Here is a 57,671-nt window from a genome sequence, read left to right on the forward strand (position 1 = left end):
TTGCTTTGAGACTTGATGAAGTTCAGGTAACTTTTATTGATATCTACCAGGTAATCTGGCTGAATGTTCTGCTCATAATCACGGCCGCGTTTTTTGATGTTCTCAAGTAAACGCTCGGTATTCTGGTATAGATAAATATAAAGTTCAGGTTTTACCAGCTCCTTATACATCAAGTGAAAAAGCTTATGATAAAGGGAATATTCATCCTCGTGCAGCGTGATCTTGGCAAAAATGAGGGATTTAAACACGTCGTAATCTGAGATCACAAAATCCTTAAATAGATCATACTGCGCCAGGTCATCTGAAAGCTGCTGATAGCGATCTGCCAGGAATGACATTTCTAACGGAAAGGCATAACGCTCCTTATTCTCATAGAACTTAGGAAGGAAAGGATTATCCTTAAATCGCTCCAAAATGAGTTTCGCATTGAAATCTTCAGAAACCATAGTAGAAAAACTCGTTTTTCCCGCACCGATATTTCCTTCTACCGCGATATAGTTACAGCCGGGAAAATTATAATTTAAGGCTGGCTTCTTTAATTCTGCTGAAGAAACTAAAACCTCAGACTCATCTGAAGTTTCCTTTAGTAACTGGCTTATCTTTTTACCGGAAACAGGATGTTTCTCAGAAGCTGCAATATCTGCTAATGGATTCAAAACGAACTTACGGTTAGGAATTCCCGGATGCGGGATCTTTAAAGATTCGGTTTCTATGATCTCATCCTCGAATAAAAGAATATCCAGGTCTATGGTCCTGTCTTGATAATTGCCAGAATCATTGCGCTCCCTACCCAGCTCGTTTTCTATTAATAATAGCTCTGTAAGAACCTCCTGAGCTTCCAGTCTTGTAGACACCGAAATACAGGCATTCAAAAATGAATTCCCGGTAAAACCCCAGGCCGGAGTTTCATAAATTTTAGAAACATCGATGACCCAACCAATGTTTTCATGGATCATTTGCAGGGCTTTTTGCATAAAACCAGGACGGTCACCAAGGTTACTTCCCAGTGCTAATTTTACTGTTTTAGGGGATTTCAAAGCGAATTAATAAAATTTTAATAGGTAGCGCCAAATAATTTCACAGCAAATTAAGCAAAACAAAAGCACATACTCTTAACTTTGGAGAAAGACTTAATAAAAAAATTTGGCCAAACTCTACCTGAAAAATATGCTCAAGGCTCAGCAAATTTATATGATCCTGAGTGCCTTGTTTATCGCCTCCCTGGTTGTATCGAATCTCATTTTTCAAAAGTTCTTTTACTGGGATTTTTTCGGACTCTATACTTTTGAAATTTCTGTTGGGATATTGCCTTACCCGGTGACATTTTTAATAACCGACATCATCAGTGAAGTTTATGGTAAAAAGAAGGCGAATCTCGTAGTGACCACCGGTATCTTCGCCTCCTTCTTTTCGCTATTGATCGTTTACGCTTCAGATGCCGTGCCGGCGACTAGCTGGTCTCCCATAAACAACCAATTATTCGGGAAGGTCTTCGGAGCTACAGCTATTGCGGTCTTTGCCTCGATGGTAGCTTATCTACTGGCACAATATATAGATATACAGATATTTCATTTCTGGAAAAGACTAACCAAGGGAAAGCACTTATGGCTGAGAAACAACTTCTCTACTTTTTTATCCCAATTCGTAGATACGTTTTCGGTCCTGTTTTTGCTTTGTAGCTTCGGGAAGATAGACTGGGAACTATTTGGAGGGTTGCTGCTTAGTGGATTCCTATTCAAGGTTTTGATCGCTGCTTTAGATACCCCATTCCTTTATGCCGCGGTCTATGGCCTAAGAAGTATGTTTAATTTGAAACCTGCTGAGGAACTAAGGTTCGAAGAAATTAGAAGTGAAGCTTAAAAATCCTATATTAACAGGATAAGCCTAGCAAAAACTAATCAACAAATAAAAAATTTCATTATCACATGAAAAAAGCTTTAAAAATACTGGGTATTGTTATACTGACTGTCATTATTTTATTGATAGTCGCACCATTTGTGTTTGAAACCCAGCTTAAAGAAGTGGTAAAGAAAACCATGAATAAGAACCTGAATGCGCAGGTAGATTTTGAGGATATAGACCTTAGTATGTTCAGGAGTTTTCCACAGGCGACCCTGGTTATAGAAAACCTCAGCATTATAAACAATGAACCATTTAAGGGGGATACGCTGGCTTTGACAGAAGAAGTTACTCTGGAAATGTCCATTAAAGAACTTTTCAAGAGCAGCGACGAACAAAAGGTCATCGACCGTCTTAGCCTGAACAATGCCTACATAAACATCAAGGTAGATTCTCTTGGAAAGGCAAATTATGATATAGCCTTAGAAGACACTACCACCTCTGGCTCAGATGGCCAGCCTTTTAAACTTGATCTTAAACATTACGAGATCAATAATTCAAGGGTGAAATATGATGATAAGAGCACTAAGGTATTCCTGGATGTAGAAGATCTGAACCATGAAGGGAATGGGGATTTCTCCCTGGATCAATCTGAACTGAAAACATATTCTGAAGCTTTGGTTTCTCTCAATTATGATGGGGTAAATTATCTGAATCAAAATTTGATCAGCCTGGACGCGGTTTTCCAGATTGACCTTGAAAAAATGAGATATACCTTCCTGGAAAATGAAGCCAGGGTAAACCAGTTACCGCTAACCTTTGACGGATACGTGCAGGTGAATGAAGAAAATACCGAGATGGACCTCAGCTTTAAAACTCCGTCTTCAGACTTTAAAAATTTCCTCGCGGTTATTCCGGAAATCTATGCTAAAAACATTGAAAATGTAGACACCAAAGGAGATTTCGTAGTGAACGGTAGGATCTTTGGAAAAGCAGATGATCTTTATATTCCGAAGATGGATATAAAAATCACCTCTAACAATGCTTCATTCAAATATCCAGACCTTCCAAAAAGTGTCCAGGATATTAATCTGGATATGGTGGTTCTAAACGATACCGGTCTTGCTGAAGAAACTTATATCAACATTAATAATGCAACCTTTAGAATAGACCAGGATAGTTTTACTGCAAATGGGAATATTAGCAATATCACCGAAAATATGCTGGTAGATCTTGCGCTTAAAGGCACTATAAATCTTGCTAATTTAAGCGAGGCTTATCCACTGGAAATGGAACAGGATCTTAACGGAATACTTACTGCCGATGTTAAGACGAGTTTCGATATGAATTCCATTGAAAAAGAACAATATCAAAATGTAAAAAGCAGCGGAACGGCTTCTATTAAGAATTTCAGCTATTTATCTCCTGAAATTCCTAACGAAGTAAAGATCGCTACTGCCAATATGAGCTTTAACCAGGGGAATGTAAGTATCCCTAATCTGAAGCTTACTACGGGACAGACAGACCTTACGGCCGCAGGTTCTCTGCAAAATCTTATCGGGTTCCTTTTTACAGATCAAGCCCTGAAAGGTAATTTCCAGGTTCAGTCCAACAAATTTTCTGTCAACGATTTTATGGTTGCTGAAACTGAAGAGATTACAACTACAGATGATAATGGTAAAGAAAAGACCGTAGCGAAAACTACGGGTAAGGAAGCCATAAAGATCCCATCATTCCTGGATATGGAATTGAAATTTAATGCGAATACCGTTATCTACGATAACCTGGAACTGAAGAATGCTACAGGAGTTCTGGTAATTAGAGATGAAACTGCCAGGCTGCAGGATATTTCCACTAATATTTTTAATGGAAGTATAGGAGCAAACGGGATGGTATCTACCAAAAACCCTACTCCGGTGTTCGAAATGGACCTTAACCTGAATTCGCTGGATATAGCTTCTTCTTTTAACGGACTGGAATTAATGCAAAACTTGGCTCCATTAGCAAGTGCGCTGGAAGGAAAGATACAGTCTACCGTAAACCTTAAAGGAAATTTGAATGAAGATTTCACTCCGCAACTAGCAACGATTGCAGGTAATGCATTGGCAGAGATCCTAACAGCTGAAATAAATCCTGAAAAAGCAGCGCTTTTAGCTAAACTGGATTCTGAACTGAATTTTATAAATTTTGAAGATATCGATCTTAGCAAATTAAAAACCAAGCTTACTTTTAGTGATGGGATGGTGCAAATTGCTCCTTTCGATTTCAATATCAAGGATATAAAATTCCAGGTTTCCGGAAGTCATGGTTTCGATATGACCATGGATTACGATCTTAAACTCGATGTTCCAGCGAAATACCTGGGTTCTGAAGTTGGCGGAGCACTAGGTAAATTAAGCGGAGAAAGCATTGCCAATATGAGCGTGCAACTCCCAATATGGATTACCGGGAACTTCAACAGCCCTCATGTTAAACTGAATATGCAGCAGGCGGTAAATAATCTTACCCAGAAGGTCGTTGCCAAGCAAAGCAAAGATCTTGAAGATAAAGCTGTAGATGCTATCAATGATATTCTGCAGGGAAAAAGAGATCCAAAGAAACCTTTCAGTAAGAATGATTCTACAGCCGTAAACACGCAAAAGAAAGATTCTACTTCCGCCCAGACCCCAACGAAAAGAGATTCTATTAATAAGTCTCAGCAAAAGCAAGTGGAAGATGCGGCAAAGAATATTCTTGGAGGTATTTTAAAAAGCACAAAAAAGAAAACCGATACAACGAAGCAGAATTAAAGCTGCTGCACAGACCTTATTTCGGAACATATCGATATGTAAAACTTCAAGTTTTTCACTATTGAATGCACTTCGACAGGCTCAGTGCGACAACGAAACCTGAATTAAGGCCAGTTCCATGATATCAAAAAATGACAACATTCGTCACTCAGTCCCGATGCTTCGGGCATTCCAATTTGTCAACAGATGCTGAAAGAAGTTTAGCATGAAGGGAAAGTGTGTCATCTCGAACATAGGGAAAGATCTCCTTAGGGGGCAAATGGTTCTATAGATTTCTCCTTCGCTTTGCTACGTCGAAATGAAATAAAGACTTAAATTATTTCGAACTAATAAAAATTGATTCTATACCGTCACCCAGTCCCAATGCTTTGGGAGTTTCAGGGTCTAAACAAATGCTGAAGTGAATTCAGCATGACGTAAATATCTTTGGATGTCAAATCAGGATCTCATCGAGAGCTTCCGTAAATAATTGCATTTCCTCCATTGTGCCCATGCTCACCCTGCACCAGTCCTTACCCCAGAACTGGAAAGCACGTACAGCCATATTCCTGTCATAAACCTGCTGAAGGAATTCGTCCCCGGCTATTTCTAAAGGAAAAATGATAAAATTAGTTTGGGATGGCATATAACTAATCCCTCTTTTACTAAGGTAATTCTTAAAATAGGTTCTTGTCTCAAAAAACTTCTCTCTGCAATCTGAAAGGAATTCCTCATTATCCAGGTTCGCCGTAGCGGCAGCTATACTTGGCCCTGTGATTCCCATTCCGGAACCTATAATATCATTTACCTGGTTCAGGGTTTCTTTCTGACCTAACAAGTATCCTATTCTAAGTCCCGCCATACCATGGATCTTCGAAAAAGTTCTGGAGACCAGGATATTTTTTCCTTCGGCAACAAGTGGCGCCATTGAATCTGCCATTCCATTTTCACTTAGTTCCATATATGCTTCATCGATAAAAACCGGCGTCTTTTTAGAAACACGATTACAGAAAATCCGCAATTTATCGGCATTGGTAATGGTCGCAGTTGGATTGTTAGGATTGGTGATATATATAAGTCTGGTTGACTCATCAATAGCTTTTTCCATCGCATCCAGGTCATGTTCGTAAGTGGAGGTTAGTTTTATACTTTTCCAGTTCCCCCCGGCTGCTTTCGCAACAGAAATAAGCGCCATGTAACTTGGGTCTGCGCTCACCACATTACCGCCATTCTGAAAAAGAACCACAGCAGTTTTTTCCAATAGGTCTGAAGATCCCGGCCCCAGCAAAACCTGGTCTTTTGAAACTCCTTCTTTCCTGGCGATCTTTTCTGTTAACTGGTCCAGGCTGTTCGAAGGATAGTGGTTTCCCTTCCAGACACTTTCGGTAAACGCCTGAGCAGCTTCTTTTGAAGGTCCGTATGGATTCTCATTCCACATCAGCCTCGCTTTCAGGTTGTCCAGGTCTGGAAACTTGGGAGGTGTGAATTCATTAAACCCAGACGTATTGAATAGAAATCTACTTTTCGAACTAATGGCCTCGTTCACGCGGTTAGCCCAGAGAATTTGAGGGGTAACGGCAAGAGCGCCTACAGAAAGCAGGCCTTTTTTGATCCATTCGCGGCGGGGAAGAGCATTTGATTTCATCTGTCTATTTTTAAAGCGAGCTATAAAAATAAGCAGAACAAAGACTGAAACCTAAATTAAAAAACTGAAAATGAGATAATTGAACATAAACTACCAGTTTAACTGCGCAACCTTGTTCAGAAACTTAGGTAATTTCAGGGTCTAAAACAGATGCTGAAACGAGTTCAGCATGACGGAAAAGTGTATGTCATCTCGACCAAAGGGAGAGATCTCTTTGAAGTTCGAATCGTTTTATAGATTTCTCCTTCGCTTTTTTGACAAGTTTAAAAGGCACTTCGACAGGCTCAGTGCAACAACTTTTCTAAAAGAAGAATCCCTTAAAATTTAAACCAGAACTTTCAGTTCCACGACCAAACCTTCATTCCCGCGGACGTTAAAAACCGTTCCATCTTCAAAGATCAGGTACTGTCCCTTAATGCCTTTCAGAACTCCTTCGTAAAAAGGATTCTTGACAAGATTCAAAGACTTTACCTTTTCAGGAAACTGGTGTACCGGAAATTTGATCTCGGTTTCCTTGTTATTTGCGATATAGTATTCTTTCGCTTCTTCAGGAATAAATTCTTTTAGTTTTTCTCTTTCTTCAGCAAGATCAAGGTCCACAATATCGTTGGTGAGCATCTTTCTCCAGTTGGTCTTATCTGAAACATGATCCTTTAAGGCAACCTCGGTGATCCCGGCCAGGTATCGATTAGGCACCTCTACGATCTCGATCGCTTCATGTGCTCCCTGGTCTATCCATCTTGTGGGAATCTGACTTTTCCTGGTCACTCCAACTTTCACATCGCTAGAGTTTGCCAGGTATACTACGTGAGGTTGCAGTTGAGCACGTTTTTCATAATCAAGATCACGATCTTCTTCATCTAAATGAGCCTTACTAAGTTCCGGATTGATGACCCAATCACCGGCTTGCGGAATGGAAGTAAAACAGTCAAAACAAAAACCCTGTCTATATATCTTCTTTTCCAGACCACAATTAAGACATTGATATCTTAGGAAATTCAGGCTGATCTTTTTATCAAGCAACTGGTTAAAGTTGATAAAATCATTTTCCCAAACCAGGTAATATTGAACCACATCGGTAATTTCGGTCCTCATTTTTGTTAGAACTCCCTCGTATCTCATTTAAATTTTTATTTTAAGACTGAATGATTTTTTGCAGGCTTCAAAGTTTCGTTTATTTTTAACCAAATAACCGAACGCCCTTTAATAATAAGCGTTAAAGATAAGAAGAATAATGCCAATTCCATTAGTCAACTCCATTGCTTCATGGTTCCTCAAAAAGAGGATCCACCAGATGGAATTGTTCATAAAATACCCTAACGAGGTTCAGAATGAATTGCTTAGAAATCTTATTTCCAAGGCGAGGAATACGGAATTTGGCAAAAAGTATCATTTCAATGAGATAGATACTTATGAAAAGTTCAGAGAACGTGTTCCTATCCAGAATTATGAAGGTTATGAAGCGGTCATAGAACGAAGCCGACTTGGCGAATCTAATATCCTCTGGCCAACACCTATAAAATGGTTCGCCAAATCCAGCGGAACCACCAATGCGAAAAGTAAATTTATTCCGGTAAGTCAGGAATCCCTGGAAGATTGCCATTATGCGGCGGGGAAAGACCTGCTATGCATTTACCTGAATAACAATCCGCAATCACAATTATTTACCGGCAAGAGCCTGAGGCTTGGCGGAAGCAAGGAATTATACCAGGAAAATGGAACTTCTTATGGAGATCTTTCTGCTATCCTGATAGATAATATGCCTTTCTGGGCTGAATTCAGCAGTACACCTAGCAACGAAGTTTCCCTGATGCACGACTGGGAGTATAAAATGCAGGCTATTGTAAACGAAACCATCAAGGAAAAAGTTTCCAGCCTGGCCGGAGTGCCCAGCTGGATGCTGGTCTTACTGAACAATGTCCTAGAAACAACGGGTAATCAAAATCTCTTTGAAGTGTGGCCACAACTGGAGGTCTATTTCCATGGAGGAGTTAGCTTTGAACCCTATGCCTCGCAATACCAGAAGATCCTTCCTAAGGAAGATTTCAGGTTTTACGAGATCTATAACGCTTCTGAAGGGTTCTTTGCCTGCCAGGACCATAACGACACCAAAGATTTACTTTTAATGCTGGACTACGGGATATTCTACGAATTCATCCCGATGGAAGATTACGGAACTACAGAAGAAAAGGCTATTCCTCTTTCTGAAGTGGAGATCGGTAAGAATTACGCAGTGGTTATTACCACTAACGCCGGACTCTGGAGATATAAAATTGGGGATACGGTAAGATTTACAGATATAGACCCATACAGGATTAAAGTTTCCGGAAGAACCAAACATCATATCAATGTATTTGGTGAAGAACTCATCATTGAAAATGCCGAAACAGCCCTTAAAAAAGTTTGCCTGGTGACCAATTGTGAGATCATCGATTATACCGTGGCTCCTATTTTTATGGAAGGCAAGGAAAAAGGCGCGCACGAATGGATCATTGAATTCAAGACACCTCCGAGGGATTTCGATAATTTTCAGAAGCAACTGGATCTCGCCCTGCAAGAAGTGAACAGCGATTATGAGGCTAAGCGTTATAACAATATGACCCTTAATATGCCGAAGATCCACCAGGCCAGGAAAGATCTTTTTTATGACTGGCTGAAGAAGAACAATAAAGTTGGAGGGCAACATAAGGTCCCAAGACTTTCTAATTCCCGAACCTATATCGAGGAATTACTGGAATTGTCATAACCACAATTTTTCACCTATGGCGACCGAAAAAGAAAAAATGCTTTCCCAAAAGCCATATATCGCCTCAGGAAAGGAACTTTCAAAAGAACGCATTCTTGCCCAGAAAGCATGTTTCCAGATCAATTCTTTATCTCCTGAACTAGTTAAGGAACGGAATGCTATCCTCAAAGATCTTTTAGGATCCTTCAAAGAAAACTTCTATTTCGAACCACCTTTTCATTGTGATTATGGTTACAATATTTCCATTGGCGATAATTTTTATTCCAATTACAATTGCGTCATCCTGGATTGCGGTGAAGTTAAGATCGGGGACAATGTGATGCTGGCTCCTAATGTGAGCATTTTCACCGCGGGGCATCCTATAGATGCTGAAAAAAGAAATCAGGGTTGGGAATATGCCATTCCCGTAACTATTGGAAATAATGTCTGGATAGGTGGAAATGTGGTTATAAACCCGGGTATCACAATCGGGGACAATTGCGTTATTGGATCTGGTAGCGTTCTCACCAAAGATATCCCCTCAAATATTTTAGCTGCTGGCAATCCCTGCAAGGTGATTAGGGAAATCACCGAAGAAGACAAACAGTATTACTTCAAAAAGAGAAAGTTCTAAAAAAGAAAAATCCGGAAAACTGAAGTCTTCCGGATCTGTCATTTTAAGCGGTTATAATTAGAAATCTTTGGTAACCTTATCTACCGCTGCGATCGTTTTATCAAGATCTTCATAAGATAGTGCATCACTCAGGAACCAGGTTTCAAAGGCACTCGGTGCAATGTAAATTCCGTTCTCCAGCATTCCGTGGAAGAATTTATTGAACAGGCCAAGATTAGCTGACTTCGCCGCCGAATCGAAATCGGTCACCGGTTCTTTTCCAAAATGTACCGAGATCATCGAACCTTCCCTGTTAATAGTGAAATCTACATTATTTTGGGTTAGCACTTTGTCCATTCCTTTATGAAGGTATTCTGTCTTCTTTTCGATACTTTCAAAGATCTCTCTTTTGTTATCCAACTCGGTAAGCATAGCCAATCCTGCAGCCATAGCCAGAGGATTCCCACTAAGAGTTCCTGCCTGATAAACAGGACCAACCGGAGCAAGATAGTCCATGATCTCATTACGCGCGGCAAAGGCACCTACCGGCAAGCCACCACCGATCACTTTTCCGAAACAGATGATATCTGCCTTCACTCCCGCTCTTTCCTGAACTCCTCCCGGAGCCAATCTGAACCCGGTCATGACCTCATCGAAAACCAGAAGTATTCCAGTTTCATCACAGATCTCGCGAAGTCCTTCTAAAAATCCTTCAGCCGGAGGAATACACCCCATATTTCCGGCAACAGGTTCTATAATGATACAGGCTATCTCATCGTTATTTGCCTCTACCAGTTCCTTTACATTTTCAAGGTCGTTATACTTGGCAAGCAAGGTATCTTTGGCTGTTCCCTGGGTAACCCCCGGGCTATTCGGCGTTCCGAAGGTTACCGCTCCACTACCCGCCTGGATAAGGAAAGAGTCACTATGACCGTGATAACAACCGGCAAATTTGATGATCTTTTCCTTTCCGGTAAATCCGCGGGCTAAACGAACCGCACTCATACAGGCTTCAGTCCCGGAATTAACCATTCTTATCTTATCGATATTCGGAACCATCTTTACCGCCAGTTCAGCGATCCTGGTTTCGATCTCTGTAGGAGTTCCAAATGAAGTTCCTTTTTTGGCCTTTTCTATAACCGCATCCAGAACTGGTTTATGGGCGTGACCTAGAATAAGTGGCCCCCACGAATTGATGTAGTCTATCAATTTATTTCCATCTTCATCGTACAGATAGGCACCTTCAGCTCTTTCAATAAAGACTGGTTCACCACCAACCGCTTTAAAAGCCCTCACGGGAGAATTCACTCCGCCTGGGATTACCTTCTGCGCCTCTGCAAATAACTCGCTACTTCTTTTATAAATCATAAATCACTTTTTCTCTTTTTCTAACCATTCCCTGAACTCGGGAAGTTTCAGGATCTTTATTATTGTTAGATTCTGAAATATATTCAGAATGACAAAACATTTTTATTTCACACTTAAGATCTGGCCAATAGAAATCGTATTTCCGTTAAGGCCATTCATTCTTTTTATTTCCTCAACCGAGGTATCATACTTTTTTGAAATTGAATACAGGGTATCTCCTTTTTTCACCACATGAGTTTCTGAACCTTCCTGAGGCTTAACCGTATAAGCAGGCGAAGGACGTTTGGTGATATCTGAATCGAATTTGTACAATTCATATCTTTCAATAAGATCTATCAGTTTATCGGGGTATCTGCGATCTGTGGCATAGCCGGCCTTTCTAAGTCCTTTGGCCCAACCTTTATAATCATCGGCATCCAGTTCAAAAAGCTCGGCATATCTTCCGCGACCGGAAAGGAACAAGGAATGATCCCTATACGAATATTTTGCGTGTTTGTATTTTCTGAAACATTCTCCACGGCGATCATCATCATGATATACTTTTTCGCCCTCCCAGTCATGGCATTTTATCCCGAAATGATTATTCGCTCTCCTGGTAAGTTCTCCATTTCCAGCACCAGATTCCAGAATACCTTGCGCGAGGGTAATACTCGCCGGGATCTTGTACAATCTCATTTCTTCCTGAGCTATAGGAGCATAATCCCTGATATAATCTTCTACCCGGTAATGGTATGAATTCCGCGGCATCTCTTCTTTCACGTCATCTACTACTTCCGCAGGAGTTTCACGATTCTCTTCTCCCCTATTATTTATTTCTACATCATCTTTCCTGGTTACTACCTTTTTTTTACTTCCGCAGGAAGCAGCAAAAACGATGAGCATTAAAAATGATACAAAACGAATGATCTTCATATTATCTCGCTATTTGGGGCAGCCCTTTTTTCTTTAACAACCGGTTCATTCCTTCTATTCCCTGCAAGCCTCCGGTATGGATTGCCAGGATCTTTGAATTATCAGGAAAATATCCCTGTTTTACGAGGTCAAAAATACCAAAAACTAATTTTCCTGTATAGACAGGATCCAGAATGATTTTATATTTTTCACTGAAATCATTCATAAAATCAATGAGCTCCCGGTTTACCTTAGCATAACCACCAAAATGATAGTTTAGTATCATCTCCCAGTTTTTCCTGTTTACCAGCAACGAAACTTCCGCTATTAAATAATCTGACTTTAAAGCTGAAAAGCCCAAAACCTTTTGATCTGGCCTGGAAGAATTTATGAGGCCGGCCAGGGTGCCTCCTGTTCCCACTGAAGAACATATAAAATTGAAATCGCTGTCCTTGTCTGTGAGTATCTCTTCACAGCCTTTGATGGCAAATTCATTCGTGCCGCCTTCGGGAACCAAATAAAAATCACCGAATTGCCCTTTTAATTCTTGAATAAATTCAGGATCTTCTTTTTCTCTATAGGCCTCCCTGCTTACAAAATGAAACTTCATTCCGCAGGCATTGGCATATCTTAAAGTTGGGCTTAATTTATCTTTTGAAAGATCTGCAAGTTCATCTCCCCGAATCACCCCAACTGTTTCAAAACCAAAAAGTTTACCGGCAGCTGCAGTGGCGGAAATATGATTGGAAAAGGCGCCTCCAAAAGTTAATAGCTTTTTATGTTTAAGTTCTCTCGCCTTTGCGATATTGTATTTTAATTTCCTGAATTTGTTTCCGCAGACCTCTTCATGCAAAAGATCTTCTCTTTTGATCCAAAGCTGAATCCCGCCCGGGAATTCGGTAATAAATTCATTTGGAATTGTTCGAGCTAGCTCGCTTTCAAAAAAGTCCTGCATACTGCAAAAATACCTCTTGGGATTCAGAATACAATCACTAACCAAAATAATATGGGAGTCAGGCTGTCCCGAAGCATCGGGAGTTTCAGTTTTTCAAAAGATCATTAGATAAAAGAGAGATCCTGAAATAAATTCAGGATGACTGAAAATATTAAAAAGATCATCCTATAGAAAATTCCGGAAAGCCCAGAATGAGCGGTTCTTTAAATAATTGAGATCGTTCTCCCGGCGGTAAGCTTCCCGTTCAAAACTTATATTTCTGTAGGCAAGCATTCCGTCTTTACAATCCAGGTATCTCACAAAGAATTCAATCGCGTACCAAACATAAAAAAAGAGAATGAGCATTTCCAGTTGCTGCCTTAGATGGATCTTTTCATGATTTATAAAGAACACATCCTGCTTCAAATGCCTGTTCTGTAGTATCACAAAAGGCCAGAGACTTATTCCCTTAAACCTCCCGCTGAGCAGCCATTTGTTGACGATCAAAATCATGCTTTCAAGATAAGAAATTGTATTTTAGCCCCATGAATTTTCAGAAAAAAAGAATCCCGTTAGAGGATGGAGACTATTATCTGACTCCTGAAGGCTACCGTTGTTTTACTGAACAATATCACCTAAAAAGAGGTTATTGCTGTGAAAGCGGCTGCAGGCATTGCCCCTACGGATACAATAAGAAAACCAACTCTCAAGAATAAAGACTAATGAATTTTAAGGATCAGATACTTGAAGGAATCCCAGATGAGCTACCGGCTAAAAAACCTTATGATGAATCTCTAAACCACGCTCCTAAGCGCAAGGATATTCTGGACAGAGATGAAAAGAAGCTTGCCCTGGAGAATGCTTTGAGATATTTCGATAAAAAGCACCATAAAACCCTGCTTCCGGAATTTAAGGAAGAACTGGAAAAATATGGGAGGATCTATATGTACCGCTTAAAACCGGATTATGATTTTTATGCCAGGCCTATTGATGAATATCCGGGAAAAAGCGTTCAGGCGAAAGGAATCATGTTGATGATCCAGAATAACCTTGATCCTGAAGTAGCCCAGCATCCTGAAGAATTGATCACTTACGGTGGTAACGGAGCCGTTTTTCAAAACTGGGCGCAGTATAGATTATGTATGCAATACCTGGCAGAGATGGATGATAACCAGACCCTGGTGATGTATTCTGGACATCCCATGGGACTTTTTCCATCGCATCCAAATGCGCCAAGGGTTGTGGTAACTAACGGTATGATGATCCCTAATTATTCAAAGCCAGATGACTGGGAGAAATTCAATGCCCTTGGAGTAACCCAGTATGGACAGATGACCGCCGGCAGCTATATGTATATTGGTCCGCAAGGAATTGTTCATGGGACCACGATCACGGTTTTGAATGCCGGTAGAAAGATCGCCAAAGATGGTGAAGACCTGGCAGGCAAACTATTCGTGACCTCCGGGCTTGGAGGCATGAGTGGTGCCCAGCCTAAAGCAGGAAATATTGCCGGGTGTATCACGATCTGTGCAGAAGTGAATACTAAAGCCACCCAAACCAGGCATAAACAAGGCTGGGTAGATGAGGTTATCGATAATGTGGAAGCCCTTGCCAAGAGAGTTAAGAAAGCGAAAGCAGATAAGGAAGTTGTTTCTATTGGCTTCCAGGGTAATGTGGTTGAAGTATGGGAATACTTCGCTGAAAATGATATCTACATAGACCTGGGAAGCGACCAGACTTCGCTTCACAACCCATGGGCCGGAGGTTATTATCCGGTTGAACTGAGTTTTGAAGAAGCAAATGAAATGATGGCTTCCAATCCTGAAAAGTTCAGGGAGAAAGTTCAGGAGAGTTTAAGAAGACAGGCGAGTGCAATAAACAAGCATACGGCTAAGGGCACTTATTTCTTTGATTACGGAAATGCCTTTTTACTGGAAGCATCCCGGGCGGGTGCCGATATTATGAGCGAAGGTGGCAAGGGCTTCAGGTATCCTAGCTATGTTCAGGATATCATGGGACCAATGTGTTTTGATTATGGATTCGGTCCTTTTAGATGGGTTTGTGCTTCAGGAAAAGACGAAGATCTTCAGAAAACCGATGAGATCGCGACAGAGGTTCTCTATGAACTAAAGAAAAATTCACCAGCTGAAATTCAGCAGCAAATGCAGGATAATATTCAATGGATCAAAGGTGCCCGGGAGAATAAACTCGTTGTTGGCTCCAAAGCCAGGATCTTATATGCTGATGCTGAAGGAAGGATCGCTATTGCCAAAGCATTTAACGACGCCATTGGCCGCGGGGAGATTGGTCCGGTTGTGCTGGGGCGCGACCATCATGATGTTTCGGGAACAGATTCACCTTACCGTGAAACCTCTAATATTTATGACGGATCCCGCTTTACAGCAGATATGGCTATACAGAACGTTATTGGTGATAGCTTCCGCGGAGCTACCTGGGTAAGCATTCATAATGGCGGTGGCGTTGGCTGGGGAGAGGTTATTAATGGAGGATTCGGCATGATTCTTGAAGGAAATAAAGCATCAGAAGACCGTTTAAAATCTATGTTGTTCTGGGATGTAAATAACGGAATAGCTCGTAGATCCTGGGCAAGGAACAAGGAAGCTATATTTGCCGCGAAGCGCGCGATGGATATGAACCCACAGTTAAAAGTGACGATTCCTAATCTTGTAGACCCGGGTCTTTTGGATTAAAAATTTATATAAATTTAAAATCTAACCTATGAAATTTCTAAGATTTACTCCTGTCCTACTGCTCTTTGCAGTGGTATTAACTTCTTGCAGTAGTGTTCGAGTTGCTTCAGATTACGACCGCGAAGCGAATTTCTCGAATTACGGCACTTACGCTTTTTTTAAGCCGGGAATTGATAAAGCTGAAATCTCTGATCTTGATAAGAAAAGAATTTTAAGAGCTATAGAAACCGAAATGTCCAAAAAAGGATTTACGAAATCTGAAGATCCGGACCTTCTGGTAAGTATTTTTACAAAGACCAATGAGAACATCAACATATACAATAATGTATACCCCTACTGGGGCTATGGTTGGGGATGGAACCCGTGGTACTGGGGTAGCGGTTTCAACACCGTTAGCAGTACCAGCGAAGGGACTCTTTATATAGACCTTATAGATTCTGAAGGCAAGGAACTTGTATGGCAGGGAATGGGAACGGCCGCTCTTGCCCGCGAAGTAAACAAGAAACAGGAACGCATCAACGAGATCGTTTCCAAGATCATGGAAAAATATCCTCCAGGGATGGAGAAATAAATAATTGAAATTAAGCCCCTTAAGCAGGGGCTTTTTTATACCCGGTCGTTAACCAATATCCTTCTGTTTCTCTGCCAAATTTTGTACTTTTAACGCAAACGTTTTAGTTAAACCAAACCATGTTAGATAATATTCAATCCAACGAAATACTGGACAGGTTACCTGCCCATTTGCAGCAATATATAAAGCCTCAAAACTATGATGATTATACTCCTATTAATCAGGCAGTTTGGCGATATGTAATGCGTAAGAACGTGGATTACCTGAGTAAGGTAGCGCATGAATCTTATCTTGATGGATTAAAGAAAACAGGAATATCTATAGATAGCATTCCTAACATGTATGGAATGAACCGTATCCTGGAAGAAATTGGCTGGGCGGCAGTTGCAGTAGATGGTTTTATCCCACCGGCAGCCTTTATGGAATTCCAGGCTTATAACGTTTTGGTGATTGCGAGCGACATCAGGCAATTAGAACATATAGAATATACTCCCGCTCCAGATATTATTCACGAAGGAGCCGGTCACGCTCCTATCATCGCAAATCCTGAATATGCTGAATATTTGAGACGTTTCGGAGAAATAGGATGTAAAGCGATTTCCAGCTCCCATGATTACGAAGTTTATGAAGCGATAAGGGAACTTTCAATTTTAAAAGAGGCTGAAGATACCCCTAAGGAAAAGATCGAAGAAGTCGAAAAAAGAGTAGATGAGCTTCAGAATGCGGACGTCAAGCCAAGCGAGATGTCCCAGATACGAAATTTGCACTGGTGGACCGTGGAATATGGTCTTATTGGCACTGTTGAAGATCCAAAGATCTATGGCGCCGGATTGCTATCATCTATTGGAGAAAGCAAATCCTGCATGACCGATGCTGTAAAGAAATACCCATATACCATAGAAGCAGCCAAAAAGGAATTTGATATCACCAAACCTCAACCTCAGCTTTATGTAACCCCAGACTTTGCTCATTTGAGTCTAGTCCTGGAAGAGTTTGCTAATAAAATGGCTTTACGAAAAGGCGGACTTGAGGGAATTAGGAAACTAATAGATTCAAAGAACCTGGGAACTATAGAATTTAGTACGGGAATTCAGGTTTCTGGTAATTTTTCAAAGGTGATCGAACATGATGGAAAAGCAGTTTACATCCAAACAGAAGGTGAAACAGCGCTATCCTACCGGGAAAAAGAACTGGTAGGACATGGCGTGTCTACACATCCGGAAGGATTTGGCTCTCCCATAGGAAGCTTAAAAGGAATAAACCTGGCTATTGAAGATATGAGCCCTAGAGATCTTAGAGCATATGATATCTATGAAGGCGAAAATGTAAGCCTGGAATTTGAAGGCGGTGTAAAAGTTGAAGGAGAGATCATCACGGGAACACGAAACCTTCAGGGGAAAATTATCATTATCAGCTTTAAGAATTGTACGGTTACCTATAACGATGAGATTCTGTTTAAACCCGAATGGGGCCGCTACGACATGGCAGTTGGTAAAGAGATCATTTCGGCATTCGCCGGGCCGGCAGATCACCAGTCCTTTGACCTTATAACACATACCCCTTCGTCAACTACCATTAAAAGTAAAAAGACACCTGAAAGAGAAGAATTAGAATCGCTTTATAGATCTGTTAGAAATATCAGGAATGGTGAAAACACCAAATTCTCACTGAATGCAGCTTTCGATATTGTAAAAAAACATCATCCTAAAGACTGGTTGCTTTCCGTAGAGATCTATGAGTTAGCGGTTGAAAATGATCCAAAACTGGCCAAAGAAGTTAAATCGAGATTACAGGAGATCAAAAAAGAAAGACCGGAAGTGGCTCATCTAATCGATGACGGTATAGAAATGACCGAATCGAATATGGTCACACCCTAGATCTTAATTTTTTCCAGGCTTTCTGAATTTTCTATTGGCTGATCCTGATATTCCAGTGTCCAGCCCATAGAACTTGTGAGTATATATATTTTTTGAAGTTCACTCACCAGCCTGTTCTTGGCATTAGATTTCAGCGAGGATTTCTCAATTTTTTCTTTTAAGCCCTTTTCTATCCGGGATTTGATCTTATTATAGTCTTCGGCTTCAAATTGATTTAGATAATCCTGGGTCACATCGTAATATTTGATATTTGGATTAATACTGATCTCCTCCTTCGGAATCTCTTTTATGATCACCCTTTTGCCTTCCTCATCGATCTCTATTTCAAGTTTACTAAGGTCATAGGCTATACTTACTTCGGCATTAACCACGATCAAAGCCTTTTTCCTGGCCGAAAAGATATCCAGATAAAAGCTTTTGGAGTTCTTATAGGTGAATACCTGGGAAAATGTTCCTTCGGTTACCACGAGCTTCCCAACGTTCCTGATCTGCTCCTGAATAAGGGCCGTATTTTCTTCCAGACTTTCCTTCTCATCGTTCTTCTGGTCCCAGTACATAAATCCAAGAATTACGACTGCCACCATCAGGATGGATAATAGAATATTCTTCATGTGTGGAAATTAGAAAAAAAAGAGGAGAGGGAAATAAATATAGGAGGTGAAAGAAAGTTAAATATATCTTATAAAAAAAACTAAGGGGCGGCCCCACCCGTCCCTTAGTATATTCTAAAATCTACCCCAACAAATTTTAGAAAACAAATCATCCATAAATAATTGATTATTCGAGATGTACATCATGATAATCGACAAGTATTTATTTCAAATCTGCTTTGTAAAAATACAAATAATTTGATATAAAGTATAAAATTTATGTTTCGAGATTATTAAAAATTTAACAACCTCAATAACGACAAGGGTTAAGAAAAGTTAATTTCAGGGTGTTTTTTGTGAATTTCCTCGATTTTCCTTTGTAATTCTGTAAGAAATTTCCTATGAGACTCTGAGTTTTCTGCGCGCGGAGAGTGTGAAAGTGCCTTTTGAATTTTATCGATTTCCTTGTTCAGTGAAATGGATTTATCTGACAGCCAGTTCTCTGAAAATAATTTCCAGATATAATTAACTGCTACAGGATTTGGATGCAGCATATCTTCAGCATAAAATCTATAATCCCGAAGTTCATCCATCATGATCTCATAAGAAGGAAAATAAACCGATCTATCACTTCCACCCAGAAATTGATGTAAAGCGGTTATTAAATGTGCCTTACTTTGCTGGTTTTCACTAAAACCATCTTTAAGATGCCTTACCGGAGATACGGTGTAGATGACCTTGGCATCTTTATTCATCTGTGAAACCGAATGATCTATAACCTCCAGATCGTTCACGATCTCGGTAACCGATGATAATTCCTTGGTAAATCTTTTTTGCGGGATCTTATGGCAATTTGCCGCAATGGATTCCTCTCCTTCGAAAACATACCCCCAGGCGGTTCCCAGGCTTATAATAATATGAGAAGTATTTTTAACGAATTCCTGACTTTTCTTAAGAGCTGTATTAAGATCCTGCAGACATTTTTCTTTGGTATCCCGTCGCATATCTGAATGCGCTTCCAGGGATTGCCAGCCTCCATTGAATTCCATCACGTCTTTTTCCTGATACTCTTCATTGTTAGAGAGCCGCTGAAAGAACTTACGAATTGGAGAGGGATGAAAAATGATCCCGATAGGATTCTGAAGATTTTTAAACCTGAACCATTCCAGCTTACCGCCAATATTCTCTACAAAGCAGGAGCCAATGAGAAACACTCCAGATGAATGATCAATCTTGGGAGCACCTTCTTTAACGGGAACTTTGGTTCTGAAATCCATAGACTTAAATTAAAAAATCCCGGTTAAAAAACCGGGATTTTCGTATTATTTTATAAAACTTTCTGCTTTTTGAAGCGCTTCGTTGAGACCCTCAGGTTTCTTACCACCTGCGGTAGCAAAGAATGGCTGGCCTCCGCCTCCACCCTGTATATACTTACCAAGTTCTCTAACAATCTGCCCGGCGTTAAGATCTTTATCTTTAACCAGGTTTTTCGAAATATAACATGAAAGCAAAGCCTTTCCATTTTGCTCTGTCCCGAAAAGCAGGAAAAGATCATCCATCTCTTCACCTAACTGGAAAGCCAGGTCCTTGATACCCGCAGCATCAAGATCTACTCTTTTAGCAAGGAAATTAACTCCATCTACCGGTTTAACTTCCTGTTTAAGCTCAGATTTCAGGTTTTTAGCCTTATCCCTTAATAAGCTTTCCACCTGCTTCTTTAAAGCAGCATTTTCTTCCTGAAGCATATTTATAGCCTTAACCGGATCGTTCGCATTCTTCAATCCGCTTTTGATCTCTTCAAGGATATGAGTTTGTTTTTCAAAATATTTCCTGGCAGCTTCACCGGTGATCGCCTCTATTCTTCTAATTCCTGATGCAACCGCAGATTCGCCGGTAATTTTGAAATACCATATATTTGAAGTGTTCTGAACATGTGTACCACCACATAATTCCATGGATTCACCAAAACGTATCGCTCTAACCGAATCTCCGTATTTCTCACCGAATAATGCAATAGCACCCTGATCTAAAGCTTCCTGGTAAGAAATATTTCTCTGTTCATCCAGGTTTATTTGTTCGTGGATCCTTGAATTTACAAAATCTTCTACCTTCTCCAATTCTTCAGAGTTTACTTTACTGAAATGAGAAAAATCAAATCTTAAATAGTCACTCTGGACCATAGAACCTTTTTGCTCGACATGAGTACCCAAAACACTTCTAAGTGCCTGATGTAATAAATGCGTGGCAGTATGATTGGAAGCAGTCTTCGATCTATCTGTTTTATTCACGATAGCCTCAAAACTTGCCTCTGTATTAGCTGGTAATTTCTTGGTGAAATGTACAATAAGGTTATTTTCCTTCTTAGTATCCATCACCTCAATAACTTCACCATCTGAAGACATGATAATACCTTTATCACCAACCTGGCCTCCGCCTTCAGGATAGAATGGGGTTTTATTTAAAACCACCTGATACATCTCCCCTTTTTTCTTGGATTCAACCTTACGGTATTTAGCGATTTTTACTTCAGCTTCTAGTTGATCGTAACCTATGAAAGATTCATCTTCTACTTCATTTAATTCCATCCAATCACCAGCGCTTACAGCAGTGGCTTCACGAGAACGATCTTTCTGCTTTTTCAATTCAGCTTCGAATCCCTTCTCATCAAGGTCATAACCGTTCTCTCTTAATATCAGCGCAGTTAGATCTATAGGAAAACCAAAGGTATCATAAAGTTCGAATGCCTTTTCCCCGGAAATCGTCATATCCTTTGATCCTTTCATCAAGTTCTCCAGTAAGACCAGTCCTTGGTCCAAAGTTCTCAGGAATGAAGCTTCCTCTTCTCTGATCACATTTTCCATTAGGCTTTGCTGAGACTTAAGTTCCGGGAAAGTACCTCCCATTTGCTCAGTAAGTATAGGAACCAGATTATAGATAAAAGGTTCTTTGGTATTTAAGAAGGTGAAACCATATCTAATGGCTCTCCTTAATATTCGTCTTATTACATATCCCGCTCCAGTATTGCTCGGCAACTGGCCATCTGCTATAGAAAAGGCTACCGCGCGAACGTGGTCTGCGATCACTCTCATCGCAATATTAGCCTCCTCAGAATTACCATATTTTGTTCCGGTGATCTTTTCGATCTCCCAGATTAGCGGAGTAAATACATCTGTATCGTAGTTGGATTTTTTATCCTGAAGCACCATGCAAAGGCGTTCGAATCCCATCCCCGTATCTATATGCTTTGCCGGCAATTCTTCAAGATCTCCATTGGCCTTGCGGTTATATTGCATAAAAACCAGGTTCCAAATCTCCACCACCTGCGGGTGATCCATATTTACCAGGTCTCTACCCGGAGTCTTAACTTTCTCTTCTTCTGAACGAATATCTATATGGATCTCTGAACAAGGTCCGCATGGCCCCTGATCTCCCATCTCCCAGAAGTTATCCTTTTTATTTCCGTAGATGATCCTTTCTTCAGGAACGATCTTTTTCCATAGCTCTAATGCTTCGGTATCCAGTCCCAGATTATCCTTATCCTCACTACCTTCAAATACTGAAACATATAGATTTTCAGGATTGATCTTGTATACTTCAGTTAACAGCTCCCAGGCCCAGCTAATGGCTTCTTCCTTGAAATAATCTCCAAAACTCCAGTTACCAAGCATTTCGAACATGGTATGGTGATAGGTATCATGCCCTACCTCTTCCAGGTCGTTATGCTTTCCGCTAACGCGAAGACATTTTTGAGTATCGGTTACCCTGTTATTCTTTGGAACTGAATTTCCAAGGAAGAATTCCTTGAACTGGTTCATTCCGGCATTGGTAAACATAAGCGTGGGATCATCTTTTATGACCATAGGCGCAGATGGCACAATGCTATGTGATTTCGATTTGAAAAATTCGAGAAACTGTTTGCGGATATCCTGTGACTTCATTCAGTTATTTTCTTGCAAAATTCATTAAATTATGAAGACGGCAAAACAATTCATATATTTGTTCGTTTACCGTATTTATTTACACGGTATTTGAGCCGTTTCTGGACGCAAAAATAGCATAAATTTAACTCATGTCGAAGGTTAAATATTATTACGATAGCGAGACCCTTTCTTACAAAAAGATCGAGCAAAAGAAAGGCAGGCGTATAGGTATTGTCCTGCTTAGTATTACCGGTTCATTTTTGGCCGGTTTTATACTTCTTATTATCTATTTGAATATTCCTCAAATAGAAACACCTAAAGAAAAAGCGCTAAAGCGTGAATTACAGAATATGAAACTTCAATATGGTCTTCTTAACAAGAAGATGGACCAGATACAGGATGTGATGGCGAATATTGAAGACAGGGATAATAATATTTACAGGCTTTATTTTGAAGCCAACCCGATTCCCGAAGAGCAAAGAAAAGCTGGTTTTGGTGGTATTAACCGCTATCAAAAACTGGAAGGTTTTGACAATAGTAAATTAATTACTGAAACTACCAAGAGAATGGATATTCTTACCAAGCGACTGGTAGTACAATCAAAATCCCTGGATGAGATCGCTGAGCTTGCCAAAGAAAAAGGTGAATTACTTTCGGCTATCCCGGCCATTCAACCCGTAAACAATGAAGATCTTAGCAGGATCGCTTCTGGTTATGGGTGGAGAACAGACCCATTCACCAAGGTGAGGAAATTCCACTATGGGATGGACTTTACCGCCCCAAGAGGAACTCCTGTATACGCGACCGGAGATGGTCGTGTGGTAAGAGCAGACAGCAGATCTACCGGGTATGGGAACCATATAAGAATAGATCATGGCTATGGCTACACCAGTTTATATGCTCATTTATATAAATACAATGTTCGTCGTGGCCAGAAAGTAAAAAGAGGTGATGTTATTGGATTTGTAGGTAGTACCGGAAGATCTGAAGCTCCTCATTTACATTATGAAATATTCAAGGACGACAACAGGATCAATCCTATAAACTTCTATTATGGAAATTTATCACCAGAAGAATTCGACGAAGTCCTTGAAAAAGCACAACGTGAAAATCAATCGCTTGATTAATGCACATAGATCTTCCTGAAAAACGCTATTACAGCATTGGCGAAGTAGCCGAAGCCTTTAAAGTGAACACTTCCCTTATTCGATTCTGGGAAAAGGAATTTGATGCGATCAAACCAAAGAAAAATGCCAAGGGGAACAGGAAATTTACTCCTGAAGACATCAAGAACCTTAGCCTGATTTATCACCTGGTAAAAGAAAGAGGTTTTACCCTGGAGGGCGCCAAGACACATTTAAAAGAAGAAAAACATAAAACACTGAGCAACTTCGATATTATTAGAAAACTCGAAGGCGTGAAAGCAGAACTAATCAACCTTAAAAATCAATTGTAATATGAAAAAGTGGCTAATTCCATTAATAATAATCGTTATCGGGATCGTGGTGATCTGGAAATTCACCGCAGGATTCAATAACACTGCAGTAACCAAAGAAGAGAATGCTAAACTAGCCTGGTCTAATGTAGAAAGTTCTTACCAAAGAAGGAACGACCTTATTGGCAACCTGGTAAAAACTGTAGAAGGTGCGGCAGATTTTGAAAGAGGAACTTTAAAGGACGTTATAGAGGCAAGAGCTAAAGCAACCTCTATTAATGTGGATGCAGAGAATTTAAGCGCTGCTCAGATTCAGCAATTCCAGGAGGCGCAACAGGGAGTAACTTCTGCCCTATCCAGATTACTGGTTACCGTAGAAAGATATCCTGAATTAAAAGCTAATCAGAATTTCCTGCAGTTGCAATCTCAACTGGAAGGAACAGAGAACAGGATTAATGTCGCTAGAGATCGTTTCAATGAAGCAGTTACAGATTACAATACCTATATACGCGTTTTCCCTAATAATCTTTTTGCAGGTATGTTCGGTTTTGAAAGAATGGAACGCTTCCAGGCAGATGCCGGAGCTGAAGACGCACCAGATGTAGAATTCGATTTTTAAAAAATGAGCATTAAGAGCGAAGCTTTTTTAAGCAAAAGAGAGGAAGAGGAAGTTGTTGAGGCCATAAGGCAGGCAGAAAGAAAGACCAGCGGCGAAATTCGTGTACATCTTGAACCAAGTACCGGCGATCAGGACATCTTTGAAAGAGCCATGGAAGTATTTCATGCCCTTAAAATGGATAACACCAAAGAGTCTAATGGAGTATTGATCTACGTGGCGGTAGAAGACAGAAATTTTGTTATTTACGGCGACAAAGGCATCAATGACGTGGTTCCAGATGATTTCTGGGAAAGCACCAAAGAGCTTATCGTGGGTCATTTTAAGAACGGTAAATTCAAGGATGGGCTGGTAGATGGAGTTTTGAAAGCTGGAGAACAGCTGCAAAAACATTTCCCCTGGGATGAGAACAATACCAACGAATTATCAGATCAAATTTCAAAAGCATAAGCTTATCAAACGATTCATACTTTTACTGATATTTTTAACGGGATTCACCGCATTAGCACAACGTGATATCCCGCCAAGACCATCAGAACAGACCAGTGTTTACGATGAAGCAGATATGCTTTCGGCTCCAGATGAGCAAAGGCTCGAGCAAAAGCTGATCAATTATGCCGATACCACTTCCACGCAGATTGTAGTTGTCACCATAGAATCGCTGGAGGGCGAATATGAAGGTACTTATGCAGCGCACTGGGCTCATGAATGGGGAATAGGTCAAAGTGACAAAGACAATGGTCTTTTAGTACTTGTTGCTCAAAAAGAGCGTAAGATATGGATCACGACGGGTTACGGTCTTGAAGAATACCTAACAGATGCCAAGACCAAAGAGATCATTGAACTGGTGATCCTGCCTGAATTCAGGAATGGAGATATCTATGCCGGACTCAACAAGGGAACTACAGCTATTTTCCAGGTGCTTAATGGTACTTTTCAAGGCGCTCCCCAATCCAGAGGTACCGGTGGCGGTATTTCAATGAAGACCATTGTTATATTCTTTATTCTCTTTGTCATTCTCGTTTCTCTTTTTAATAAAAAAGGCGGAGGCAGAAATGGCGGAAGAAGAACCGGACGTAGCGTACTATGGGATGCTATCATCCTTAGTTCTCTTGGTCGCGGTAGTTTTGGTGGCGGAAGTTCCGGAGGTGGATTCGGTGGCGGCGGAGGCTTTGGAGGAGGCTTCGGCGGTGGTGGATTTGGTGGCGGAGGCGCCGGCGGAAGCTGGTAATTCTCAAATCTTAATCTATTGAAGAATGAATGAACAGTTCTTTACCCACGAGCAATTCAGCAACATAAATTTCAACCAGAACCAACTTAGCAAAGCAGATTACGAAGGCTGTATTTTTAGCAGCTGCAATCTTTCCAATTGCGACCTAAGCAATTTCAGGTTTACAGAATGTGAATTTATAGAATGTGATCTGAGCAATTGTAAGTTAGTTAAAACAGCATTTCAGGATTGTCATTTTTCTGGCTGCAAACTTATAGGCTTGAATTTTGACCTTTGTGAAAGCTTTGGATTTTCATTCTCAGCTGAAAATTCTGTTTTTGATCATTCCATATTACACAATGTAAATCTTTCAAAAACCAGGATCCTGAATTCCAAATTCAAAAATGCAGATCTCAGCGCTTGTGATTTCAGCCAGTCTGATCTCACCGGGAGCGATTTCCAGGAAGCCATTTTCGACCAAACCAATCTTGAAAAAGCAAATTTAAAGTCGGCCAGAAACTATCTTATAGATCCTGAAAACAACAAGATCACAGGAGCTCAATTTTCATTACCAGAAGTCACTGGTTTATTACATAAGTACAAACTAAAGATCGATTAATATAAAATAAAAACGCCATCAAATTGATGGCGTTTTTTATATGTGGTAAAACTGAAAGTTGATTAAGAAACAGCTTTCAATTTACTCATTGTAGATTTATTCAATTTATCATCTGCATACTCGCGGGTAACCGTGAAATGACCTTCTTCGCTTTCAGGCATCTCGAACATCGCATCGGTTAGAATAGCCTCACAAAGAGAACGCAAACCACGTGCTCCCAGTTTATACTCTACCGCTTTATCTACTATATAATCCAGAGCGTCATCGGTGATATCAAATTCGATATCATCCATTTCGAACAGCTTTTTATACTGTTTGATGATCGCGTTCTTAGGCTGGGTTAAAATAGCTCTAAGCGTCTTTTTATCCAGCGGATTCATATAGGTAAGCGCCGGTAAACGACCAATGATCTCAGGGATCAATCCAAACTCCTTAAGGTCTTTCGGAATGATATACTTTAAAAGATTGGTTCGCTCGATAGTATCCTCGCTTTTTGAAGCGCTGAATCCAACCGCCTGCATATTCAATCGCTTGCTGATGATCCTTTCAATACCATCAAAAGCACCACCGGCGATGAACAGAATATTCTCGGTGTTCACCTCGATAAATTTCTGGTCTGGGTGTTTACGACCTCCTTTTGGCGGCACGTTAACGGTTGTTCCTTCCAGTAATTTCAATAAAGCCTGTTGAACCCCTTCTCCCGAAACATCACGGGTGATCGAAGGATTATCGCTTTTACGCGCGATCTTATCTATCTCATCGATAAATACGATTCCGCGTTCTGCTTTTTCAGTATTATAATCTGCTGCCTGAAGCAACCTGGTCAAAATACCTTCAACATCTTCACCAACATATCCTGCTTCGGTTAGCACGGTAGCATCAACAATAGCTAAAGGAACATTCAGCATTCTCGCGATAGTTCTGGCCATAAGGGTTTTCCCTGTTCCGGTCTCTCCTACCATCACGATATTACTTTTCTGGATCTCTACATCATCATCGCTCTCTGGCTGTAACAATCTTTTATAGTGATTGTAAACCGCCACAGACATCACTTTCTTGGTTTCTTCCTGCCCAATGATATATTCGTCCAAAAACGATTTGATCGATTTTGGTTTGCTCAACATTAGGTCTGAGGAAAGCTCTCTGGCTTCTCCCTGCTTGGATTCTTCAACCACGATACCATGTGCCTGTTCTATACAACGATCACAAATGTGGGCATCCAGACCTGCAATAAGCAAGTTAGTTTCGGGCTTTTTTCTACCACAAAAGGAACATTCTAAATCTTCTTTCGCCATTATTTAAATTTTCGGTAATTACTATTGCGAAATAGTTAATTACAATTTATCCTTCTCTTGTTAATATCTCGTCGATCATTCCGTACTCCTTGGCTTTTTCAGCCTTCATCCAGAAGTCACGATCACTGTCTTCATGAACTTTCTCATACGTCTGTCCGGAATGTTTCGCTATGATATTATATAATTCTTCTTTTAAAGTAACGATCTCTCTGGCCGTGATCTCTATGTCACTCGCCTGTCCCTGGGCTCCACCCATTGGCTGATGGATCATTACTCTACAATGAGGCAGTCCGCTACGTTTACCGGCTTCACCGGCACATAAAAGAACAGCACCCATTGATGCTGCCATACCTGTACAGATCGTCGCTACATCTGGCTTAATGAACTGCATGGTATCATAAATTCCCAGACCTGCATATACACTACCTCCTGGAGAATTGATATATATCTGAATATCCTTGGAAGCATCTGTACTTTCTAAAAACAGTAACTGAGCCTGCACGATATTCGCAACCTGCTCATTGATCCCTGTTCCAAGAAAAATGATCCTGTCCATCATTAGACGGGAAAAAACATCCATGGCCACAGCATTCATCTGTCTTTCTTCGATAATATTTGGAGTCATGCCTACTGGCATCATGCTGCTCACAATCTTATCGTAATAGTTGCTGTTTATGTTATGATCTGAGACAGCATATTTTTGAAATTCTTTTCCGTAATCCATCAATTTTTTATTGTTTTTCTAATCTTAATTAAAATTCCGGTTAAAACCAAAAAAGGCGTTACTCAATAATGAGTTAACGCCTTAAAGATAGGTAATATATCGTAAAAAGGCTTACTTATAAATAGCTTTCACAAATTCTTCGTAAGTAACTTCTTTTTCGTCGAATTTCATGTTCTCCTTGTAAAACTCAAGAAGTTTTTCATTCATCAACTGCTCAGAAAGTCTCTTCACTTCATCCTGGTTAGATAAGATCCTGGCCGCAATATCGTCAAGTTCCTTTTCTGAAGGATCCATCTGACCAAATTGTGCCATTTGTTGTTTGATCTTTTCTGTTGTGAAAGATTTTAGATCGTTGAAATCTACATTAAGGTTATTGTCATTTACAACTTTTCCTTCGATCAACTGATAACGAAGTCCTTTTTCGCTTTTTTCGTATTCTTCTGCAGCTTCCTCTTCAGTCAATGGTTTTTCACCAACCGTCTGGATCCACTTCTGAAGAAATTCTTTTGGAAGCTCAAAATTTGTAGCTTCAATAAGCGCTTCAGTGATATCGTTCATCAACTGCTGATCGCTCTGCTGCTCAAATTGCTTAGCCGCATCTTCCTTGATCTTTTCTTTCAATTCGGTTACAGACTTTACTTTATCCTTTCCGAAAAGTTTGTCGAACAATTCCTGGTCAAGATCCGCAAGTTCTCTTTCGTTGATCTCAGAGATCGTGAATTCAACCTCGATATCAAGATCATGAGCTTTATCATGTTCGATCTTAAGGTGATTGATCAATGCGTGATCATCTTCAAAAAGACCTTTGGTCTTTAAAGTGATCGTATCTCCAACCTTAGCACCTACAAACTTATTCAGGTTGCGTTTACCTTTAATATTAGAAAGTTCGATAGTAGAATCGTTCTCTATCCCTTCTTCTTCATTCTTAAAAGTACCAGCTACCGTATCGCCTTCTTCAACCACATCTTTGGTCTTAAGCTTACCATATTGTTTCTGGATACTTTCTATCTGATCGTTCACCATTTTCTCATCGGCAACGATGTTATATTTAGTAACAGGCTTTTTAAGATCAAGATCAACTTCAAACTCTGGTGCAAGACCTAGTTCAAATTCGAAGCTGTAATCATCTTTGTCCCAATCAAAATTTTCCTGCTCTTTAGGAAGCGGATTTCCAAGAACGTCTAATTTCTCTTCAGTAAGGTACTTGTTAAGGCTATCCTGAAGTAATTTATTTACCTCATCTACCAATACAGCCTGACCGTATTGCTTTTTAACCATCCCCATAGGTACATGACCTTTTCTGAAACCGGGAATATTGGCATTCTTACGGTAATCTTTTAAAATCTTATCTACTTTACCGGCATAATCTTCTTTAGCGATATCAACTTTAACTACCGCATTTAATTCATCAATATTCTCTCTGGTAATATTCATTTTGATCTATTATAAAAATTGGAGTGCAAAATTACGTTTTTTCTTAAAGTCTGCAAAGTTTCAATTTGTTGAAATTCAGTTAAATCTAATCTGATTTCAGAATTGAAAAGAGCAAAGATTGCACCAGAGACAGTAACAAACTAAAAATTATGGCAATAAACCATCCGTCGACATCAAATCCTCCTACAAATCCATCGGCCATAAAAATGATAATCGCGTTGATCACCAGTAAGAATAATCCTAAGGTAAGGATGGTCACGGGCAGGGTAAAAAGGACCAAAAGAGGCTTTACAATAAAGTTTAGCAAGGCTAGCACCAGCGCAACGATAATTGCGGTCCAGTAACTGTCTACGCTCACTCCTGGCAAAATTTTGGCCAGTATCACCACGGCAAGTGCCGTAAGCAATAATCTTAGTATAAAATTCATAATGTTATAGTGGTTGATTATTTAGTAAAGTTGCAAAAAAAAGGCCGGGAAAATCCCGGCCTTTTTAAATTTTATGGCAAATTTAATATTACTGAACGTCCTGACTAAGAGTCACAGTTCCGTATGAACCAACATCTGCTTTAGGAACATTAGATCCATAAGTAGCGTTGATCTCTGTAATAATTTCATTAGCAATCACAGCATATCCACGCGGAGTTAAGTGAATTCCGTCTAAAGAAAAAGCACCACCCGTAACGAAGTCTGAAGTAATGACACCTCCGTCAAAAGGAATTCCCTGATCTTTTAACTGAGATAGTGTTTCATTTACATCTACCAGTCCAAGACCTAAAGTTTCAGCATTTGCTTCAATAGCATCGTTGAAAAGGTTTGTAGCCTGGCTGATATACTGAAGTTCTTCTGAATCTAAAGCATCTTTATCATCAATACCGCTAACTGCTCCAAATAAGATCTGAGCCTGCTCTGGAGTAGGACTTCCGCCTGCCTGAAGAATAGCAAGAACTTCTCCAACTTCCTGAGTTAATTGCACAGAACCATATCCTCCAGCCAATGCTGTCTGGTCTATAGTTAAAAGTAGAAGTTCATTTTCGGTCATTTGACGGAATCCAAGAGGATTTGCCTGAGTAACCGGAACATCTATAAGGAACCTGTTTGGACCTTCGTTAAACTGAATTGCATATTGTGAAGCTAAAGCCTGTGCCTGCTCTGCAGGTACTCCCTGAGCCATCAATCCACCAGCGAACACTCCGGCAACAGCCTGGAAATATCCGGTTAATTGAGCTGCAGTGGCAGCATCTAAAGCTAAGGCGTTATTAGGAACCGTTGTAAAATAAGGCGCCGATGTAACATCTGGAATAGTTAAAAGTACTCCATCTGCAGTTTGAGCCAAGGCTCCAGCGATCTGACCGTATACCATTGAAAAAGCAGTAGGATCTGTAATGTCATTCGCTCCGTAAGAAGCGAAGTCTGTATTTCCTAACTGAAATTCACCAGTTCCACCTGAAGTAGCATATCCAAGAACATCATTATTACCGATCCATAAAGTAAAGAAAGTTGGATCCTGTGCTAAAGCATCAGCTAAAACCGTTGCATTATCTGCACTTGCAAATCTTGCAAAATATGGGTTTGCCAATCCTGAAGGCACTCCTGCAACATTTCCATAACCCGGAGCAACCAGGTGATAAGATTTTGCTCCCGGAACACCCATGTTGTTGAATGACCCAGAAAGTTTATTGGTAATATCTGTAGTAGGCGCAGCCCCACCATATCTGGCTGGACGTGGTTGACCGTTAGCTCCTACAGCAAGAACGAATCTGTTTTGAGTAATCTGGGTTCCACCTAATAATAGACCTCCAGCATTATCGTTCATTAAAGGCTGAGTAAAACCATCGGTTTGCTGAGTCACAGCAAATTTCTGAGCCAGGATATTAGGATAGGAATTTTCCTGTCCTGTAATATAAAGTGCTCCGTCTGCATACCCCGCAGTTAAAGAGTTACCAACAGCTACATAATTTGAGAAATCTGCCTGTCCATTGGAGTAAACTTCACCATCTTCGATGGCATTTTCTAATTCAGGTTCGCAGGATACAACCCCTAAGGCTAATATTGCGATATATTTATAATAGTTCTTCATCGTTCTCATTAAATTTTAATTGTTACACCTAGACCAGGAACAAATGCACTTGATTTGTAAGTTCCTTCAAAAGGCACATTCTGACCGTTCTCCTGATAGTAATCGTATGATTCATCTATATCCTTAAATCTACTGTAAAGGAAAGAAGCATCTATCGCAATTTTATCTGTTACATTTACGGTAAGACCTCCTGTAAAGTTGTTCGAATCATTTCTTGGGGTTTCAGGAGCAAAATATCCTGATTGTACCGGAGACTCATCAAAATAATAACCGGCTCTTAAAACGAAAGTTTCATTCGCGGCATATTGAAGACCAAATCTGTAAATAGAAGCGTCTTTGTAATTTCTTGGGTTCTTAGAATCAGGAATGTTAGGGTTTGCCCAATCTACATCCAGAGACTCATAAACATCCCAGAAAGTACGGTTATAATCAAAAGCAAATAACCACTGGTCATTTAACTGGTAAGACGCACCAATAGTAAGTTCAGCCGGAAGCGGTAATGTAGCATCGAACTGAGTATCACTAAAAGGAGTTAAAGGAGAATTAGGGATATTTTCAAAATCTGCATCCCCGCTCTCAGCTTCTACCAGGATCTCTGAACGGTAGTTAACACCAATAGTCAAACTATCAATTGGTCTCCACATTGCTCCTGCAGACCATCCCCAGGCGCTAACACCAGAAGCATCGATAGTTACGTTGGCACGGTCACCATCAAGGTCGGTAAGAGTTCTGTTAAGGTTTCTATTGAAATTAACCGATCCACTTACGTAGATAGGTCCACCACCTACAGAAAGATTATCTGTAATCTTATAAGAAGCTAACGCCTGCACATAAATTGCAGCAAGCTCAATATCATTAACAAGGTGTGATCCTGCCCAGTCTTTTTCCCAGGCAACAGAGCTACCATAAGGAGTATAAGCGGCAAGTCCCACACTAAATTTTTCGCTTAGTTTGTAAGAGAAGTAGGCGTAGAACGGGGTTCCCACAGGGCTATCTGTTCTAGCGGTTTGACCAAATTCTTCATTTTGCCAAACAACATCAGAAAATACGGCACTCGCACCAACTGCAACATTAATCTTGTTTTCAAGGAAAACCAGTCCGGCCGGGTTAAAAAAGGCCAATTCCGCATTATTTACCACTGCCACTCCAGTGTGTCCCATAGCAAGTCCACGTTGACCTTGTAGACTTACCCTGTAACCACCGGCATAGGTTGTAGCCGTGGCCAATAAAACCAGGCCAAGTAAAAATAGTCTTTTCATAATTTAATTAGGATTATATTTAATATGTCTTAAAAAGCTTGCGCCAAAAATAGCATAAAATAGATATTATGCAACATTTCAACAGTATTTATTATGCATACATAATAAATTTAGAAAGATTTTAAACAAATCTCATTACTGCCTCGTAGAAGTCCTTCATATTTTCAGCGTGCACCCAGTGCCCGGCATTTTTAATTTCCTTGATTTTAGCTTTAGGAAACTGCTTTTTGATATCAGCTTCATCCTCTGGTCTTATATAATTGGAATTCTCTCCTTTTATAAAAAGAGTATCACCATGGTAGGATCTATCTGCCGGCAGAGCCTCCCCTATGTTCTCGATATTTGCTTTTAGAGCATCAAGATTGAGCTTTAGAGACAACTGCTCTTTGGTTTTCCAGTAAAGATTTTTGAGTAAAAATAATCTTACACCGGTTTCGGGTATATATTTTTTAAGAAAGTCCTCAGCATCTCCCCTGGAAGTGAGTTTGGCTTCATCCAGAGCGGTTAGACCTGCTAAGATCTCCTGGTGGTGTGGAGCGTAATATTTTGGGGCTATATCTACAATGATCAGTTTTTCCACTAAGCCTTCATTTTCACAAGCGGTAAGCATTGCTGTCTTCCCTCCCATGGAATGCCCCAGAAGAATGATATTTTCTAAATTCTTCGATTCACAATATTCTTTCACATCCGCAGCCATTAATTCATAAGAAAACTCATCGCTATGCAAGCTTTTCCCATGATTACGAGCATCTATTAAATGTACCTGGAAACCATCTTTGGCGAATTGCTTGCCTAAGGTCTTCCAGTTATCACTCATTCCTAAAAAACCATGAAGGATGAGGAAGGGCTTACCTTCTCCAAGAACTGTAGAATGTAATTCCATCTATTTTAAAAGTTTTAAATATTCGTGAATAGTTTTTTCAAGACCGAGGTAAAGAGCCTCCGATATCAAGGCATGACCTATAGAAACCTCCGCTAAATGAGGAACATTATCCTTAAAGAACTTTAAATTCTCCAAAGAAAGGTCGTGACCGGCATTCACTCCAAGCCCCAGTTTGTGAGCTAGTTCAGCACATTCGGCATATGGCTTAGCAGCATTTTTATCTCCTTTGGCATAATTAACTGCAAAGGCCTCGGTATATAATTCAATTCTATCTGCCCCCGTTTCAGCGGCGCCTTCAATGAATTTTTTCACCGGGTCCACAAAAATGGAAGTTCTTATTCCATGCGATTTGAATAGAGCGATCACATCTTTCAAATAATCCTTATGCTTTATAGTATCCCAGCCTGCATTAGAAGTTATAGCATCTTCAGCATCTGGCACTAGAGTAACCTGGGCAGGCTTAGCTTCCAGAACAAGATCTATGAATTGCTGAATAGGTTTTCCTTCAATATTGAATTCGGTAGTAAGCACCGGTTTTAAGTCCTTAACATCGGCATACCTTATATGTCTTTCATCTGGCCGTGGATGTACTGTAATCCCTTCAGCACCGAAAGATTCGATTTTTCTGGCCGCTTCTACCACATTTGGAACATCACCTCCACGAGCATTTCTCAAGGTGGCTATTTTATTGATATTGACACTTAATTTAGTCATTTCTTCCTTGTTTTATTAACAAAAATACAAAGTGCAGTCTGCTTCAATGAATTTTATTTTGATTAATTTGCAGAAAAGGAAATGAAAAAATGAGTTTGAAAAAACACATATTGAATGATGTAGGAATTTTAAGTGTTTCTGATAAGATCGGGGACGTCCAGGAATTATTTAATCAATTAACCTACACACATCTGCCGGTAGAAAGCGAAGGCATTTATGTTGGTTGTATCTCTGAAAATGACATCAGATGCTTCGAAAATGATAAAACCCTGGATGATTATCGCTATGCTCTAGAAGGCTTTTTTATGAGAGAAAGCAATTACTGGCTGGACAGCCTCGAGGCATTTGGGCAAAATAACTGCAATATCCTACCAGTCTTGGATGATAATAACAATTACCTGGGCTATGTAGAATTGAACGAGATGATCTCCTTATTTAAGGAAACTCCGTTCTTACACGAGCCAGGAAATATCCTGGTAATAGAAAAAGCATTTAAAGACTTTACTTTTGGAGAGGTTAGCCAGATCGTAGAATCCAATAACGCCCATTTATTAGGAGCCTTTGTTTCAAAAATGGAAGATGACATGGCCGAGATCACAGTTAAAGTTACTCCGTCTGGAATGAACGAGATCATCCAGGCCTTTAGGAGATACGGCTACCTTATTATTTCTGAACATCAGGAAGACACCTTCAATAAAAATCTCAAGGATCGCTCACAATACCTTGACAAATACCTGAACATATAATTTATGAAAATAGGCATTTACGGTCAGTTTTATCATACCAATGCTGCAAAATACATAGGCCAGCTTCTGGAACTTTTAGATCAGAAAAATATTGAAGTTTTAATCGAAGAAGATTTCCTGAAATTAATCCACAGCAATAATAGCATTGAAAAAGACTACGACCACTTTAGTGCCTTTGAAGAGCTGGATAATTCGTACGACCTATTTTTCTGTATAGGAGGTGACGGGACCATTCTTAAATCCATTAATTATATCCGAAACCTTGATATCCCTATTGTCGGCATCAATACAGGTAGACTTGGCTTTCTTGCCACAATCCAGAAAGAACAGATAGAAAGTACCCTGGACGAAATACTGGAAAAGAAATTCACTTTATCTCCCAGATCTGTTCTAACTATCGAAACAAATCCGAAAAATTTTGATCCGGTTTTTTCACATATCGCGCTCAATGAGATTGCCGTGAGCAGAAAAAACACCACTTCCATGATCACGGTAGACACCTGGCTGGACGATCAATTTTTAACATCTTACTGGGCCGATGGCCTTATAATTTCTACCCCTACCGGTTCCACCGGCTATTCGCTTAGCTGTGGAGGTCCTGTGATCACACCAGATGCAGACTCCATAGTAATTACACCTATCGCACCGCACAACCTTAATGCCAGGCCTCTGGTAATTAAAGATCACACCAGGATCAAGTTAAAAGTTTCCGGTCGCGAGAACACACATTTGGTATCGATGGACTCGAGAATTGCCACCTTAGAAAACGATACCGAGATCATTATTACAAAAGCACCCTACACGATTAATTTTGTTGAATTAAGAGAAGATAGTTTTTTAAATACTCTTCGAAAAAAATTGCTTTGGGGTGAAGACAAGCGGAACTGAGCAATAAATACTTTCAAAAACTGTTTATTATTATGCACAAATCTGCTCAAATTATTGCAGAGCAAACAGAATTGTTATATTTGCAAACTTTTGAAAACCTATGAGGTACCTTATCGCATTTGTAGTGATGGCATTTTTTACAATAACCACATACTCGCAAGAAGTCGAGGTTGGAGTTTTTGCCGGAGGTGCAAATTTTATTGGTGATGTGGGTCGAACTAATTATATTCTGCCAAATACACCGGTAGGAGGTTTGATCGCAAAATGGAATCGAAGCAGCAGGCATGCTTTAAGATTAACCTTGCTATATGCAGAGATCGCTGCAGATGACACAAAATCTTCAGACACCAGAAGGCAACAGCGAGGCTACTCTTTTGAAAACACCATCGCCGAAGCTTCTTTAGGATTGGAATTCAATTTCTGGGATTTTGATCTTACCGACCCATTACCCCAAAGTACGCCGTATCTTTACACCGGTATTACCTATTTCAGGGCAGACCACGTTTGGTTAAAGAACGGAAGAGCCAACAACCTGGTGAATGAAGGGTCTAACTTTGAATTTGCCATACCTATGGTTATGGGATACAAAGAGGCGGTCACCGAGCATATCATAGGTGCATTCGAAATTGGGGCAAGGTACACGCTTACAGACAACCTGGATGGCAGCTGGCCAGAAGAGTACCTGGGGCGCAGAGAACCCTCCGCCGAGTTTGGAAATAGAAATACTAATGACTGGTATGTATTTACCGGCATAACGTTCACATTTACCTTTGGCCGAAAGCCATGTTATTGCTTTTAAATGAATTATAAAGACAATTTAAACCTTGATAAATTACCTGAGCACATTGCCATTATTATGGATGGTAATGGTCGCTGGGCTAAACAAAAAGGTTTCCTGAGAGCTTCTGGGCATAAAGAAGGCACAAAAGCGGTTAGGGATATTGTTGAAGGCTGCGCTGAAATTGGAGTGAAAAATCTTACTCTTTATGCCTTTTCTACGGAAAACTGGAATCGACCCAAATTAGAGGTAGATACCCTGATGAAACTCCTGGTTTCCTCTTTGAAAAAAGAAATGAAAACCCTGCAGGATAATGAGATCAAGCTAAATTCTATAGGAAACATTTCCAATTTACCCACGAAAGCAAAAAAAGAATTGTTAGATGTTATTGAAAAAACATCTGGCAACAAGCGCATGACCCTAACCCTCGCTTTAAGCTACGGTAGCAGGGAGGAAATCACGAATTGCATCACTCAGATCGCTGCAAAAGTAAAAAGTGATGAATTAACCCTTGATGCAGTTGATGAATCCGTTATAAATGAGCATCTTTACACCCGAAATTTACCAGATGTAGATCTTTTGATCCGCACTAGTGGTGAACAGCGCATTAGCAACTTCCTATTATGGCAGATTGCTTATGCCGAATTGTATTTTACGAAAATCTTATGGCCAGACTATAGAAGAGAGGACCTTTTTGAAGCCATATACAACTATCAAAACAGAGAAAGAAGATTTGGAAAAACAAGTGAGCAACTCAGTTAGTGCATTCATGACGAAAAAGATATTTACGCTTTTTGCATTTTTTTTCATATTCAGTATAGCTGCCAAAGCACAGGACCTACCCCTTGGAGATTCTAAAAAATATACTATTGGAGATATAAAAGTCACCGGAACCACCACTTATAACGAACAAACGGTGATTGCCTATACCGGTTTAAAAGAGGGTGAGGAGATCTATATTCCCGGAGAGAAATTAAGGGATGTGATCAACAAACTTTGGAAACTGGACCTGTTTAGTGATATCAACTTTTATATCACCAATGTAGAAGGTAATGTTGCCGATCTCGAACTGGAGATCCAGGAAGTACCTGTTTTAAATAATGTAAGTTTCTCTGGAATCAAAAAGAAAAGCGAAAGAGAAGATCTTATAGATGAAAACAACCTAAAACCAGGTATTAAGGTCACAGAAAACCTCATCACTACTTCCAAAAACTACATAGAAAACAAATACAAAAAAGAAGGATACTTCAACGCCAAAGTAGACATTAGAACTTCTGAGGTTTCAGATACTGCCAGTACTAATAAGGTGAACATGGTAGTAGATATCAAGCAAGGCGACAGGGTAAAGATCTCAGATATAGAATTCGTAGGAAACGAAGAATTATCTGATGCCAAGCTTAAGCGTAACATGAAGAACACCAAGCAAAAGAACCTTTTCAGGTTCTGGAAGCGTTCTAAGTTCGTAAGAAATGATTACCAGGCAGACAAAGAATCTATTATAGACAAATACAAAGAAGAAGGTTTCAGAGATGCCCGAATAACTTCAGACACCCTTATCAAAAAGGACGAGGAAAATATCGCGCTTCAATTAAACATCGAAGAAGGAAACCAATACTATATTGGGGAAATAGATTTTCTTGGAAACAGTGCTTATACAGACTCTCAGCTTAACCGGTTCTTAGGAGTTAAGAAAGGTGATGTATATAATGGTGTTCTTCTGGATGAAAGAGTTCAGGGAAGAGAGCCTAATAAAACTTCTATCGCTAACGAATATCAGAACAACGGATACTTATTCTCTAATATCGACCTTGTAGAAACCAACGTTTACAACGATACTATCGATTTTGAGATCAGGATCGTTGAAGGTAAAGAGGCTTATTTCGATGAAATTAGAGTAACCGGAAACGACAAAACAAAAGATCACGTTATTTACCGTGAACTAAGAACCAAACCGGGACAAAAATACAGCCAGGAAGCTGTAGTAGCAACGGTTCGTGAACTTGGTGCCTTAGGTTTCTTTGATGCGGAGCAGTTAAATCCTGAATTCGTAGATCCAGATCCTAGAGAAGGTACTTTAAGTTTGGAATACCAGGTGGTAGAAGCAGGAGCCAGCCAAATCGAACTTCAGGGAGGTTACGGTGGTGGTGGTTTCATTGGAACCCTTGGTCTATCGTTCAACAACTTCTCTATTCAGGGATTATTCGACAAAGATGCTTACAGACCAATCCCAATGGGAGATGGTCAAACGCTATCATTAAGAGCACAGGCCAGTACTTTCTACCAGACCTATAGCCTTTCCTTTAGAGAGCCATGGTTAGGAGGTAAAAGACCGGTAAGTCTTTCAACTTCATTTAGCTATACAAGACAATTCCTGTATGATTATGTGGAAAGAGAAGCTGATAAATCCAGAAGCTTTGATATACTTGGAGTAAGTGTTGGACTAGCAAAAAGGCTAACCGCACCAGACCAGTATGTAACTGTTTCTAACGTGGTAGGTTTCCAGAGATACGACCTTAATAATTACAACACCGGGTTATTTACATTTGGTGATGGGCATTCAAACAACCTGTATTACCAATTAGGAATTACCAGAGACAACACAAGGGTAAACCCGATCTTCCCAACCGGAGGTTCTAAATTCGCCTTTACCGCTAAACTAACTCCACCTTACTCCTTATGGAATGGAGTAGATTACGGAGATCTGGAGAACCAGGATGAGTATCAGTTAAGAGATGATAACGGAAATCTTATAGACCAGCAGGGTAACAGGGTAACTCCTGAAAACTCGGTTCCAGATCAGGAAAAAGTAGACCAGAAGAAATATAACTGGCTTGAATTCTATAAGATCAAATTCGCCGGAACCTGGTATACCAACCTTTTCAGCTTTGGCCCAAGTAGCAACCTTGTTTTAAGAACGCATGCTGAATACGGTTTCCTTGGAGCTTACAACAACGAAAGAGGTGTGCCTCCATTTGAAAGATACTATCTTGGTGGAGACGGTCTTGGAGCATTTAGCCTTGATGGTAGAGAAACCATACAGTTAAGAGGTTATCCAAACCAATCTGTAGTACCAATAGACAGACCTGCAGATGATAGAGATGATGGTGCTACTATCTATAACAAATATTCACTGGAGTTAAGATTCCCAATTACTTTGAAGCCTGCTGCATCGATTTATGCCCTATCGTTTTTAGAGGCCGGTGCTACCTATGACAATTTTAGAGACTATAATCCGTTTCAATTAAATAGATCTGCGGGAGTTGGACTAAGAATCTTTATGCCAACCTTCGGGTTATTAGGTATTGACTTTGGATATGGATTTGACGAAATTGTTGGTCAACCAGGTCCAAATGGATGGGAAACACATTTTATCATTGGCCAGCAATTTTAATTTGGCATGATATTTTCTATATTCGATCTAGATGAAAAAAAGAGTATTTACCATTTTAGCGATTGCAGCCTTCGGCCTTACATCGGTCACGGCGCAAAAAACCATTAGACTTGGTTACATCGACATGGAATATATTCTTGAAAATGTTCCGGAATATCAGGAAGCATCAAGACAATTAGACAACAGGGTTCAGGAATGGAAAGTTGAAGCTGAAGCAAGATTGCGCAAGGTTGAAGACATGAAGACCAGGCTGGACAATGAAAGAGCTTTGCTTACTAAGGAACTCATCGAAGAAAGAGAAAGTGAAATAGCCTATATGGAACAACAGGCTATGGAATATCAACAAAACAGGTTTGGCCCGAATGGTGATTATATGATCCAGAAGAAACAACTGGTTAGGCCAATCCAGGATCAAGTGTTCACTGCCGTACAGCAGATCGCTGAAACCAGAAACCTTGATTTTGTTTTTGACAGAACTGCAGATATTGGAATGATATATGCAGATAAGCAATACGATGTTAGCGAAAGTGTTCTTAGAACCATTAAAAGAACCGCTAATCGTGAGCAGCTGGAAACAAAAGATGAGATCAAAGAACTTGAAAAAGCAGAAGACCGTACTGTAGAGCAGGATGCTGAGATCACCAAAAGAGAAGAATTGGTGGAACAGCGCAAATCAGAACGAGAAGAATTTATAGAGGCCAAAAAAAGAGAAAGAGATTCTTTAAAGGCCGCAAGACAAAAAGAATTTGAGGAGCGGAGAGCTAAAATTCTCGCAGAAAGAGAAAGAAAAAGAGACTCCATCCTTAAAGCAAGAGAGAAAAAGAACGATACAATAAATTAAATTTTTAACCTTAAATTAAACTTAACGACGATTACAATGAAACAATTCAGAACACTTTTTATAGCTTTAGCTTTGACGATTGGCGCTACTGCTTTTACAAATGCACAGTCTAAAGTTGCCCATATTGCTACTCAGGAGCTAGTACAGGATCTTCCAGAGTATAAAAGCGCGATGGATCAGCTTCAAAAACTTGAAAAGACTTATGATGCAGAAATAAAAGATATGTTATCTGAGGCTCAAAGCACTATGCAACGTTACGAAGCAGAAGCTAATACAAAGTCTGAAGAAGAGAACCAGAAGCGTGCTACAGAATTACAGGCTGCACAAAGAAGAATTCAGGAACACAGCGCTAAAGCAAGACAGGATCTTCAAAAGAAAGAAACTGACCTTCTTAAGCCAATCCTTGAAAAAGTTCGTACTGCGATCCAGAAGGTAGCAAGAGCAAAAGGATATGACTATGTTCTTGACTCTACTACAGGAACAGGGGTTCTTCTAGCTGATGGGTACAACCTTATGCCAGACGTAAAGAAAGAATTAGGAATGTAATTGATTCCTTTTATCAATAAATTTAGAAAACTGCGTACATATTTGTACGCAGTTTTTATTTTTACACCTATATGAACGATCCCAGACCTATTGGCATTTTTGATTCGGGTGTTGGCGGCACCTCTATTTGGAAAGAGATCCACCAGTTATTACCTAATGAGAAAACCATTTACTTATCTGATAGTAAAAATGCTCCTTACGGAATAAAAACTCAGGAGGAGATCATCGGGCTTTCCATAAAGAATACTGAAAAGCTCTTAGCGATGAATTGTAAGATCATCGTGGTTGCCTGCAACACTGCTACCACAAATGCGATAAAAGTGCTGCGATCGTCTTATAAGGTCCCTTTTATAGGGATTGAGCCCGCCATAAAACCTGCTGCACTCAAAAGCACCAATAAGGCAATAGGGATTCTTGCCACCAGAGGTACTCTTACAAGTGAACTTTTTACCCAGACTTCAGAAATTTATGCGCGTGACATCAATGTCATTGAAGTTGAAGGAAACGGACTGGTAGAATTGATTGAAAGTGGGAAAAAAGATTCTGAAGAAGCCGAAACCCTGGTGAAGCAATTATTGAAACCAATGCTATCTGCCGAGATAGATTATCTCGTGCTTGGCTGCAGTCATTACCCCTACCTGATTCCTTTATTAAAAAAGATCCTACCAGAGAATGTAAAGATCATAGATTCTGGAGAAGCCGTAGCGAGGCAAACCAAAGCTATACTGCAGGAAAATGGATTATTAAATACAAATGAAGGGAATTACCAAATCCCGGAGTTTTACAGTAATATAGATCCTGAAGTATTGTCGGGAATAATTAGCGCTAAAGAAAACAACTATAAAGTTTCCAGACTGGACTTTTAGTTATTAATGGCAGGACATTTACAGTCGTAACGTTCCCTGCTTTCCCCAAAATTATATCCTAGGGTTATCTGGTGGAAACCACCATTACTCAGAACCAGTGAATTCAGCTGGTAGCTATAGGTATATCCTAAAACAAATTTCTTATAATTTACCCCGATGAATGGGGTAATATATCTTAATTGCTGGCGATTTACCTCTTCCCCACCTGTAGTGAACTCAGAACTCTCAAAACTATTCCTGTAAGACAAACCTCCCCAAATACTATTACCATCTTCAAGTTCATAATAGGCTTTCACATTTCCATCTATAGCCATTTCACTGGTAGCTTCCCTTGCCTGGAATAAAATAGAAGGCTCAAAGCTCCATGGATCGTTTGGATTCAAGGAAAATACATAACCTGCGGAGAAAAGATACTTTCTCATATTACTGGGCACAGCATCTGAATAAAATAATTCACGATTTACCAGGAGAATATTTTTCACAGCAAAATGGAAATATAGATCACTTACGTAATAAGAGATCCCGAAATCCATGTTTCCGAAGATATCGGTATTGCTGTCCCCCAATAAAGGATCAAATTCCGTAAACCCGCTAGTGTCAAGCCTGTGCTGAATAGCTCCTATGCTCAAACCGAATGATAACTGATTGAGATCTGCAGTACTTCTTGAAAACATTAGGTGATAAGCGAAGGTCGCGTAAGCTCCGGTCTTGGAATAATTTCCGTTCTCATCTCTAAAAGCAATTCCGCCCAAACCTATCTTCTGCCCTACCCGGGTATTGTATGAAAGGGTTTGTAAGTTAGGAGCATCCTCCACGTCGAACCACTGGAGTCTTCCGGTTAGCCGAATCTGGTCATAATTTGAAGCTCCTGCCATTGAAGGATGAAGCAAGTAAAGATTGTCGGTAAGATAGTCTGAATAGGTTGGAATGACCTCCTGAGCCTTTAATGCAGAATTATTAAAAAATAATATCGACACTAAAAACAAAATATACTTTAACCTGAAAAAATGAAAATTAAAGCAAGGATTTAAATGTTTAGAACTAGTCATAAAGGCTGTAAATATATGTATTACCTTGATTTTCTTTAGTATTTTTGCCAAAAATTTTGAGATGAAAGATTTCACTATAAATATTGTTCCAACAACTACGGCGTCAATTGTAAAATTTGAAGCTGATAAATTCCTGACCCGTCACGAAAACTATGAATTCAAAAACATAGATGAAGCGGCGAAATCTCCCCTTGCCCAGCAATTGTTCTATCTTCCGTTTGTTAAAACGGTTTATATCGCTCAGAATTTCATAGCGATAGAAAAATATGATATTGTTGACTGGGCAGATGTACAGGAAGAAGTTGCCGAACAGATCAAAACCTACCTAAACAAAGGCGGTGAAGTTATAAAAGAAACCAAAGCTCAATCGGGAAAAGTACCGGTTACTGTTTACGCGGAAAGCACACCGAACCCTGCGGTAATGAAATTCGTTGCCAATAAGAAACTGGTTCTGCATGCAGCTGAATTCAAAAATATTGATGACGCTAAAGATGCTCCCCTGGTTCAGAAACTTTTCCATTTCCCTTTTGTGAAAGAGGTATTTATAGACGAGAATTATGTTTCTATACAGAAATACGATGTAGCTGGATGGGAAGAGATCACTATGGAATTACGTGAATTTATCAGGAATTACCTGGAAGAAGGAAACGAAGTTCTTACCAAGGAAAGTGTTGAAACTTCAAAATCTGCTAATGCAGAGATCGCCGAAACCAAGAAGGTAGATTTCGAGAATATGGATGACACCTCACAACAGATCGTGGCTATCCTTGATGAATACATCAAACCGGCTGTAGCCAGTGATGGTGGTAACATCCTTTTTGACAGCTATAATGAAGAAAATAAAACCGTAAAGGTTATACTACAGGGAGCCTGCAGTGGTTGCCCATCTTCTACCATGACCTTAAAAAGTGGGATTGAAACCATGCTTAGGGACATGTTAAGAGGAAAAGTAGAATATGTGGAGGCTGTTAACGGCTAAGACTGACAAAAAATCCAAGAATAAAAAAATCCCTTTTTAAAAGGGATTTTTTTATTCCTAATAAGTCGTGGTTTTCGCTTCGTTATAGAATTCCTGGAAAAGCTGCAGCAGACTCATTGTTGAACCAATAAGGTCTTTTGTTTCCAACAGTATTCCAAAATATAATTTTGTATTCTTAGGGCTCGATTCTGAAGTCCGGATCCTTTGTATCTGTTTTTGAATAAGATCACTTACATATTCCATAAGATCCTGCTTCTCGCTAAGAAGATTATCTATATTCCCAAACTCATGATTATCGAAGGTTTCGGTGATCTCATCAAACAGGATCTGCATCTTGTCATCTACCTTTTTAAGATCCCGAATTTGATTGAATTTAAGATTCTTGTGGTTGTTATGCACGTGGTTATAACTGTTCCTGGTAATAAAACCAATAGACTGCACCATATCCTGTAAATGGTCCAGCGTAAGTATATAGAATTTGCTCGCTTCTACCGAATCTTCATCCAGCGATTTAATGAAATAGAAGATATTATCTTTTAATTCATCTACCTCTGTCTCCAGTTTTTCTATCCTCTTATAATTCTTCTTGAGTTTGCTCAGGTCATAATAACCTAGTTGATCTACGGTCCTGGAGTACATCTTATTAATACCTCCAATCACATTGGAAATATTTTCAGAGGTTTCTGAAGTTATCTCGTTAATCGTGATGATATCACTCTTTTTAAACTTCTTCCTGGTCTTCTCTTCTTTCGCCTTTCTGGAATGCAGGATTCCGCTTCTCACTACCAGAACAAGAGCAACGATGATTAGAACTGCCAGGGCAATGGTTCCTCCAAAATAAATGATACTGGCAAAGATCGCGGCGGCAGTGAAGGCAACGATTGCGGTTACAAACCAACCGCCAATTACATTAAGAACACCGGCAACCCTGTAAACAGCACTTTCTCTATCCCAGGCTCTGTCTGCCAGTGAAGTACCCATCGCTACCATAAAAGTCACGTAAGTTGTAGAAAGTGGAAGCTTCATGTTGGTACCAATAGAGATCAATACACTCGCCACCACCAGGTTTACTGAAGCCCTTACCATGTCGAAGGCGGGAGCATCAAATCTTTTGCTTCTGGAATGCGCTGAAGGTTTATCGAATTTGTTTTCGATCTTACTCCGCATTCTTTCTGGAAGTACCGTAGTTACGGCATTTCCAAAAAGAACTGAATATCTTACAATTCCACGGGATAACCAGTTAGGTTCAAATCTTTCTACCGCATCTCCTTGCCTGGAAAGATTGATCCCGGTATCTACCACCGATCTTGCCTTACTGGAAAACCAAAGCGTAATTACCATCACCGCTCCAGCCGCGATAAGAAGAATTTCTGGCGTTGGCACGCTTCCGGAAAGACCGGTCATGGAAAATTCTGATGGCAAAACTCCGGTAGCTGTATTAGCCGTTTGCCAGAGTTCGAAAGACTGCCAGGCGGCAATAGGAACTCCTATGAAGTTCACCAGGTCATTTCCGGCGAAAGCCAGAGCTAAAGCAAAGGTACCTATGATAATAATGGTTCTAAGGATATTGATCTTTAAAACGCTCATTAGAAATTGAGAAATTCCCGTAAATAAAACCAGACCTATTAGAACGATAATGACCGTATGTGTGTTCACATAATCCATGGTCTCCTGGGAGATATAAGGCACACTCTTCATCCCCTTTATGAGAATAAAATAAAGGATCGCGGTAAGAGAAAGCCCTCCAAAAATAGAACCTACATATTTCATTTTTCTTTCGAACTGAAAGGAGAATACAAGACGGGAAATATATTGCACGATCGCGCCCACGAGAAAAGCGATCACCACAGCCATAAGAATACCTACAATGATCTCGGTCGCTTTTGCTGTATTTATATAATTGGTAAGAGCAGAAAGATTGCCATCTCCCTGGGTATAAATTTTAATCGCGGCCATACAAACGGCAGCACCAAGCAATTCAAAAACTATGGAAACGGTAGTTGAAGTTGGCAAGCCTAAAGAATTGAAGAAATCTAATAAGAGTACATCGGTGATCATAACTGCCATGAAGATGATCATGATCTCTTCGAAGTAAAATTCGCCCGGTAAAAAAATACCCTTTCGGGCAACTTCCATTAACCCACTGGAAAATATCGCTCCAACTGCCACCCCAATACTTGCAACTATCATGATGGTTCGCATGGAAACTGCTTTTGAACCGATAGCAGAATTCAGAAAATTGATAGCGTCATTACTTACTCCAACAACTAAATCTGTGATCGCAAGGGCAAAAAGTGCCACGAGCATTACGATGTAAATATCTTCCATAAACAGGTCAATTATCAACCGTTAAAATTGTTGTTTTTTTAATTAACTGGCTGAGCTTTAAAGTTATTAAAAGATTAATAATACAAAACGCATTTCAGATTACTTTGATATTATACTAATTTTAGGGTTTTAGGCTGGTTTTTGGCCTCTTTCCTCAATACCTTTAATTCTTAAAATTGCTTATGGATCAAAAATCGGCTGAATATACCAATGACCTTATAAATGAGAGCAGTCCTTACCTGCTGCAGCATGCTCATAATCCCGTGAACTGGAAGGCCTGGAATGATACTGCCCTGGAAAAGGCTCAGGAAGAGAACAAACTGTTGTTGATTAGTGTTGGCTACTCTGCCTGCCACTGGTGTCATGTGATGGAGCATGAAAGTTTTGAAGATGAAGAAGTCGCCGGGGTGATGAATTCGAATTATATATGTATTAAGGTAGACCGGGAAGAAAGACCAGATATAGACCAGGTCTATATGAATGCTGTACAGGTGATGACGGGAGCCGGGGGCTGGCCCATGAACGTGGTTGCTTTACCAGATGGCCGGCCGGTTTGGGGAGGCACGTACTTCAGGAAGGAACAATGGAAAGATGCCTTAAAACAGATCGCCCACCTTTACGAGACACAACCGGAGAAGCTTGTGGAATATGCCGAAAAACTCGAAAATGGCTTGAAGCAGATCCAGATAGTTGAACCTAACCAGGACTTTCATGGATTTCATCGGGACTTTTTTCTCCCGGTCATCGAAAAATGGAAACGCTCCTTTGATCCTAAAAATGGAGGTTACCAGAGATCTCCAAAATTCATGATGCCGAATAACTTCGAGTTCCTAATGAGATATGCTCATCAGAATTCAGATAAAGAGCTAATGGATCATTGTATTTTAACTTTGAACAAGATCTCCTGGGGTGGGGTCTATGATCCAATCGAAGGCGGATTTTCAAGATATTCTGTAGACGAAAGATGGCATGTACCTCATTTTGAAAAGATGCTTTATGATAATGCCCAACTTGTTAGTTTATATTCTAAGGCTTATAAGATCACCCGGAATGAATGGTATAAAGAAGTGGTTGTAGACACTCTTAAATTCATAGCAAATGAAATGACGGACTCTTCCTATGCATTTTACTCAGCCCTTGATGCAGACAGTCTGAATGAAAAAGGAATAAAGGAAGAGGGAGCATATTACGTCTGGACCAAAGACCAATTACAGGAAATCCTTGGAGATGATTTCCCCCTATTTTCTGAATATTACAATATCAATAACTACGGAAAATGGGAGGAGAAAAATTATGTTCTAATCAGGACCAAAGAGCTCGATACCATCGCCACAGAATTCAACATATCGTTAGATGAACTGAAAAGCAGCATCAAGGAATGCCATAAGAAACTCAGAGTACAGAAAGCTAAAAGGGAAAAACCTGGCCTCGACGATAAGTCGCTGACCTCATGGAATGCGATGATGATAAGCGGATATTACCAAGCATATAAAGCTTTTGGAAATGAGGATTACCTAGTGACAGCTGAAAAAAATGCTGATTTTATTTCGAATCAGCAATTTCAAAAGAACGGTCGTTTATACCATAGTTATAAAAATGGGAAAAGCAGCATCAATGCCTATCTGGAAGATTACGCCTTCATGATATCTGCCTTTTTGGACCTTTATGAATCTACTTTCGACCCAAAATACCTGCAAAAGTCTGAGGAGCTAATTGAAATAGTTGATCAGGATTTTTATGATGAAGCTTCCGAACTATACTTTTTTACTTCGGTAAAAGACCGGCCCTTGGTTACTAAGACCATCGAGATCAGTGATAATGTCATCCCGGCTTCGAATTCAGAAATGGCGAAAAACCTTTTTAGGTATGGTAAACTAATTGGTAAAACCAGTTATATCGATAGGGCAGAAAAGATGCTTCAGAATATCACAGATAAGATCCCTGAATATCCCCAATCTCATTCCAACTGGTTAAACCTGATGATGAATTTCTGTTATCCGTTCTATGAAATTGCGATAACCGGGGAAAATTTCAGAAATAAAGCTTCGTATTTCCAGCAAAAATATCTCCCCAATACGGTTCTCGCGGCAACGAATAAAGATACAGACCTGGCGCTTTTAAAAGACCGGTTAGTAAAAGGAAAAGATCTCATTTATATTTGTAAAGAAGGTAGTTGCCAGCTTCCGGTAGAATCAGAAACCGAGGCTACACAACTGATTTCGGAAGTTTAACATAAATTAAACAAGAAATAAGCTCTATTTTTTTAGAATAGAGGCTTTATAATTAACTAACACAAAATATGGAAAAGCTAAATGATTATAGCGATATCGCTAAGGAGTATGCAGGTAAATTCATAGATTACTTACCTACACTTGTTGGTGCTATTGTTTTACTACTTGTAGGATTATGGGTTATAAAACTCATCGTAGGATACCTTAGAAAATTATTCGACAAGAAGGATTACGATCCTACCCTGGAAAAATTCACCTTGAACGCAGCAAGCTGGGGCTTAAAGATCATCTTATTTGTTCTGGTTATTACACAGCTAGGTGTTGAAAGTGCTTCCCTTGTGGCCGCAATTGGTGCCGCAGGTTTGGCTATTGGTCTTGCACTGCAGGGATCTCTCTCCAATTTAGCAGGAGGTGTGCTTATCATTGTCCTTAAACCTTTTAAAGTAGGTGATTGGATCGAAGCGCAGGGAGTTTCTGGTAGCGTGGTAGAGATCTCTTTGTTCTATACTAAAATAGATACTTTCGGAAACCAGCGAGTTGTTGTTCCTAACGGTCAGTTAAGCAATGATAATATCACTAACTACAGCTATAACAATACCAGAAAAGAAAACCTCACTTTTGGAATCTCCTATGATGACGATATTAAGAAAGCGAAAGAAGTACTTACTAATATGGTAATGGAACAGGAAAATGTTTTGAAAGACCCTGCACCACAAATCATAGTGCATTCACTTGGTGACAGCTCGGTAAATTTCTCTGTAAGATATTTTGCTGAATTGGCGAATTTCTGGGATCTGCACTGGTATATGATCGAGGAAGGTAAAATAAGACTGGAAGAAGCAGGAATGACCATTCCTTATCCTCAAAGAGATGTTTACTTATATGATCAAACAAAAATGAAAGGTACAGTTAGGGAAAAGCAATCTGAATAGTTTGCTAACCGGCTATAAAGTCTTTTAAGTAATAAGGCTCAAAGTAAGCGACATCTTCGGTGTCGCTTTTTTGATGTTTTAATTCGGCTATTTCAGCCATTTCTTTAGCTGAAGGATATTGCTGAGTATGGAAAACGGCATTTGGATGTTTGCAGATTTCTTCAAATTTCGCTACCCCGTTTCCTATAAAATGAACTTTAGATTTCTCCAGGTATTCAACAAAGGCAGATTCATCCAGGATCTCAGCCTGAGTATCCCTTACCTGCTCCAGATTTGAATTATAAACTGCAGAATATACTTCCATCCTCCTGGCATCCAGCATGGAAATTATTATTCCATTTTCAGCTTTAAGTTTTGCGGCTAGAAGATCAAGAGTTGGCACTGAGATTAGAGGAAGATCCAGTGAGTAGCAGAGCCCCTTAGCAGATGAAACCCCAATTCGTAACCCTGTATAGGAGCCCGGCCCTTTGCTTATGGCAATTGCATCCAAATCTTTGGTGGTAACACCAGCTTCCTGCAAAACTTCATTAATAAAAACATGAAGTTTTTCTGCATGAGAATAGTTCTTGCTGTTATCTTCTTTTAAAAACAACAGTTTACCATCCTTAGCTAAACCCACAGAACAATTTGTGGTCGCAGTTTCAAGACATAAGATAAGTGCCAAATCGCCTAAATTTATTCAGTTTCCTTTTCCTCTTTACCTTCTTCCTTAACCTCTATCTCGTCTCCAGAATCAAGGCTTTTGGTTACGGTACTGTATGGCCCGGTGATCACAACATCGCCATCTGCAAGACCTTTGGTGATCTCGATATGCGAATCATCCTGTATACCGGTTTCCACAACGCGAAGTTTAGCTTTTTTACCATCTTTTACAAATACACATTCAAACTTTTCTTCACTTTCGTCCTCCTGCTTAATTTCAAAAGGTTTTTTGGTTGAAGTCGTATCGCTTTTAATTACAATTGAACTAATCGGTACCCCGATAACGTTCATTCTTTTATTAGTAATAATATCTACAGTAGCCGTCATTCCAGGTCTGAAGGGGGAATAATTCTCCGGTTTCCCTTCCATAAGATCTGCATAGGATTCTTTAAGGATCCTCACCTTTACTTTGAAATTGGTAACCTGGTCTGTAGTTAGTGTATTATCTGCTGTATTTGAAATTTCAGTTACGATACCCTTAAACTCCTTACCTAAATAGGCATCAACCTCAACAATGGTAGAATCACCTACCGATACCTTCACGATATCATTTTCATTTACATCTACCTCAACTTCCATGTTATCAAGGTTGGCAACACGAAGAATTTCAGTACCTGCCATTTGCTGGGTTCCCACTACCCTTTCTCCCAGCTCGGCATCTAATTTAGAAATGGTCCCAGTCATAGGAGCATAGATATTGGTACGGGCAAGGTTATCCTGTGCCTCGGTCACGGTCGCGGCACTACTCTGCATGCTGAAATAAGCAGATTCCTTGTTTGCCTCGGCCATTTCGTAATTAGAAACGATCCCATCCCATTCGGCCTTAGAGATCACTCCTTTTTCAAAAAGCTTTTTATTTCTGTTATAATCTGCCTCAGCTTGTTTTAGATTCGCCTGGGTCTGGGCATAATTAGCTTTAGAATTCTGGTAACCTGCTCTCACTCTTTGCAGGCTTGACTGGTAAATATCAGGATTAATTCTAACCAAAAGATCACCTTTCTGTACCGCCTGTCCTTCCACTACGGGAAGTTCTATGATCTCCCCGGAAACTTCAGAAGAAAGCTTTACCTCAACTTCGGGTTGAATTTTTCCGGTGGCTGAAACAGTTTCAGTAATATTTATAGGTTCAACCTTGGTGATCTCAACATTCTTTACATTCGCCGAGCTACCAAACCAACCTGCTTTTTTACCTATTACCAATAATACAACCAAGGATACGATCACCCCAATGATGATGAATAGTGTCTTTTTTTTCATTTAATTAGAATTTTAAATCCCTTACCGGAATTCCAAAATATAGTTCAACTACTTTTAGTTTGAAAATATAATCATATTTAGCTCTTAGAGCTTCTCTTTGCGTATTTTCATATCTGATCTTAGCCTGGCTAAAATCGAAAGCATTCGTCAGGCCAACATCATAGCGCTCTGTAGCGTATTCAAAAGCTTTCGCCTGGGCTTCTGAAGCAACCAAAGCGGCTTCGTAAGCTTCAAAAGCTCCGTTAGCATCTGTATACGCCTGGTATACATTTGCTTCCAGATCAAGCTCTGCCTGCTCTAATTGATATTCGGCACGTTTAACGTTCACTTCATTTCTACGAACTTGGTTTCTTGTGGCGAAACCATTCAGGATCGGCACGTTTAACTGGAAACCATAAGTAATACCGTCGTTGATATATAACTGATCAAAGAATGGACGAGCTGACCCCAAAACCGGGATCGTATTTCCCGTTAACACCTGTTGATTGGTACCTTCTACAAATCCAATGGTACGGGTTGGGTTATTAGGATCAACTTCAGAACCTATAATTCTATCCTGCCCTGTTTCCCTGGTATTATAATTAAAGAATGCGTTCAGCGTAGGTAGGTATGCTCCTCTTGAGATTTCAACATCCTTTTCAGCCAATTCCATATTTGCTTCGGCTATTTTGATCTCAGAACGTTCTTCTTTCGCCTTTTCGATCACATCATAAACCGAATTTGCAAGGATCTCATTTCCGAAGATATCATAATCCCTGTCTACGATATCGAAATTCTGATAATCCTTGATCGCTAATGTTTGAGCTAGGCTGATCAAAGAAATCTGGATCTGGTTTTCGGCAAGGATCATTCTTTGTTTTTCATCTGCCATGGTCGCTCTTATTTCAAGAAGGTCCCCTTCTGGCAAGACACCGGCATCTACAAGATCCTGGGTTCTTCCCAATTGTTCCTGAGTGATCTGGTTTTGAGCTTTTAATACTTCCAGGTTCTGCTTATTGAATAGAACCTGCAGGTAAGCATCTGCTACAAAAAGGGTGATATCATCCCTCATCTTATCCAATGAATATTGGTTTGAAAGTCTTGATATTTTCGCCCTTTGAAGCTGTTTAAAGTTTCTTAGACCATCAAAAAGAGTAAGCCCGGCAGTTACACCCGCAGAAAAGTTCCTAACGGTTTGATTTACCAGTATCCCTGTGGTAATACTTTGAGTTAAACCCGTGTTCCAGGCATTGGTCGCCTGTGCGTTTATATTCGGAATAAAATTTCCGATGGCATCGCGTTTTTCTATGTCTGAAAGTTCGACATCCAGCTCAGTTTGTTTTACCTGGATGTTATTTTCTAACGCGTAATTCACGCATTCTTCCAGGGTCCATTCCTTCTGCTGCGCAGTAAGAACGCTGGAAAAAAGCAATAGTGTGGCTAGTAAGCAAAAATTCTTCATAATATAATTCTGTAAGATATGTCTGTGAAATGTGCAGGTTGTTACACACTAAATAAAATTTCTAGTTTTGAGCGATGTTCATTGCAGGTTTGATCTGGTTCCAGACCTTGATCTTATCTCCCATTTTCACCCCGCTTTTTACCTCAACATTAATCCCGTCGCTCACGCCAAGTTCAATCGGCTGCTTCTGGAATTCCTGGTCACCGGTCATCACCTCTACAAATGGTTCTTTGGTTTCTGGGTCAAACTGAACCAGTGCTTCCTTAATACCCAGCACATCATCTGCACGGGCAAGAATAATAGAAGCATTAGCACTTAAGCCTGCACGAATAAAAGTAGTATCGGCTTTATTAAGAGTTCCCTTGATCTCGAATTGAATGGCTCCATTATCTTCAACTCCTTTTGGAGCGATATAATCCAGCACAGCATCGAAAGTCTTATTTTCGATCGCTCCCACGGTAACCTGCAGCGGAAGGTCTTCCTTGATCTTTCCAACTTCGCTTTCGTCTACTTTACCTTCAAAGATCATTTCATTTACATCTGCCAGGGTAGCGATGGTAGTTCCATCGTTGAAGTTATTACTTTCTATTACCTGGTTTCCGGTTTTAACAGGTACGTCCAGCACCATACCTTCTACGGTAGAACGTATCAAGGTATTGGCGGCGCTACCAATCCCACTGGTAGTACCGGTTCTTACGATCTCATAATTCTGTTGTGCAGATTTGTAATTCTGCTCAGCTCTTTTGTAGCTAACTTCAGCTGCATCAAAATCATTGGCAGAGATCACACCTTTATCATAAAGTTCCTTCTGTCTTTCAAAAACCTTTTTCTCATTATCAAGATTGATCTTCGCTGTAGCAACGGCATCTTTCGCACTTTGTAAAGACGATACATTCGGGATCACCCTTATCTTTGCGATAAGATCCCCGGCTTTGATGCGATCACCTGCTTCAATATATATTTCATCTATGATTCCTGAAATATTCGGTTTGATGAGAACCTCTTCTTTAGGAACGATCTTTCCAGTGGCCACGGTCTTTTTAATGATGGTTTGCTCAGAAGGCTCTTCAGTCTGATATACGACCGGGTCCTCCTGATTTTTCTGATATAAATAGTATAATGCCCCGACGAATGTGACGGCGATAAATACTAAAATTCCGATGGTTACAAATTTTTTCATTTTTTGATTGTATTAGCGTTAAATATTACTCAGTTCTCAAGGCGTCTACAGGCTTCACTTTTATGGCCTGTTGCGCCGGGATCAATCCGGCCAGTAAACCGGAAATGATTAAAATTGATAAAGCGACCATTACTACTCCCAGGTTCACCGAAGGATTTAGGAACATCATTTCTGAAGTATCCATCTGGCTAAGCTGAAAATTCACCAGCCAGATCACTGCCGTGGCCAGGATAATTCCCGCCATACCAGAAATAATGGTTAGAAAAATGGATTCCATAAGGATCTGGCCTCTAATAGACCAGGGTGTTGCCCCAAGGGCACGCCGTACTCCAATTTCATTAGTTCGTTCTTTTACTACGATCAGCATGATATTACTAATCCCGATGATCCCGGAAAGCAGCACCAGAACCCCCACAAAATAAGCAACTCCTTTCAGGGCAATAAAGAGTCCGTTTACTTTGGAAAATTCCTGATAAAGATCAAAATTACCCACCGCGCGGTCATCATCTGGATGAATGGTGTGGCGGCTTTTAATAATTTCTATAATATCTCCTTTTAAATTGGTAATAGAGTATCCATCTTTTGCGGTAATAGCCATCCAGCCTACTTTATTCCCTCGGTTAAAAGCTTGTGAGAAAGCAGTAAAAGGAACATAAATTTCTTTCTGACCTTCTTCAGCATCTCCACCACGACTCTTCTTTTTATAGGTTCCTATGACCATGAAATTAACCCCATTGATTTTTATATAGGTTCCAAGGGGATCTTCGTTAATATCGTACAATGCAGATTGAACTCCATTACCTATAATGGCCACCTTTCTTTTCTCATTTATATCTGAATAATTCAAAAACCGTCCGGAAGTAATATCCATAGGTTCCTGTTGAATGATTTCAGGGTAATCTCCATACACGTTGAAAGCACCTGTATTCAATCCACGAACTACGTTGTTAGCTCCTCCAAAACCTCCCAGCTGATTCCTTGGAGATACAAACCGCAACCCGGGAACCTGACCTTTAATAGCGGTCACATCTTCAACTTCGAAACTGTAACGCCTGCCTTTAGGCATTCCTTTATATGGCTTAGAAGCAACCTGGGTCCACATAAACATAGTGTTAGTAGCTATTCCACTAAAACCCTGTTTAACGCCATTTTCCAGGCCCTTACCTGCAGCAAGGAGTATCACAAGGATAAAGATCCCCCAAAGTACTCCGAAAGCAGTAAGAATTGTTCTAAACCAATTTGAGGTCAATGCCTCTATTATTTCACTCCAGCGATCTCTACTAAACATATTATTCGTCTCTTAAAGCGGTTATTGGTTTAATTCTGGCAGCACGCCAAGCGGGAAAAAATCCGGCAAGGGCTCCGGCTATCACAAGGATCACAACTGTATTTATAGCTACAGTAAAGTTCACGGTTGGATTATATATATATTGTGTTTCGATCATTGGTCCAATAAACTCCAGTAGGGTAAGACTAAAGATCAATCCCAGGAAACCTGCGATAGCTGTAACGAATATAGATTCGTGGAGGATCATCCCTATTATGGAAAGTGGTTGAGCTCCTAAAGCCTTTCTTATCCCAATTTCGCGTGTCCTTTCTTTGACGATGATCAGCATAATATTACTAACCCCAACAACTCCAGCTATAATGGTACAAATACCTACTCCCCAAAAGAACAGCCTTATCATATCCATTAAAGTGAAAAATCTTTTAGCATTTTCCAGGTAGTTATTAATATGGATTGCACTATTGTCATCTGGCGCCACTGTATGTTGCTCTTTCAGAAAATCCTCCAGTTGCGCTGAGAACTGATTAGAGGCAGCAACTGCTGCATCAAAATTATCTTCTGGCTTCATGGTAAGATAAAGGCGCTCAATATTATTCGCGCCTCCAAACGCCTTTTGTGCTGTAGTAATAGGCACCACTGCCCTGGCCTCATCTCTTTCGCCTCCTGGATCTGTAAAAACACCTACTACCTTAAAGTTCACTCCAGAAACCTGAACCATTTTACCTATTGGATCCTCTCCTTTAAAAAGATCTAGTTTCACCCTATGCCCAATGACCATTGCTTTTTCAGAATTCTCCAGATCATGAAGATCTATAAAGCGACCAGAAGTAAGGCTCATATTTTCCAATTCCTGATATGCAGGGAAAGTTCCATGCACAGCATAGGAACCAGATTCCTTACCATAATTTAATACCTGTCCCCAATTTTGGTAAAGTGAAGCGCTCTTATCCAGCTTATCGCCATATAAACGCAGTATCTGATCGTAATCCTGATTTTTAAGCTGAATTCTACGACCTGGATTCAATCCTTTATATTCCTTTGAAGTTACTCCTGGAAATACAAAGATCAAATTAGAGGCGTCCTGTTCAAATTCACGGGCAATGCCATTGCGCATGCCTTCGCCTATCCCAAGCAACACAACCAGGATAAATATCCCGGATGCTACAGAAAGACCTGTTAGAAACGTACGTAGTTTGTTCTTGCGAATGGTTTCAAAGATCTCGTCCCATCTATCTAAATCAAACATTTTCTAACGCTCTAACCTGTGAAACTACGGTATCCTCTATTATAACTCCATCTTTAAGATTAACGATCCTTTTCGTCATCTGAGCGATGTCGTGTTCGTGCGTAACCACTAGAATGGTACGTCCTTCATCATTGATCTCCTGTATGAGATCCATCACTTCGTAAGAAGTCTTTGTATCCAGAGCTCCTGTGGGCTCATCTGCCAGCAGGACTTTAGGATCACTCGCCAGCGCTCTGGCTATGGCTACTCTTTGTTTTTGCCCT

52 protein-coding genes (2 of these 52 cut by a window edge) are annotated in these 57,671 nt (G+C 40.1%); 25 read left to right on the forward strand and 27 right to left on the reverse strand.

Features of this window, described 5'->3' with window-relative positions; genetic code table 11:
* Positions 1-1,037, reverse strand: partial view of a 2-amino-4-hydroxy-6-hydroxymethyldihydropteridine diphosphokinase gene (folK, locus tag C8P64_RS01785; protein WP_108170341.1) — the 5' portion only. Its footprint begins 100 nt before the window's first position; 1,037 of the gene's 1,137 nt are visible here — the first part of the coding sequence; it begins with the start codon at positions 1,035-1,037; the stop codon falls past the left edge of the window.
* A 130-nt stretch (positions 1,038-1,167) separates the two neighbouring features.
* Between folK and C8P64_RS01790 the strand changes: the two genes are divergently transcribed.
* Together C8P64_RS01790 and C8P64_RS01795 are read left to right on the forward strand one after the other, a co-directional pair.
* The gene (locus C8P64_RS01790) at positions 1,168-1,860 is read left to right on the forward strand and encodes a queuosine precursor transporter (RefSeq protein ID WP_108170342.1); all 693 of its coding nucleotides are present in this window, start codon (positions 1,168-1,170) and stop codon (positions 1,858-1,860) included.
* A 65-nt stretch (positions 1,861-1,925) separates the two neighbouring features.
* On the forward strand, positions 1,926-4,628 hold the full coding sequence (locus tag C8P64_RS01795; RefSeq protein WP_108170343.1) for an AsmA family protein: 2,703 nt from the start codon (positions 1,926-1,928) through the stop codon (positions 4,626-4,628).
* A gap of 433 nt (positions 4,629-5,061) precedes the next feature.
* Here C8P64_RS01795 and C8P64_RS01800 read toward each other — a convergent pair whose 3' ends face one another.
* The gene (locus tag C8P64_RS01800) at positions 5,062-6,252 is read right to left on the reverse strand and encodes a pyridoxal phosphate-dependent aminotransferase (RefSeq protein WP_108170344.1); all 1,191 of its coding nucleotides are present in this window, start codon (positions 6,250-6,252) and stop codon (positions 5,062-5,064) included.
* 324 nt (positions 6,253-6,576) lie between these two features.
* Positions 6,577-7,374, reverse strand: a complete 798-nt coding sequence (locus C8P64_RS01805; RefSeq protein ID WP_108170345.1) for a DUF2797 domain-containing protein — start codon at positions 7,372-7,374, stop codon at positions 6,577-6,579.
* A 112-nt stretch (positions 7,375-7,486) separates the two neighbouring features.
* Between C8P64_RS01805 and C8P64_RS01810 the strand changes: the two genes are divergently transcribed.
* Together C8P64_RS01810 and C8P64_RS01815 are read left to right on the forward strand one after the other, a co-directional pair.
* The gene (locus C8P64_RS01810; protein ID WP_108170346.1) at positions 7,487-8,998 is read left to right on the forward strand and encodes a GH3 auxin-responsive promoter family protein; all 1,512 of its coding nucleotides are present in this window, start codon (positions 7,487-7,489) and stop codon (positions 8,996-8,998) included.
* Positions 8,999-9,014: 16 nt separating this feature from the next.
* The gene (locus C8P64_RS01815; RefSeq protein WP_108170347.1) at positions 9,015-9,611 is read left to right on the forward strand and encodes a sugar O-acetyltransferase; all 597 of its coding nucleotides are present in this window, start codon (positions 9,015-9,017) and stop codon (positions 9,609-9,611) included.
* Between the two features lie 57 nt (positions 9,612-9,668).
* On the opposite strand, the gene hemL is transcribed toward C8P64_RS01815, so the two are convergent.
* The 4 genes from hemL to C8P64_RS01835 form a co-directional block, all read right to left on the reverse strand.
* Positions 9,669-10,958, reverse strand: coding sequence for a glutamate-1-semialdehyde 2,1-aminomutase (hemL, locus tag C8P64_RS01820; protein ID WP_108170348.1), 1,290 nt, complete (start codon positions 10,956-10,958; stop codon positions 9,669-9,671).
* Positions 10,959-11,060: 102 nt separating this feature from the next.
* Positions 11,061-11,870: a glucosaminidase domain-containing protein gene (locus C8P64_RS01825; RefSeq protein WP_108170349.1), complete on the reverse strand. Its 810-nt coding sequence runs from the start codon at positions 11,868-11,870 to the stop codon at positions 11,061-11,063.
* A 1-nt stretch (position 11,871) separates the two neighbouring features.
* Positions 11,872-12,804: a 1-aminocyclopropane-1-carboxylate deaminase/D-cysteine desulfhydrase gene (locus tag C8P64_RS01830; protein WP_108170350.1), complete on the reverse strand. Its 933-nt coding sequence runs from the start codon at positions 12,802-12,804 to the stop codon at positions 11,872-11,874.
* A 165-nt stretch (positions 12,805-12,969) separates the two neighbouring features.
* On the reverse strand, positions 12,970-13,296 hold the full coding sequence (locus C8P64_RS01835) for a hypothetical protein (protein WP_108170351.1): 327 nt from the start codon (positions 13,294-13,296) through the stop codon (positions 12,970-12,972).
* 32 nt (positions 13,297-13,328) lie between these two features.
* On the opposite strand from C8P64_RS01835, the gene C8P64_RS16510 reads away from it, so the two are divergent.
* The 4 genes from C8P64_RS16510 (at position 13,329) to C8P64_RS01850 (ending at position 17,942) form a co-directional block, all read left to right on the forward strand.
* Positions 13,329-13,499, forward strand: a complete 171-nt coding sequence (locus tag C8P64_RS16510; protein ID WP_011708162.1) for a C1orf53 family protein — start codon at positions 13,329-13,331, stop codon at positions 13,497-13,499.
* A 6-nt stretch (positions 13,500-13,505) separates the two neighbouring features.
* On the forward strand, positions 13,506-15,494 hold the full coding sequence (locus C8P64_RS01840; protein WP_108170352.1) for a urocanate hydratase: 1,989 nt from the start codon (positions 13,506-13,508) through the stop codon (positions 15,492-15,494).
* A gap of 28 nt (positions 15,495-15,522) precedes the next feature.
* The gene (locus tag C8P64_RS01845; RefSeq protein ID WP_108170353.1) at positions 15,523-16,065 is read left to right on the forward strand and encodes a DUF4136 domain-containing protein; all 543 of its coding nucleotides are present in this window, start codon (positions 15,523-15,525) and stop codon (positions 16,063-16,065) included.
* A 119-nt stretch (positions 16,066-16,184) separates the two neighbouring features.
* Positions 16,185-17,942, forward strand: coding sequence for an aromatic amino acid hydroxylase (locus tag C8P64_RS01850; protein ID WP_108170354.1), 1,758 nt, complete (start codon positions 16,185-16,187; stop codon positions 17,940-17,942).
* Here the strand turns inward: C8P64_RS01850 and C8P64_RS01855 are convergent.
* The 3 genes from C8P64_RS01855 to alaS form a co-directional block, all read right to left on the reverse strand.
* The gene (locus C8P64_RS01855) at positions 17,939-18,553 is read right to left on the reverse strand and encodes a DUF4230 domain-containing protein (protein WP_108170355.1); all 615 of its coding nucleotides are present in this window, start codon (positions 18,551-18,553) and stop codon (positions 17,939-17,941) included. The genes C8P64_RS01850 and C8P64_RS01855 overlap by 4 nt on opposite strands.
* 305 nt (positions 18,554-18,858) lie before the next feature.
* Complete coding sequence (locus C8P64_RS01860) at positions 18,859-19,809, reverse strand: GSCFA domain-containing protein (protein ID WP_108170356.1); 951 nt, start codon at positions 19,807-19,809, stop codon at positions 18,859-18,861.
* Between the two features lie 45 nt (positions 19,810-19,854).
* Positions 19,855-22,470, reverse strand: a complete 2,616-nt coding sequence (alaS, locus tag C8P64_RS01865) for an alanine--tRNA ligase (RefSeq protein ID WP_108170357.1) — start codon at positions 22,468-22,470, stop codon at positions 19,855-19,857.
* A 131-nt stretch (positions 22,471-22,601) separates the two neighbouring features.
* Between alaS and C8P64_RS01870 the strand changes: the two genes are divergently transcribed.
* The 6 genes from C8P64_RS01870 to C8P64_RS01895 are packed head-to-tail and all read left to right on the forward strand — an operon-like array spanning position 22,602 to position 26,332.
* Positions 22,602-23,579: a M23 family metallopeptidase gene (locus C8P64_RS01870; protein WP_108170358.1), complete on the forward strand. Its 978-nt coding sequence runs from the start codon at positions 22,602-22,604 to the stop codon at positions 23,577-23,579.
* The gene (locus C8P64_RS01875; protein WP_108170359.1) at positions 23,579-23,908 is read left to right on the forward strand and encodes a MerR family transcriptional regulator; all 330 of its coding nucleotides are present in this window, start codon (positions 23,579-23,581) and stop codon (positions 23,906-23,908) included. The genes C8P64_RS01870 and C8P64_RS01875 overlap by 1 nt, the downstream gene beginning before the upstream one ends.
* A gap of 1 nt (position 23,909) precedes the next feature.
* The gene (locus C8P64_RS01880) at positions 23,910-24,506 is read left to right on the forward strand and encodes a LemA family protein (RefSeq protein WP_108170360.1); all 597 of its coding nucleotides are present in this window, start codon (positions 23,910-23,912) and stop codon (positions 24,504-24,506) included.
* A gap of 3 nt (positions 24,507-24,509) precedes the next feature.
* A complete protein-coding gene (locus C8P64_RS01885) occupies positions 24,510-24,953 on the forward strand; it encodes a TPM domain-containing protein (RefSeq protein ID WP_108170361.1) in 444 nt (147 codons plus the stop codon).
* A complete protein-coding gene (locus C8P64_RS01890) occupies positions 24,907-25,734 on the forward strand; it encodes a TPM domain-containing protein (RefSeq protein ID WP_108170362.1) in 828 nt (275 codons plus the stop codon). Before C8P64_RS01885 ends, C8P64_RS01890 begins: the two co-directional genes overlap by 47 nt.
* A 25-nt stretch (positions 25,735-25,759) precedes the next feature.
* On the forward strand, positions 25,760-26,332 hold the full coding sequence (locus tag C8P64_RS01895) for a pentapeptide repeat-containing protein (protein WP_108170363.1): 573 nt from the start codon (positions 25,760-25,762) through the stop codon (positions 26,330-26,332).
* 62 nt (positions 26,333-26,394) lie between these two features.
* Here C8P64_RS01895 and clpX read toward each other — a convergent pair whose 3' ends face one another.
* The 8 genes from clpX to C8P64_RS01935 all read right to left on the reverse strand — a co-directional run bounded on the left by clpX (position 26,395) and on the right by C8P64_RS01935 (position 34,719).
* Complete coding sequence (gene clpX, locus C8P64_RS01900) at positions 26,395-27,627, reverse strand: ATP-dependent Clp protease ATP-binding subunit ClpX (RefSeq protein WP_108170364.1); 1,233 nt, start codon at positions 27,625-27,627, stop codon at positions 26,395-26,397.
* A 46-nt stretch (positions 27,628-27,673) separates the two neighbouring features.
* Positions 27,674-28,351 (reverse strand): ATP-dependent Clp endopeptidase proteolytic subunit ClpP, encoded by a 678-nt coding sequence (clpP, locus tag C8P64_RS01905; protein WP_108170365.1) that lies wholly within the window; start codon positions 28,349-28,351, stop codon positions 27,674-27,676.
* A 111-nt stretch (positions 28,352-28,462) separates the two neighbouring features.
* Positions 28,463-29,785 carry a trigger factor gene (gene tig / locus C8P64_RS01910; RefSeq protein WP_108170366.1) on the reverse strand — a complete coding sequence of 441 codons (1,323 nt, stop codon included), beginning with the start codon at positions 29,783-29,785 and terminating at the stop codon, positions 28,463-28,465.
* A gap of 85 nt (positions 29,786-29,870) precedes the next feature.
* Positions 29,871-30,212, reverse strand: coding sequence for a phage holin family protein (locus tag C8P64_RS01915; RefSeq protein WP_108170367.1), 342 nt, complete (start codon positions 30,210-30,212; stop codon positions 29,871-29,873).
* An 88-nt stretch (positions 30,213-30,300) separates the two neighbouring features.
* Entirely contained in the window at positions 30,301-31,863 is a 1,563-nt protein-coding gene (locus tag C8P64_RS01920; protein ID WP_108171244.1) for an SGNH/GDSL hydrolase family protein, read from the reverse strand.
* A gap of 8 nt (positions 31,864-31,871) precedes the next feature.
* Complete coding sequence (locus tag C8P64_RS01925) at positions 31,872-33,122, reverse strand: OmpP1/FadL family transporter (protein WP_108170368.1); 1,251 nt, start codon at positions 33,120-33,122, stop codon at positions 31,872-31,874.
* A 121-nt stretch (positions 33,123-33,243) separates the two neighbouring features.
* Complete coding sequence (locus C8P64_RS01930) at positions 33,244-34,005, reverse strand: alpha/beta fold hydrolase (RefSeq protein WP_108170369.1); 762 nt, start codon at positions 34,003-34,005, stop codon at positions 33,244-33,246.
* Positions 34,006-34,719 (reverse strand): pyridoxine 5'-phosphate synthase, encoded by a 714-nt coding sequence (locus C8P64_RS01935; protein ID WP_108170370.1) that lies wholly within the window; start codon positions 34,717-34,719, stop codon positions 34,006-34,008.
* Between the two features lie 89 nt (positions 34,720-34,808).
* Between C8P64_RS01935 and C8P64_RS01940 the strand changes: the two genes are divergently transcribed.
* From C8P64_RS01940 to murI, 8 genes are all read left to right on the forward strand, one after another.
* Complete coding sequence (locus C8P64_RS01940; protein WP_108170371.1) at positions 34,809-35,465, forward strand: CBS domain-containing protein; 657 nt, start codon at positions 34,809-34,811, stop codon at positions 35,463-35,465.
* Positions 35,466-35,468: 3 nt separating this feature from the next.
* Positions 35,469-36,353, forward strand: a complete 885-nt coding sequence (locus C8P64_RS01945) for an NAD kinase (RefSeq protein ID WP_108170372.1) — start codon at positions 35,469-35,471, stop codon at positions 36,351-36,353.
* Between the two features lie 100 nt (positions 36,354-36,453).
* Positions 36,454-37,152: a type IX secretion system protein PorG gene (gene porG / locus C8P64_RS01950; RefSeq protein ID WP_108170373.1), complete on the forward strand. Its 699-nt coding sequence runs from the start codon at positions 36,454-36,456 to the stop codon at positions 37,150-37,152.
* Entirely contained in the window at positions 37,153-37,893 is a 741-nt protein-coding gene (locus tag C8P64_RS01955; RefSeq protein WP_108170374.1) for an isoprenyl transferase, read from the forward strand. It begins immediately after the preceding gene.
* Between the two features lie 7 nt (positions 37,894-37,900).
* The gene (gene bamA / locus C8P64_RS01960; RefSeq protein ID WP_245889638.1) at positions 37,901-40,522 is read left to right on the forward strand and encodes an outer membrane protein assembly factor BamA; all 2,622 of its coding nucleotides are present in this window, start codon (positions 37,901-37,903) and stop codon (positions 40,520-40,522) included.
* Between the two features lie 31 nt (positions 40,523-40,553).
* Positions 40,554-41,363: an OmpH/Skp family outer membrane protein gene (locus tag C8P64_RS01965; protein WP_108170376.1), complete on the forward strand. Its 810-nt coding sequence runs from the start codon at positions 40,554-40,556 to the stop codon at positions 41,361-41,363.
* 36 nt (positions 41,364-41,399) lie between these two features.
* On the forward strand, positions 41,400-41,909 hold the full coding sequence (locus C8P64_RS01970; protein ID WP_108170377.1) for an OmpH/Skp family outer membrane protein: 510 nt from the start codon (positions 41,400-41,402) through the stop codon (positions 41,907-41,909).
* 71 nt (positions 41,910-41,980) lie between these two features.
* Positions 41,981-42,775 carry a glutamate racemase gene (murI, locus tag C8P64_RS01975; protein ID WP_108170378.1) on the forward strand — a complete coding sequence of 265 codons (795 nt, stop codon included), beginning with the start codon at positions 41,981-41,983 and terminating at the stop codon, positions 42,773-42,775.
* Here the strand turns inward: murI and C8P64_RS01980 are convergent.
* A complete protein-coding gene (locus C8P64_RS01980) occupies positions 42,772-43,824 on the reverse strand; it encodes a PorP/SprF family type IX secretion system membrane protein (protein WP_108171245.1) in 1,053 nt (350 codons plus the stop codon). The two genes, murI and C8P64_RS01980, sit on opposite strands and share 4 nt — an antisense overlap.
* Positions 43,825-43,885: 61 nt before the next feature.
* Between C8P64_RS01980 and C8P64_RS01985 the strand changes: the two genes are divergently transcribed.
* Positions 43,886-44,803: a NifU family protein gene (locus C8P64_RS01985; protein WP_108170379.1), complete on the forward strand. Its 918-nt coding sequence runs from the start codon at positions 43,886-43,888 to the stop codon at positions 44,801-44,803.
* Between the two features lie 57 nt (positions 44,804-44,860).
* Here C8P64_RS01985 and C8P64_RS01990 read toward each other — a convergent pair whose 3' ends face one another.
* Positions 44,861-47,131 (reverse strand): inorganic phosphate transporter, encoded by a 2,271-nt coding sequence (locus tag C8P64_RS01990; RefSeq protein WP_108170380.1) that lies wholly within the window; start codon positions 47,129-47,131, stop codon positions 44,861-44,863.
* 182 nt (positions 47,132-47,313) lie between these two features.
* Here C8P64_RS01990 and C8P64_RS01995 point away from each other — a divergent pair, with 182 nt between their 5' ends.
* Positions 47,314-49,362, forward strand: coding sequence for a thioredoxin domain-containing protein (locus C8P64_RS01995; protein WP_108170381.1), 2,049 nt, complete (start codon positions 47,314-47,316; stop codon positions 49,360-49,362).
* 68 nt (positions 49,363-49,430) lie between these two features.
* Positions 49,431-50,294, forward strand: coding sequence for a mechanosensitive ion channel family protein (locus C8P64_RS02000; RefSeq protein WP_108170382.1), 864 nt, complete (start codon positions 49,431-49,433; stop codon positions 50,292-50,294).
* A 4-nt stretch (positions 50,295-50,298) separates the two neighbouring features.
* On the opposite strand, the gene tsaB is transcribed toward C8P64_RS02000, so the two are convergent.
* The 7 genes from tsaB to C8P64_RS02035 all read right to left on the reverse strand — a co-directional run.
* Positions 50,299-50,958: a tRNA (adenosine(37)-N6)-threonylcarbamoyltransferase complex dimerization subunit type 1 TsaB gene (gene tsaB, locus C8P64_RS02005; RefSeq protein WP_108170383.1), complete on the reverse strand. Its 660-nt coding sequence runs from the start codon at positions 50,956-50,958 to the stop codon at positions 50,299-50,301.
* A gap of 11 nt (positions 50,959-50,969) precedes the next feature.
* Complete coding sequence (locus C8P64_RS02010; RefSeq protein WP_108170384.1) at positions 50,970-52,253, reverse strand: efflux RND transporter periplasmic adaptor subunit; 1,284 nt, start codon at positions 52,251-52,253, stop codon at positions 50,970-50,972.
* A gap of 4 nt (positions 52,254-52,257) precedes the next feature.
* Entirely contained in the window at positions 52,258-53,694 is a 1,437-nt protein-coding gene (locus tag C8P64_RS02015; protein WP_108170385.1) for a TolC family protein, read from the reverse strand.
* A gap of 61 nt (positions 53,695-53,755) precedes the next feature.
* On the reverse strand, positions 53,756-54,874 hold the full coding sequence (locus C8P64_RS02020; RefSeq protein WP_108170386.1) for an efflux RND transporter periplasmic adaptor subunit: 1,119 nt from the start codon (positions 54,872-54,874) through the stop codon (positions 53,756-53,758).
* Positions 54,875-54,899: 25 nt separating this feature from the next.
* Positions 54,900-56,162 carry an ABC transporter permease gene (locus tag C8P64_RS02025; protein ID WP_108170387.1) on the reverse strand — a complete coding sequence of 421 codons (1,263 nt, stop codon included), beginning with the start codon at positions 56,160-56,162 and terminating at the stop codon, positions 54,900-54,902.
* 1 nt (position 56,163) lies between these two features.
* A complete protein-coding gene (locus C8P64_RS02030) occupies positions 56,164-57,408 on the reverse strand; it encodes an ABC transporter permease (RefSeq protein ID WP_108170388.1) in 1,245 nt (414 codons plus the stop codon).
* Positions 57,401-57,671 carry the end of an ABC transporter ATP-binding protein gene (locus tag C8P64_RS02035; RefSeq protein WP_108170389.1) on the reverse strand. Its footprint extends 431 nt past the window's final position, so the window shows 271 of its 702 coding nt (coding positions 432-702); its start codon lies beyond the right edge, outside the window; it ends in the stop codon at positions 57,401-57,403. Before C8P64_RS02035 ends, C8P64_RS02030 begins: the two co-directional genes overlap by 8 nt.

This window comes from Christiangramia gaetbulicola, assembly GCF_003054225.1.
GTDB lineage: Bacteria > Bacteroidota > Bacteroidia > Flavobacteriales > Flavobacteriaceae > Christiangramia > Christiangramia gaetbulicola.

Coding starts and splice junctions, on each gene's coding strand:
- clpP (WP_108170365.1), bottom strand. CDS start 28,351: ATGGATTACGGAAAAGAATTTCAAAAATATGCTGTCTCAGATCATAAC.
- C8P64_RS01955 (WP_108170374.1), top strand. CDS start 37,153: ATGAATTATAAAGACAATTTAAACCTTGATAAATTACCTGAGCACATT.
- murI (WP_108170378.1), top strand. CDS start 41,981: ATGAACGATCCCAGACCTATTGGCATTTTTGATTCGGGTGTTGGCGGC.
- C8P64_RS01980 (WP_108171245.1), bottom strand. CDS start 43,824: ATGACTAGTTCTAAACATTTAAATCCTTGCTTTAATTTTCATTTTTTC.
- C8P64_RS01845 (WP_108170353.1), top strand. CDS start 15,523: ATGAAATTTCTAAGATTTACTCCTGTCCTACTGCTCTTTGCAGTGGTA.
- C8P64_RS01885 (WP_108170361.1), top strand. CDS start 24,510: ATGAGCATTAAGAGCGAAGCTTTTTTAAGCAAAAGAGAGGAAGAGGAA.
- C8P64_RS01805 (WP_108170345.1), bottom strand. CDS start 7,374: ATGAGATACGAGGGAGTTCTAACAAAAATGAGGACCGAAATTACCGAT.
- C8P64_RS01875 (WP_108170359.1), top strand. CDS start 23,579: ATGCACATAGATCTTCCTGAAAAACGCTATTACAGCATTGGCGAAGTA.
- C8P64_RS02015 (WP_108170385.1), bottom strand. CDS start 53,694: ATGAAGAATTTTTGCTTACTAGCCACACTATTGCTTTTTTCCAGCGTT.
- C8P64_RS01990 (WP_108170380.1), bottom strand. CDS start 47,131: ATGGAAGATATTTACATCGTAATGCTCGTGGCACTTTTTGCCCTTGCG.
- C8P64_RS02030 (WP_108170388.1), bottom strand. CDS start 57,408: ATGTTTGATTTAGATAGATGGGACGAGATCTTTGAAACCATTCGCAAG.
- C8P64_RS01855 (WP_108170355.1), bottom strand. CDS start 18,553: ATGAAGAATATTCTATTATCCATCCTGATGGTGGCAGTCGTAATTCTT.
- C8P64_RS01940 (WP_108170371.1), top strand. CDS start 34,809: ATGAGTTTGAAAAAACACATATTGAATGATGTAGGAATTTTAAGTGTT.
- C8P64_RS01800 (WP_108170344.1), bottom strand. CDS start 6,252: ATGAAATCAAATGCTCTTCCCCGCCGCGAATGGATCAAAAAAGGCCTG.
- C8P64_RS01965 (WP_108170376.1), top strand. CDS start 40,554: ATGAAAAAAAGAGTATTTACCATTTTAGCGATTGCAGCCTTCGGCCTT.
- alaS (WP_108170357.1), bottom strand. CDS start 22,470: ATGAAGTCACAGGATATCCGCAAACAGTTTCTCGAATTTTTCAAATCG.
- C8P64_RS01860 (WP_108170356.1), bottom strand. CDS start 19,809: ATGGATTTCAGAACCAAAGTTCCCGTTAAAGAAGGTGCTCCCAAGATT.
- C8P64_RS01985 (WP_108170379.1), top strand. CDS start 43,886: ATGAAAGATTTCACTATAAATATTGTTCCAACAACTACGGCGTCAATT.
- C8P64_RS01795 (WP_108170343.1), top strand. CDS start 1,926: ATGAAAAAAGCTTTAAAAATACTGGGTATTGTTATACTGACTGTCATT.
- C8P64_RS01790 (WP_108170342.1), top strand. CDS start 1,168: ATGCTCAAGGCTCAGCAAATTTATATGATCCTGAGTGCCTTGTTTATC.
- C8P64_RS01930 (WP_108170369.1), bottom strand. CDS start 34,005: ATGGAATTACATTCTACAGTTCTTGGAGAAGGTAAGCCCTTCCTCATC.
- C8P64_RS01815 (WP_108170347.1), top strand. CDS start 9,015: ATGGCGACCGAAAAAGAAAAAATGCTTTCCCAAAAGCCATATATCGCC.
- C8P64_RS01840 (WP_108170352.1), top strand. CDS start 13,506: ATGAATTTTAAGGATCAGATACTTGAAGGAATCCCAGATGAGCTACCG.
- tig (WP_108170366.1), bottom strand. CDS start 29,785: ATGAATATTACCAGAGAGAATATTGATGAATTAAATGCGGTAGTTAAA.
- bamA (WP_245889638.1), top strand. CDS start 37,901: ATGACGAAAAAGATATTTACGCTTTTTGCATTTTTTTTCATATTCAGT.
- clpX (WP_108170364.1), bottom strand. CDS start 27,627: ATGGCGAAAGAAGATTTAGAATGTTCCTTTTGTGGTAGAAAAAAGCCC.
- C8P64_RS01970 (WP_108170377.1), top strand. CDS start 41,400: ATGAAACAATTCAGAACACTTTTTATAGCTTTAGCTTTGACGATTGGC.
- C8P64_RS02025 (WP_108170387.1), bottom strand. CDS start 56,162: ATGTTTAGTAGAGATCGCTGGAGTGAAATAATAGAGGCATTGACCTCA.
- C8P64_RS16510 (WP_011708162.1), top strand. CDS start 13,329: ATGAATTTTCAGAAAAAAAGAATCCCGTTAGAGGATGGAGACTATTAT.
- C8P64_RS01880 (WP_108170360.1), top strand. CDS start 23,910: ATGAAAAAGTGGCTAATTCCATTAATAATAATCGTTATCGGGATCGTG.
- C8P64_RS02020 (WP_108170386.1), bottom strand. CDS start 54,874: ATGAAAAAATTTGTAACCATCGGAATTTTAGTATTTATCGCCGTCACA.
- C8P64_RS01890 (WP_108170362.1), top strand. CDS start 24,907: ATGAGAACAATACCAACGAATTATCAGATCAAATTTCAAAAGCATAAG.
- C8P64_RS01920 (WP_108171244.1), bottom strand. CDS start 31,863: ATGAAGAACTATTATAAATATATCGCAATATTAGCCTTAGGGGTTGTA.
- C8P64_RS01915 (WP_108170367.1), bottom strand. CDS start 30,212: ATGAATTTTATACTAAGATTATTGCTTACGGCACTTGCCGTGGTGATA.
- C8P64_RS02000 (WP_108170382.1), top strand. CDS start 49,431: ATGGAAAAGCTAAATGATTATAGCGATATCGCTAAGGAGTATGCAGGT.
- C8P64_RS01935 (WP_108170370.1), bottom strand. CDS start 34,719: ATGACTAAATTAAGTGTCAATATCAATAAAATAGCCACCTTGAGAAAT.
- C8P64_RS01825 (WP_108170349.1), bottom strand. CDS start 11,870: ATGAAGATCATTCGTTTTGTATCATTTTTAATGCTCATCGTTTTTGCT.
- C8P64_RS01835 (WP_108170351.1), bottom strand. CDS start 13,296: ATGATTTTGATCGTCAACAAATGGCTGCTCAGCGGGAGGTTTAAGGGA.
- C8P64_RS01945 (WP_108170372.1), top strand. CDS start 35,469: ATGAAAATAGGCATTTACGGTCAGTTTTATCATACCAATGCTGCAAAA.
- C8P64_RS01995 (WP_108170381.1), top strand. CDS start 47,314: ATGGATCAAAAATCGGCTGAATATACCAATGACCTTATAAATGAGAGC.
- C8P64_RS01870 (WP_108170358.1), top strand. CDS start 22,602: ATGTCGAAGGTTAAATATTATTACGATAGCGAGACCCTTTCTTACAAA.
- porG (WP_108170373.1), top strand. CDS start 36,454: ATGAGGTACCTTATCGCATTTGTAGTGATGGCATTTTTTACAATAACC.
- hemL (WP_108170348.1), bottom strand. CDS start 10,958: ATGATTTATAAAAGAAGTAGCGAGTTATTTGCAGAGGCGCAGAAGGTA.
- C8P64_RS01850 (WP_108170354.1), top strand. CDS start 16,185: ATGTTAGATAATATTCAATCCAACGAAATACTGGACAGGTTACCTGCC.
- C8P64_RS01810 (WP_108170346.1), top strand. CDS start 7,487: ATGCCAATTCCATTAGTCAACTCCATTGCTTCATGGTTCCTCAAAAAG.
- C8P64_RS01925 (WP_108170368.1), bottom strand. CDS start 33,122: ATGAAAAGACTATTTTTACTTGGCCTGGTTTTATTGGCCACGGCTACA.
- C8P64_RS01895 (WP_108170363.1), top strand. CDS start 25,760: ATGAATGAACAGTTCTTTACCCACGAGCAATTCAGCAACATAAATTTC.
- C8P64_RS02010 (WP_108170384.1), bottom strand. CDS start 52,253: ATGAAAAAAAAGACACTATTCATCATCATTGGGGTGATCGTATCCTTG.
- C8P64_RS01830 (WP_108170350.1), bottom strand. CDS start 12,804: ATGCAGGACTTTTTTGAAAGCGAGCTAGCTCGAACAATTCCAAATGAA.